Source organism: Microbacterium sp. NPDC055442, from assembly GCF_053644215.1.
In genome coordinates this window covers 223065-280735 of sequence record NZ_JBSHLF010000001.1, presented here as the reverse complement: position 1 = coordinate 280735, position 57671 = coordinate 223065, and the positions used below count along the sequence as shown (strand labels likewise).

Below are 57671 nucleotides of genomic sequence, written 5' to 3'. Positions count from 1 at the left end.
CGGCGACCCCCATCGGAAATCTGGGCGACGCGTCGCGGCGTCTCGTCGAGGCGCTCGAACAGGCGACGATCGTCGCGGCCGAGGACACCCGCACGACGCAGCGGCTGCTCGCGGCGCTCGGGATCGGCAACCGGCCGAAGCTCATCGCGCTGCACGACCACAACGAGAAGGAGCGCGCGCCCGAGATCGTCGAACTCGCCCGCGACCAGGACGTGCTCGTGCTGTCCGATGCCGGAATGCCCACGGTCTCCGACCCCGGCTACGGGCTCGTCGCCGCCGCCGCCGAGGCGGGGGTCGACGTCACCGCCATCCCCGGTCCGAGCGCCGTCGTCACGGCGCTCGCCGTCGCGGGCCTTCCGACCGACCGCTTCACGTTCGAGGGGTTCGTCGCACGCAAGCACGGCGAGCGGACGGCCGCGTTCACGGCGCTCGCGGGCGAACCGCGCACGATGGTGTTCTTCGACGCGCCGTCGCGAGCGGCCGCGACGCTGGCCGACATGGCGGCGACGTTCGGAGCAGACCGGCGGGCCGCCGTCTGCCGCGAACTGACGAAGTTGCACGAAGAGGTCGCGCGGGGGACGCTCGCCGAACTGGTCACGTGGGCCGAGCAGGGCGTGCGGGGCGAGCTCGTCATCGTCGTCGCCGGCGCCGCGGCGCGCGAGGTCCCGTTCGCCGACGCCGTGACGCACGTGCTCGACCTCGTCGCGGCGGGAACGCGCCTGAAGGATGCCGCGACCGAGGTCGCCGCGCACACGGGCCACTCGTCGCGGGAGCTCTACCAGGAAGCGCTCGCGCGGCGAGCGCGGCCGTCATAGCGCGAGGCGCGGCATCCAACCGGCCTAGAATCTCAAGGGTGACTTCCGGCCGCAGCTTCTACATCACGACGCCGATCTACTACCCGAGCGACGTGCCCCACATCGGCCACGGCTACACGACCGTGGCCGTCGACGCGCTCGCCCGCTGGCATCGCCAGGCGGGCGATGACACCTGGATGCTCACGGGCACCGACGAGCACGGCCAGAAGATGATGCGGGCCGCCGCCGCCAACGGGTCCACGCCCCAGGAGTGGGTCGACAAGCTCGTGAGCGAGTCGTGGTTCCCGCTGCTGGAGACCCTCGATGTCGCCAACGACGACTTCATCCGCACGACGCAGCCCCGCCACGAGGAGCGCGTCAAGCAGTTCGTGCAGGCCATCTACGACCGCGGGTACATCTACGCGGGCGAGTTCGAGGCGCTGTACTGCGTCGGCTGCGAGGAGTTCAAGACCGACGCCGAGATCGTCGAGGGCGAGGGGGCGTTCGAAGGGCTCAAGGTCTGCGCGATCCACTCCAAGCCGCTCGAGCTGCTGCAGGAGAAGAACTACTTCTTCAAGCTCAGCGAGTTCCAGGACCGGCTCATCGAGCTGTACAGCTCGGTGCCGGACTTCATCCGCCCCGAGTCCGCGCGCAACGAGGTCGTCTCGTTCGTCAAGAGCGGGCTCAAGGACCTCTCGATCTCGCGGTCGACGTTCGACTGGGGCATCACGGTGCCGTGGGACGAATCCCACGTCATCTACGTCTGGGTCGATGCCCTCCTCAACTACGCGACGGCCGTGGGATACGGCGACGACGCGTCGAACGGCTCGGGGTCGGCAGGCGAGTTCGCCCGGCGCTGGCCGGCATACCACGTCGTGGGCAAGGACATCCTGCGCTTCCACGCCGTCATCTGGCCGGCGATGCTCATGGCCGCCGGCGTCGATGTTCCCGCGGGCGTCTTCGCGCACGGCTGGCTGCTCGTCGGCGGCGAGAAGATGTCGAAGTCGAAGCTCACCGGCATCGCGCCGTCCGAGATCACCGACGTCTTCGGATCGGACGCCTACCGGTTCTACTTCCTCTCGGCGATCGCGTTCGGCCAGGACGGCTCGTTCTCGTGGGAGGATCTCTCGGCCCGCTACCAGGCCGAGCTCGCGAACGGCTTCGGCAACCTGGCATCGCGGACGACGGCCATGATCGAGCGGTACTTCGAGGGCATCGTGCCGCCGGCGGGTGAATACACCGAGCGCGATCTGCGCGTGCAGCAGATCGTGGCGGATGCCGCCACCGCGGCCGACGACGCGATCGAGCGGTTCCGCATCGACGAAGCCATCCACGCGATCTGGACGATCGTCGATGACCTCAACCTCTACATCACCGAGAACGAGCCGTGGGCGCTCGCGAAGGACGACGCTCAGCGCACGCGCCTGGGCACCGTGCTCTACACGGCCGCCGAGGGCCTGCGCGCCCTCGCGGTGCTGCTGTCGCCGGTCATGCCCGAAGCGACCGAGAAGCTGTGGGTCGCCCTGGGCGCCGGCGAGTCGCTCGGGCGCCTCATCGACCAGCCCATCCGCGAGGCGGGGCAGTGGGGGGCTCTGCGCGCCGGCACGAGCGTCAACGGCCTCGCGCCGCTGTTCCCCCGCATCGAGCAGAGCGCGTGAGTGACGTCGACCCGTCGCAGTACGTCCGCACGCGCTCGCAGGAGGGCCGCGGCGACGTGCGCTGGCCCGACGCGCCCGAGCCGCTGCCTGTCGCCGTCTACGACAACCACGCGCACCTCGAGATCGACGACGGCGACACGTCGCTGAGCCTCGACGAGCAGCTCGAGCGCGCCGCCCGGGTCGGCGTCGCCGGCGTCGTGCAGGCCGGTGGCGACATCGACTCGAGCCGCTGGTCGGCGTGGGCTGCGGCATCCCATCCTCGCGTGCTGGCGGCCGTCGCGATCCACCCCAACGAGGCTCCCGCCTACCGGGCGGCGGAACGACTGGACGAGGCGATCGCGGTCATCGACGAGCTCGCAGAGCAGCCGCGCGTGCGCGCCATCGGCGAGACGGGTCTCGACTTCTTCCGCACGGGCGACGAGGGACTGCCGGCGCAGTTCGAGAGCTTCGAGGCGCACATCGCCCTCGCGAAGAAGCACGACATCGCGATGCAGATCCACGACCGCGAGGCTCACGACGCCGTGCTCGAGACCCTCGCGAGGGTCGGCGCGCCCGAGCGCACGGTCTTCCACTGCTTCTCGGGCGACGCGGCGATGGCCGCGATCGCCGCCGAGAACGGGTACTACCTGTCCTTCGCGGGGAACGTGACGTTCAAGAACGCCCAGACCCTGCGGGATGCCCTGAAGGCGACCCCGCGCGAGCGGATCCTCGTCGAGACGGATGCACCGTTCCTGACGCCCGTGCCGCATCGCGGTCGTCCGAACGCGCCGTATCTCATCCCCGTCACGGTGCGATTCATGGCCGTCGAACTGGGCGTCGAACTCGACGAGCTCTGCGCGCAGCTGGCCGCGAACACGCTCGAGGTCTACGGGGCCTTCGAGGACTGATCCGGCTCCCCGTCGTCGAGGACGGGGCGGGACGCGGCGATGTGCGAGATCGACCGCCACACGACGGCCAGCGTGATCGCCGACCCGGCGAACGCGAACCACCACGGCGCCGTGAGGCCCCACCCCTGTGCCAGCAGGCCGCCGATCAGCTGGCCGATCACGAGCCCCCCGAACACGCCGACCATGTTGACCGAGGCGATGCGGCCCTGCAGGTGCAGCGGCACGAGTCGCTGGCGCACGGTCGTCGAGATCGTGCCCCACACGAACGCGTACGCGCCGAAGCCGAACATGAGCGCCAAGGCGACGACGGGCGAGGTCGTGAGGGCGAACGCGAGGTGCATGAGCACTTCGAGCGTCAGGCACACGCGCATGAGCGTCGCGAACGACACGTGCCGCTCGAGCCATCCGAAGCACAGGGTCGCGATGATGCCGCCGAGCGCCGACGCCGTCATGAGGGTTCCGAAGCCGACGGCGCCCATGCCGAGGTGCTCGGTCGCGTAGAGCACGAGGATGCCCCAGGGAGCTGCCCAGGTCACGTTGAAGACGAGGATGATGACGACGAGCGTGCGCACCGGCGGGTTGTCGCGCAGCCACGCGAGCCCTTCGCGGATCGGGCGGGGCTTCGCCTGGGGCGCCGGATGCTCCTTCGGCGGCACGGGCGTGCGCGCGATGCGCGAGATGAGCACGACGGCGAGGGACACGCACAGGATCTGGGTGAGGAAGGGCCAGAAGGAACCCGCCGCGAAGAGGAACGCGCCCAGGGGCGGCCCCGCGAGCTGATTGCCGACGAGGAACCCCGCCTGCAGCCGCGCATTGCCCGTGCCGAGGTCGACGGGGCGCACGAGCATCGGCAGCAGCGTCGCGCCCGCCGAGTCGGCGAACACTTCGGCCGTGCCGTAGAGGAACGCCGCCGCGAGCACGATCACCACCGTCACCTGGCCGGTGAGGAGGAACACGACCAGTCCCGTGACCACGACGGCGCGCGAGGCGTTGGCGATCATGACCAGTCGCCGTCGGTCATGATGATCGGCGACGGATCCCGCGAGCAGGCCGAAGAGCAGCCAGGGGAGGTACTGCATCATCGCTCCGGCGGCCACGAGCAGCGGCGACGACGTCAGCGATGCGATCAGGAGAGGGGATGCCGCCAGGGCGATCCCGTCGCCGAGGTTGCTCGTCCAGGACGAGGCGAGCAGCCACCGGAAATCCCTGCCGAGTCGGCGTGGTGCGATGAGTTCGCCGGGGGAAGGCATCCCGTCATCCTATGAGGGGCGCCGACCCCGGCGGTGGCCGAGTGCTACTCGGGGCGGGCCTCGTCGTCGAGTCGATTCTGCTCCGCAGCCTCGAGGCGCTCCTTCTCCTTCTGAGCGGCTTCGCGCTCTTCGCGGATCTGTTCGTGCGACTTGGAGTTGTTCGTCATGGCCCCGATCATAAGGGTGCGTGCGGCGGCGGCCGGTCGGCGAAGCCGCGCCCACCCGCGTGACTACAGTTGACGCATGTCCGTGACCCTGCTCGGTGCGTCCGAGATCCGCGCGCTCGCGGCCGAACTCGATGTCACCCCGACCAAGAAGCTGGGGCAGAACTTCGTCGTCGACGCCAACACCGTGCGCAAGATCGTGCACGTCGCGCGCGTCGCGGCGGGCGAGCGCGTCGTCGAGATCGGACCCGGTCTGGGCTCGCTGACCCTCGCGATCCTCGAGGCCGGTGCCGCCGTCACGGCCGTCGAGATCGACCACCGGCTCGCTGCGCGACTGGCCGACACCGCTCGCGCCCACGGTGTGCCCGCGGGTGCCCTGACGGTCGTGGACGCCGATGCGCTGCGGGTGACCGATCTGCCCGGCGACCCGACGGTGCTCGTCGCCAACCTGCCCTACAACGTGAGCGTGCCGGTCCTGCTGCACTTCCTCGAGACGTTCCCGGGGCTGCAGCGCGGCGTGGTCATGGTGCAGGCCGAAGTGGGGGAGCGGCTCGCGGCCGGCCCCGGATCGAAGATCTACGGCTCGCCCAGCGTCAAAGCGGCGTGGTGGGGAACGTGGCGGCTCGCCGGCACGGTGTCCCGCCACGTGTTCTGGCCCGTGCCGAACGTCGACAGCGTGCTCGTCGCCTTCGAACGCGACGCGGAGCCGCGCGGGACCGAGGACGAGCGTCGCCGCACGTTCAGCATCGTCGACGCCGCATTCCAGCAGCGCCGCAAGATGCTGCGCCAGGCGCTCTCCGGCGTGCTGGGTGGGTCGGCGGCCGAAGCCAGCGTCGTGCTCGAGGCTGCCGGCGTCGCCCCGACGGCGCGGGGCGAGAACCTCACGGTCGAGGACTACCTGCGCATCGCGCGCGTCGGTCGGTAGCCTGGATCCGTGACCGACGTGCATCCCCACCTCGCCCGCGGTGGCGACCGGCACCGTCCGTACGCGGCCGCCGCCGGCGGTGCACCTTTCGCGGCGGACGAGCTCGCGCGCATCGACGCCCTCGCTGCCGGCGGTCAGCGCGACCTGCGGCAGAAGGCGGAGGACACGTGACCCACGCATTCACGAGCGACCACGTGCGTGTGCGTGCTCCGGGCAAGCTCAACGTCTTCTTCGAGGTGGGGAGCGTGCAGGACGACGGGTATCACGACGTCGCGTCGGCGTACCAGGCCGTCTCGCTGTACGAAGACGTCGTCGCGTCGCACTCCGACGAATTCACCCTCTCGGTGTCGGGCTCCGTCGACGTCTCGGGTGTGCCGCTGGACGACCGCAATCTCGCGCTGCGGGCGGCACGACTCGTCGCGCAGAAGGCGGGTCACGCCGGCGGCGTGCACCTCGACATCGCCAAGCACGTGCCCGTCGCAGGAGGCATGGGCGGGGGCTCGGCCGATGCCGCGGCCGCGCTCGTCGCGTGCGACGCGCTGTGGGGCACCGACCTCGGCAGCACCGAGCTGCACCGGCTTGCGGCGAGGCTCGGCGCCGATGTGCCCTTCGCCCTGCTGGGCGGCACGGCGGTCGGCACGGGCCGGGGCGATCAGCTGAGCCCGGCGCTCGCGAAGGGCCGGTTCGACTGGGTCATCGTGCCGTCCGATGACGGCCTGTCCACGCCGAGCGTCTACGGGCATCTCGACGAACTGCGCACGCGCACCGGCATCCGACGCGTCGATCATGCCCCCGACGTCGCGCCCATCGTGCTGCAGGCGCTGCGCGCGGGCGACGCGGCGGCGTTGGCCGACGTGCTGCGCAACGACCTGCAGGCGGCCGCCCTCTCGCTGCGCCCCGACCTGCGCGAGCTTCTCGAGCTGGGGGAGTCGAGCGCGTCGGCGCTCGCCGGTATCGTGTCGGGGTCGGGACCGACGATCGCGTTTCTCACGCACGATGCCGAGTCCGCGCTCGACCTGCAGGTGACGCTGTCGGCCGCCGGTTACGAAGCTTTGCACGTGCACGGGCCGGTCGCCGGCGCGCGCATCATCCACGCCTGACCTCGATCGGGCCGCGAACAACAGAGGAGAACGCCCATGAGCCTGTCCGAAGACGCCCTCGTCACGGCGTTCCGTGAGGGTGCGGTGGATTCCGCATCGGCCGAACGGCTCGCCGCGAACGGACTGGACTACCGCCGGGTCGGCGTCGACTCCGATGCCTTCGCGCCGTGGCTGCAGGTCGTGCGACGCGGGTTCCAGGACGGCGAGCGCACCGACGACCAGATCGCGGCGATCCGCGAGCGCAGCGGGTACCGGCGCCTGACGGGCGTCTACGATCCGACGACGCCCATGGCGGACGCACCCGTCGGCACGATCGCGTCGTGGGTCGGAGACCTCGCGGTGCCCGGTGGTGGCGGCATCCCGTCGTGCGCCATCTCGGCCGTGACGGTCTCGCCGACGCACCGTCGCCGGGGGATCGCGCGGGCCATGCTCGAGGGCGAGCTGCGCGCCGCGAGGGATGCCGGTCTGCCCATGGCGATGCTCACGGTGAGCGAGTCCACGCTCTACGGTCGCTACGGCTTCGCGCCGGCGGCGATGAGCGCGTCGTGGCGGATCGAGACGGCGCGCGCCGGGTGGATCGGTCCGCGCCCGGATGGGCGAGTCGACTTCGTCTCGCGTGAGCGTGCCCGCGAGCTCATGCCCGTCGTGCACGAGCGGGCGCGGCTGCGCGTTGCGGGCGAGATCGACGTGCCGGCATCGCACTGGGACGCCTTCGCCGGCACACGCCCCGATGCCGACAAGCCCGGCGACAAGCGTGCCGTGCAGTACACCGACGCGACCGGCGAGGTGCGCGGAGTCGCGGTCTACGCGCTGCGCGAGAACCACGACGACTTCACGAAGGCGACGGCGTCGGTGCACTACCTCGTCGCCGACGGCGACGACGCGTACGCCGCGCTGTGGCGGTTCCTGCTCGAGCTCGACCTCGTGGCCGAGGTGCGTGCCGAGGAGCTGTCGGTCGACGAGCCGCTGCGGTGGATGATCAGCGACCAGCGCGCCGCGACCGTGACGGTCAACGACCACCAGTACGTGCGCATCCTCGACGTCGCGACGGCGTTGGAGGCGCGGCGGTATGCGGTGCCCGGCCGGGTCGTGCTCGATGTGACCGACCCGCTCGACGTCGCCGGCGGGCGACACCTGCTCGATGTCGCCGCCGACGGCACGGCGCGGGTGTCGCGCATCTCCGGCGAGGGGCCGGCCGACGCCGTCACGGTCGCTCTCGGGGCGGCCGAGCTGGCAGCGGTCTACCTCGGCGGCGTCTCGCTGGTGACGCTCGCCGCCGCCGGACGCGTCGTGTCCTCGGACGCGCTTCGCGCCGCCGCCATCCTCTCGTGGCCCATCGCCCCCCGCCTGTCGTTCTGGTACTGACCCCGTCCGCCCAGACCGCTACCCGCGAGACTGCAACCGACGGCCGAGACTGCGGGTGAACCCCGCAGTCTCGGCGCCCCGGTGCAGTCTCACGGTCAAGGGGGCCTAGCCTGGGAGGGATATGGCGCATCTTCTCGGGGCGGAAGCCCTGCACCTCGAGTTCCCCACCAAGGTCGTGTTCGACTCCGTCTCGCTCGGCATCGACGAAGGCGATCGGATCGGCGTCGTCGGCCGCAACGGCGACGGCAAATCCAGCCTCCTGGCGATGCTCGCCGGCCGGCTCGAACCCGACGGCGGCCGCGTCACGGTGCGCGGCGGCGTCCGCGTCGGGGTCCTCGACCAGTCCGACACCCTCGGCGAGACCGGCACGGTCGCCGAGGCCGTCGTCGGCGACACGCCGGAGTACGAGTGGGCGGGATCCTCGCGCGTGCGCGACGTCATCGCCGGGCTGCTCGCCGACATCGCGTGGGACGGTCCCGTCACGGGCCTGTCCGGCGGCCAGCGCCGCCGCGTCGCGCTCGCGCAGCTGCTCGTCGGGGACCACGACGTCATCTTCCTCGACGAGCCGACGAACCACCTCGACGTCGAGGCGATCGCCTGGCTCGCCGAGCACATCAAGCGCCGGTGGCCGGCGAACCAGGGCGGCCTGCTCGTCGTCACCCACGACCGGTGGTTCCTCGATGAGGTGTGCACATCGACGTGGGAGGTGCACGACCGCATCGTCGAGCCCTTCGACGGCGGATACGCCGCATACATCCTGCAGCGCGTCGAGCGTGACCGGCAGGCGGCGACGATCGAGGCGCGACGCCAGAACCTCGCCCGCAAGGAGCTGGCGTGGCTGCGGCGAGGAGCCCCCGCGCGCACGTCCAAGCCGAAGTTCCGCATCGATGCGGCCAACGAGCTCATCGCCGACGTCCCCGAGATCCGCGACAAGACCGAGCTGCAGTCGCTCGCCGTCACGCGCCTCGGCAAGGACGTCGTCGATCTGCTCGACACCTCGGTCAGCTACGGCGACCGCGTCGTGCTGCATCCCCTCGAGTGGCGTATCGCGCCGGGGGAGCGCACGGGCATCCTGGGCGTCAACGGCGCCGGCAAGTCCACGCTCCTCGGGCTGGTGTCGGGTGAGGTCGAGCCGACGACCGGTCGGGTCAAGCGCGGCAAGACCGTCAAGGTGGCGACGCTGACGCAGCGCCTGGACGAACTCGAGGAGCACCTCGACGATCCCGTGCGGGTCGTCATCGCGGGCCTGCGGACCTCGTACACGTTCGGTGCCGGCTCGAAGGCCCAGGAGCTCACCCCGGGTCAGCTCCTCGAGCAGATGGGCTTTTCGAGCGCGCAGCTGTCGACGCCCGTGAAGGACCTCTCGGGCGGGCAGAAGCGTCGCCTGCAGCTGCTGCTGATCCTCCTCGAGCAGCCGAACGTGCTGATCCTCGACGAGCCCACGAACGATCTCGACACCGACATGCTCGCCGCGATGGAGGACCTGCTCGACACGTGGCCCGGCACGCTCCTGGTCGTCTCCCACGATCGCTATTTCATCGAACGGGTCACCGACCAGCAGTTCGCGATCCTGAGCGGGCACCTGCGCCACCTGCCGGGGGGCGTCGACGAGTACCTGCGGCTGCGCGAGCGCGAGCGTCAGGCTCCTGCGGCCGACCGCGCCGCGGCATCCGCTGACATACCGGATGCACCGCAGCCGACCGGTGCGGAGCTTCGGGCGATGCAGAAGGAGATCGCGTCGCTGGAGCGCCGTCTCGAGAAGCTCGAGAAGCAGATCGCGACGGCGCGCACGGCGCTCGCCGATCACGATCAGGCCGACTACGGGGGCCTGGCCGCCGAGATGGCGAGGATCACCTCGCTCGAGACCGATCGGGATGCGGTCGAGGAGCGCTGGTTCGAGCTGTCCGGCCTCGTGGAGTGATCAGCCGGCGGTGGGGATGCGGGAGCGCACCCCCACCGCCGGAACTCACCGCGCCGGGTAGGACGCCGTCTTGGTGACGGTGATGGTCTCGCCGTCGACGAGTCCGGTCACCGTGACCGTCGCCGTGCCCGCGCCGACCGATGCCGAGCGCGTGTTGAACGAGACGGCGACGCTCTTGCCCGGCGCGACCGAGGAGAACGTCTTCGTGCCGAAGTCCGTCTCGACGGTGATGTCGACGGGAACCTCGGCGTCGTTGGCGGCCGTGACGCTGACGTACGGCGTGCCGCCGAGCGTGCGCGTCGTGGCCGTCACGTCTCCCGCGAGGGCTTCGATCCCGGCATCCGAGGCCGCCTGCGTGCCGCCGACGACGGGGAGGCTGATCCTGCTCAGTGTCATGTCGACGGTGATCTCGGGGCGGGATGGCAGTGTCTCGACCGAGTACGACCGGTACGACCCGACGAGGATCACTCCGATGCGGTTGCCCTCCGAGAAGGTGTAGTCCTCGGGGAGCATCGGGAAGCTCAGGCTCTCCGCGACACCGGGGACGAGCGGCGCGGCCTGCTCGAGCGAGAAGCGGTTGCGGGCATCCATGACCCCCTTCGTGACACGCCACTGGTTCGTCGTGATGGGGCGGTAGTCCACGATCCGGTAGCAGGCGTCATCGTGCTCGGACGCCTCGCCATGGCAGGTCTCGGGTGCCGTCGTGTTCTGCCGGATGCCGTCGCCCGCGCGGTCGTTCTGCTCGGTCGGACCGTACTCGACCAGCATGGCGCCGACGTACGCGACGTCCTGGCTGGAGGCGGCCGTGAGTTCGACCACGGGCGTGCCCGAGATGCGCAGGTCCTCGGCGAGCGGGTCGGAGAGGAAGGCGAGCCGCGACGCCGATGTCGTCTCGGGGTTGTTCATGGCCTGCGCCTCGGTCTGGCTCGGGTTGTCGACGAACGACGCGACCGTCGCCTCGCCCGGAGCGGGCGTCAGGGCGAACGACCCGGCGCCGCCGGCGCCGTCGCGGAGGTAGACCTCCACGTGCTCGGTGCCGTCGATGGGCCAGTTCGCGTGCTGCTCCCATACGCCGCCCTCGACCTCGACGTCGACCATCGGCTCGGCGTCGATCCCGTTGTCGATGTCGAGCAGGTAGTGGTCGAACCAGCGGTGCAGCGTGTCGACCCATTCGCCGCGGCGGAAGTCGAAGGGCTCGATGTGGCCCGTGCGCGACAGCCACATCTTGCGCTCGACGTCGTGCTCGCCGAGGGCGGCCCACATCTTCGAGGCGTGGTCGGCGCGGACGTTCTCCTCCTGCAGGCCGTGCACGAGGAAGACCGACGCGGTCACCTCGTCGACCTTGTCGAGGTAGTTGCGCTCGTACCAGAACGGGGAGTAGTCGCCGTTCTCATCGCCGTCCGCCGCGTCGATCTCATCCCACACGGGCGCGCATCGTGCCTGACGCTCGCGGTCGTCGTTCGTGATCGTCGTGGCGAGGGAGCGCAGGTAGTTGTTGCCGCGCTGCACGAGGCCGTTCGTGCGCGTGTAGTCGTAGTAGTTGTACGGTCCGCCGATCGGGACGACGGTCGCGAGACCCTCGACGCCGGACACGGCCGCGCCCATCGCGAGCGCGCCGTCGTAGGACTTGCCGATCATGCCGGACTTGCCGTTGTGCCAGTCGACGACGACGGGCTCGCCATCCGCATCGACGGCGGTGTTGCGGCCGTTGAGCCAGTCGACGACGGCGGGGCCGGACATGTTCTCGGACTCGCCCTGGATCGTCGGGCAGCCGGTCGAGCCGGCGGTTCCGGTCATGTCGACCAGGGCGACGGCGTAGCCGCGCGGCACGAAGTAGTTGTCGTAGTAGAGGGGCCACCGGTCGTTGAGGCCGTCGCCGTCGACGTCGGCTTTGAACTCGGACTCGTTGCCGCGTCCGAGTGTCGCGTAGTACGGCGAGTTGTCGATGATGACGGGGGCCTTCAGACCCTCTTCGGTCGCGGCCGGCCGCATGATGTCGACGCGGATCAGATCCTCGACGCCGTCGCGGTCGCTGTCGATACCGGCCTTGACCCATACGCGTTCGCGCACGGCATCGGTGTAGCCGTGCACGGGCTGGGTCACCCCATCGGCGATCACGATCCCGGGTGGTTGCGCGGTGCTCGCTGTCGCGGGGCTGGTCGCGGCGGCCGAGACGAGCCCGGCGCATACCAGGACGGCCACGGCGGCCGGGGTTCTGAGTCTCACAGTGAAGGGTCCCTTCGTCGACGTGTGTCGGGTCCGAGCACGTGCCCGCTTCGCCGCGGGGCATCGTGCGTCGCGGTTGCGTTGGTCGTCCGGACTCCGGTGGTGCTGTCACGACGTCGTGCCGCTGTGGAATCCAGGAGACGTGCCCGAATCGTCGCAGGGTCCTCTGTGATATGTCAAACATTACTGAGGGTGCGACGTCTGTCGATGGTCTTTGTCGGGCCCCTTCAGTAGCGTGTTACACGTCACCGGGCCCCCGCCCGGCGAACCCCATTGCACCCCTACGAAGCGGTGCGGATCCGTGACGGCGCACAGAAGCGTCCCGGAAAAGGAAGGTCCACGTGTTGAAATCCCCCAGAAGAGCGTCATCGAGGATCGGCGCGGTACTCGCGACGGTCGCGATGACCGCAACGCTCGTCGTCGGCGGTGCCGCGACGGCGACGGCGACGGCGGTCGACCCGCTGCCCGAGCCCAACGTCGTGCCGATCCAGGTGACCGGCGACCCCAGCGAACGACTGAACCTCGTCGTCTTCGGTGACGGCTACCAGGCCGACCAGCAGAGCCTGTTCATGGCCGACCTCGACCGCAATCTCGGCGTGCTGTGGGGGACCGAGCCCTTCCGCAGCTACAAGAACTACATCAACATCTACGCCGTGCAGCTCGCGTCGATCGACTACGGCGTGCACTGCGACCCCGACGGCCGCGTGCGTCACCCCGACGGCACGATCCGCGACACGGGCGAGCGCGAAGGACCCCTCGCGACCAAGAACACGGCACTGCGCCTCACGCTGAGCGGCTGCAACGACCCGCTCGCCCGCGGCATCACCTACGGGCGCGCCCCCGTCGACTGCGAGTCGCAGGCCGGCCGCTACCCCGAGGGCGTCGACCCGTGCGAGACGGGCATCCAGGCACAGCGCCGGATCCTCGACGACTACGTCGCGCCGCTGCTGGGCATCCCGCGCACGGCGCAGAACGTGCAGACGCTCGCGCTGGCCAACACCTTCACGTACGGCGGCATCGGCGGCCGCGACGCGACGACCTCGGCGGGCTCCCCGCAGGGTCCCGTCGTCTCGCTGCACGAGCTCGGCCACTCGCTCGGAACGCTGCGCGACGAGTACCCCTACAACTCGCGCGACGTCGTCCGCCAGTGCTACACGGGTGCCGAGTCGGGCACGAGCTTCCACCACACGACGTACACGTCCGAAGAGCAGATGATCGCCGACGAGCACAAGTGGTTCCGCTGGCTCGGCGAAGAGAGCCGCTCGGGCGGCAGGATCGGCCTGTACGAATCCGGCGGACTGTACCCCTGCGGTCAGTACCGTCCGAGCGAGCACTCCATGATGCGCTGGGTCGGATACGACTTCGACCAGATCGGCCTCGAGCACATGGTCGCCCGCATCACGGGCCTGCGCGACTCGGGTCAGATGGTCGTCACCTCGACGCCCGAGGGTGTCGTGCCCGCCGACAGCGTCCTGTGGACCGAGTCCGGCCAGCCGCGCTTCCACGAGCTCACGGTGACGTGGCGCAACGGCGGTCCGGAGGGCGAGATCATCGCGTCGGGCCCCGAGCGCAGCCTCGACCTCGGCGAGCTCGACCTGCCCGAGGGCACGACGGTCCACGTCGAGGTCCGCGACCCCGTCGGTCCCGACGGCATCGACTGGGTCCGCATCCCGTCGGCCAACAACACCGCGACCGACTCGGGCTACAACGGCCCGCGCTTCGTGCAGACCCGGCAGTGGACCATCGGTGCGGAGGCCGTCGTCCCGTCGGCTCCCGGTGCGGAGATCACCTCGGCCAGCCTCACGTCCACGCCGCTCGCACGCGACGAGGTCGTCTTCGTCCGCACGAACCACCCGAGCGACCGCATCCCCACGGTGACGTGGAAGATCGATGGCGCCGAGGTGCAGTCCGGCACGCGCACGACGCTCGACCTGGGCGCGCTCGACCTCGGCGCGGGAACCTACGACCTCACGGTCTCGGTCACCGACCCGGCGAACCCCGACGTCGCCCCGGCGACGCAGGCGTGGAAGATCGACGCCGTCATGCCCACCGCGCCGCGGACGCTGTCGGAGTCGCTCGCGACCTCGACGACCGATGCTCACCCGATCTACTTCGGCGGATGGGACATGAAGCTCGACCCGACGGACTCCACCGCCGGGTACGACAGTGAGCGCTACGTCGTCGGTCAGCTGCGCCTGAACGGCGACGGATGGCTCGACTACTCGGGCTTCCCCGAGCAGCCGATGCCGGACTCGCCGTTCCGCTTCCGCCACTCGGGCACCGACCTGAAGGCCCTCACCTACGGGAACCTCGGCTCGGGCGGACTGAGCAAGGCCGCGTTCGAGCAGACCCTTCCGGATGACCACCCGCTGGGCGGCTTCATCCCCGGGTTCGGCACGCACGTCGTCGAGCACCGCGCGATCGACGCCGCCGGCAACATCGGCGATGCCGACTCGTACACCGCGACGGCACTGCCCGGCGCGGCACTGGAGTGCACCCAGACGCTGACCGGCGCGCTCGAGTCCGTCACGCTCACCGCGGGTGCCACGTGCATCACCGATGCCGACATCGCCGGTGCCCTCACCGTCACGGGCGATGCATCCGTCATGGTGACCGACACGGTCATCTCGGGTGCGCTCGCCGTCGACGGGGCCGAGACGTTCCAGATCTTCGGATCGACCGTCGAGGGCTCCGCGACGATCAGCGGCGTCGAGCGCGACGTCACCGCGGCGGGCACGACGTTCCGTCGTGGGGTCGAGCTGTCCGGCAACACGCAGGTCACCGCCAACGAGCGCTTCAGCAGGCTCGCCGGTGAGTACGGCCCCGTGTTCGCGGGCAACACCGTGTACGGCACGCTCACGTGCGACGCGAACAGCGCCGCGCTGAGCGACTTCGGCGCGACGAACGCCCTGGGCGGCGCGACGGTCGGTGACTGCGGAGAGCTCGCAGACTCGCTCGCCGTCACGGCCAGCACCGCGACGCGGTCGCTGGGCAGCACGGCGTACGTGAGCGTCTCGGTCAGGAACGACGCGGATGCCCCGGTGGACATCACCGTCGAGACGGCCTTCGGCAAGAAGTCGTTCTCGTCGGTCGCGCCGGGCAAGACCGTCGCGGTCTCGCTCAACTCACGGTCGGCGTCCGTCGCCGACGGTGAGGCGACCGTCACGGTGACGAACCTCGAGACGGACGAGACCTTCACGGTCTTCGCGCCGTACCAGGGCTCGTAACCGGTCCTCGCCACAGCGCTGCGCGGGTCCGTCCCTTCGGAGGCGGGCCCGCGCAGTGCGTTGCGCACGACCCGCAATCACCCGGAAAAGACCGCTGATCGCGTGCTTGATACCCTGGAAGACGGTCAGCACCGAAACCCGGACGGCGCGCGTGGTGTTTCTTCCCCGTGCCGCAGCGGTGCAGATGTATGCGATGACGCAGATGCAAGTGATACGCAACTAGAGGATACGAATACATGAGAATAGCGATTATCGGCGCCGGTCCCAGCGGAATGGCGCAGCTGCGAGCCTTCCACGCTGCAGAACAGGCGGGCGCAGAAGTTCCCGAGATCGTCTGCTTCGAGAAGCAGGAGGACTGGGGCGGCCAGTGGAATTACACGTGGCGCACGGGTCTCGACGAATTCGGCGAGCCGGTCCACTCCAGCATGTACCGCAACCTGTGGTCGAACGGCCCCAAGGAGGCGCTGGAGTTCGCGGACTACAGCTTCGACGAGCACTTCGGAAAGCCGATCTCGTCCTACCCGCCGCGTGAGGTGCTGTGGGACTACATCAACGGCCGCGTCGAGAAAGCGGGCCTGCGCGCAGCGGTGCGCTTCAGCACGGTCGTGCGCTGGGTGGACTACCACCCCGAGACCGAGACGTTCACGCTCGCGAGCGAGAACCTCGTCGACGGCTCGACCACGAGCGAGGAGTTCGATCGCATCATCGTGGCATCCGGTCACTTCTCCTTCCCGTCGCAGCCCGAGATCGCCGGTGTCGAGACGTTCCCCGGCATCATCATGCACGCGCACGACTTCCGCGGCGCCGAGGCGCTCAAGGACCGCACCGTCCTCGTGGTCGGCTCGAGCTATTCGGCCGAGGACATCGGCAGCCAGGCCTACAAGATGGGCGCCGGACGCGTCATCGCGAGCTATCGCACGCAGCCCATGGGATACGACTGGCCCGAGGGGTTCGAGGAGCGTCCGCTCATCGATCGCTTCGAGGGGTCGACGGCGTACTTCTCGGACGGCAGCGTCGCCGAGATCGACGCCGTCATCCTGTGCACGGGCTACCTGCACAAGTACCCCTTCCTTCCCGACGAGCTCGCCCTCGAGTCGCGCAACTGCGTCTACCCCGCGGGGCTGTACAAGGGCATCGTGTGGCAGGACAACCCGCACGTGTTCTACCTCGGCGCACAGGACCAGTGGTTCACGTTCAACATGTTCGACGCACAGGCCTGGTTCGTGCGCGACATCATCCTCGGGCGCATCCGGCTTCCGGATGCCGCGACGCGGCAGATCGACATCGATCACTGGCTCGCGCGGTTCCACGCGATCGCCAGCGCCGCCGATGAGATCCGGTTCCAGGGCGACTACATCCGCGACCTGATCGATGCGACCGACTACCCGATGTTCGACATCGATGAGGTCGTCGAGATCTTCCTCGCGTGGAAGGACGACAAGGCCGAGGACATCATGGGCTACCGTGACCGCACCTACCGTTCGGTCATGACCGGCACGATCGCGGTGCAGCACCACACGCCGTGGATCGATGAGCTCGACGACAGCCTCGAGCGCTACCTCGACGAGTCGGCCGGTGCCGACCTCGCGGAGTCCGTCGGACGCTGACCCGTGGCATCCGGGCCGGCGGCGACGCCTGCCCGGATGCGCTCAGCGGTCGAAGCCGAGGCTCAGCTTGCGCAGGAGGCCCGCGAGGCGGTCGCGGTCGGCGCGCGAGAGCGTCGCGAGCAGCGTCGCCTCGGCGTCGACGAGGCGCGTGATGGCCGCGTCGACGCGCAGGCGGCCGTCATCGGTGATCGTGACGAGGATGCTGCGACCGTCATCCGGGTCGGCTTCGCGCCGGACGAGCCGCCGGGCCACGAGCCGGTCGATGCGGTTCGTCATCGTGCCGCTCGAGACGAGCGTCTGCTGCAGCAGCTGCTTGGGGCTGAGCTGAAACGGCTCGCCCGCGCGCCGCAGGGCCGACAGCACGTCCCACTCCCACGGCTCCAGGTCGCTGCGGCGGAACGCATCGCGCCGCGCGCGGTCGAGGTGGCGAGAGAGCCGATCGACGCGCGAGAGCACTTCCAGCGGCGAGAAGTCGAGGTCGGGGCGCTGCGCGATCCACGCCTCGACGATGCGATCGACTTCGTCCGACTTGTCCGCCACCCGCCCATCATCGCATCCGCCTGCGTCGTGGCAGACTTGTCAGGTGCCGCGGTCGCGGCCGGTCCGCCGTGGTGTAACGGCAGCACGACAGCCTTTGGAGCTGTTAGGCCCAGGTTCGAATCCTGGCGGCGGAGCATGTCGAACACGCACACACCGCTGGCCGTCGTCGTCCTCGCCGCGGGGCAGGGCACCCGCATGAAGTCGGCGCTGCCCAAGGTGCTGCATCCGATCGGCGGTCGTCCGCTCGTCGGACACGTCGTGCGCACGGCCCGCGCCCTCTCGCCCGCGTCGGTCCTCGTCGTCGTGCGCCACGATCGCGACCGTGTCGCGCAGGCCGTCGTCGACACCGACGCTCAGGCCGTCGTCGTCGACCAGGACGACATCCCCGGCACCGGCCGCGCCGTCGAGGTCGCGCTCGAGGCGATCCCGGACTTCGACGGCGATGTGCTCGTGCTCAGCGGCGATGTGCCGCTGCTCGACGCCGACACGCTCACGGCACTGCTCGACACGCACCGTGCGCGCGCGGCCGCCGCGACCGTGCTGAGCGCCATCCTCGATGACGCGACCGGCTACGGCCGTGTCATCCGCGACGAGTCGGGCGCCGTCGCCCGCATCGTCGAGCAGAAGGATGCCACGCCCGAGGAGCGCGCCGTCACCGAGATCAACGCCGGGGTCTACGTCTTCCGCGCGGCGTCGCTGCGCGTGCAGCTCTCGCGCGTGGGCACCGCCAACGCGCAGGGCGAAAAGTACCTCACCGACGTCGTCGGTCTGCTGCGCGGTGCCGACGAGCAGGTCGCCGCGACGCCGGCGCCCGACGCCGCCGTCGCGCTCGGGGTCAACGACCGCGTGCAGCTGTCCGAGGCGGCGCGTCTGCTCAACGCGCGCACGGTGCGTCGCTGGCAGCTCGAGGGCGCGTCGATCCTCGACCCCGCGACGACGTGGATCGACGTCGACGCGACGCTCGCGCCCGATGTCACGATCCTGCCGAACACCTACCTGCTGCGGGCGACGACGATCGCCTCGGGCGCCGTCATCGGGCCCGACACGACGCTGTCCGACTGCGAAGTGGGGGAGGGGGCGACCGTCAAGCGCACCGACGCGACGCTCGCCGTCATCGGCGCGGGAGCGACGGTCGGTCCGTTCTCGTACCTGCGCCCCGGCACGATCCTCGGCGAGAACGGCAAGATCGGAACCTTCGTCGAGACGAAGAACACCACGATCGGCGAGGGCAGCAAGGTTCCGCACCTGTCGTACATCGGCGATGCGACGATCGGACGCCACGTCAATCTGGGCGCGGGCGCCATCACGGCCAATTACGACGACCTCGCCAAGCATCGCACCGAGTTCGGCGACGAGGTGCACACGGGGTCGCATAACGTCTTCGTCGCGCCCGTTAGGATCGGAGATGGCGCGAAGACCGGGGCGGGAGCCGTCGTTCGCAAGGACGTTCCCGCGGGTGCCCTGGCCCTCAGCGTCTCCCCCCAGCGCAACGTCGAGGGGTGGGTCGAGATGAACAGACCGGGAACCGGTGCCGCGGACGTCGCGGCCAAGGCTCGGTCCGCACAGAAAGCGGACGATGGGGCGCAAGAACAAGACGGCTGATCGCGATCACTCGGGGGACACGACTCCGGGTCTGGTCGCGAAGACCAAGAAGCGGCTCGTCGTCGCGGCTGGTCGCTCGCACCCCGAGCTGGCAGGTGATGTCGCCCAGGGTCTGGGGACGAAGCTCGTGCCGACCGAGCACCGCACCTTCGCCTCGGGTGAGATCCTCACCCGTTTCGAGGTCTCGATCCGCGGGTGCGACTTCTTCCTCATCCAGACCTTCGGTCCGCCGGTCAACGAGTGGCTCATGGAGACGCTCATCATGCTGGATGCCGCCAAGCGGGCCTCCGCCAAGCGCATCACGGTCGTCATGCCGTACTACCCGTATTCGCGGCAGGACAAGAAGGGCCGCGGACGCGAGCCCATCAGCGCCCGTCTCGTCGCGGATCTGCTGCGCACGGCCGGTGCCGACCGCATCATGAGCGTCGACCTGCACGCCGCCCAGATCCAGGGATTCTTCGACGGCCCGGTCGACCACCTCTTCGCCAAGCCCGTGCTGCTGGAGTACTTCCAGCGCACCCTGTCCGCCGAAGACCGTGAGAAGCTGACGGTCGTCTCGCCCGACACGGGCCGCGTGCGCGTCGCCGACCAGTGGTCGGACAGCCTCGGCGCACCGCTCGCGATCATCCACAAGCGTCGCGACCCCAACGTCGCCAACCAGGTGAGCGTCAACGAGATCGTCGGCCACGTCGACGGCCGGGTCTGCCTGCTCGTCGACGACATGATCGACACGGGCGGCACGATCGTCAAGGCAGCCGAGGCGCTCAAGAAGAACGGTGCCGAACGCGTCATCGTCGCGGCGACCCACGCCGTCTTCAGCGATCCCGCCGCCCAGCGACTGCAGAGCGACGCGATCGACGAGGTCGTCGTGACCGACACGATCCCCCTGCCGCCCGAGAAGTGCTTCCCCCACTTGACGGTCCTCCCGATCGCGCCGCTGCTCGCCCGTGCGATCCGCGAGGTCTTCGAGGACGGCTCGGTCACGAGCATGTTCGACGGGGCGGCGTGACGGTTCGCACGCGCACGCTCGCCGCGGCGGCGGTCGGAATCGCGGGTGCCTTCGGCTTCGCCGGCTGCGCCTCCACCTCTGCCGGGGCCGACGGCGATCAGGTCGCGGGACCGTACGCCGACGGCGTGTACACGGCGGAGGGCTCCTACGCGACGCCCGAATCGGTCGAGACGATCACGGTGACCGTGACGCTCGCCGACGACGTCGTCACCGACGTGTCGGTCGTAGGCGACCCGCAGCGCGCCGAATCCGCGCAGTTCCAGGGCCAGTTCATCGGCGGCATCTCGGGCGAAGTCGTGGGAAAGCCCCTCGACGAGGTCTCGGTCAGCCGCGTCGCGGGGTCCTCGCTCACGAGCGGCGGATTCGCCGAGGCGCTCGAGGCGATCAAGGCCGACGCCGCGGACTGAGACGGTGACGCTCCGCGAGCACTGGCGTTTCGCCGCGATCGGCACCGAGTGGCTCGTCGAGACCCCCGATCGGATGAGCGATGCCGTGCGGCGGGACGTGGCATCCGTCATCTCGTCGTTCGACGAGACGTGGTCGCGCTTCCGCGCCGATTCGCTCGTCGCCCGGCTCGCTCGTGACGGGGGAGAAGCGCCCGCTCCCGGGGATGCCCGCGTCATGCTCGACGCGTACACCGCGCTCTCGGAGGCCACAGCCGGCGCCGTGCAGCCGCTCGTGGGCGACGCACTCGCCCAGCGCGGGTACGACGCCGACTTCTCGCTCGTCGATCGCGGCGCGCGCTCCGCTCCGTCGGACTGGCGGGCGCAGCTCACCTGGGACGATGAGCGGCTGGCGCTGCGCCGTCCGGCCCTCATCGATGTCGGCGCCGTCGGCAAAGGGCACCTCGTCGACCTCGTCGCGGCACTCCTCCGCCGTGCGGGACATCGCGTCGTCGTCGTCGACGCGGGCGGTGACATGGCGATGCACGGCGTCCGGGAGCGGATCGGCCTCGAGCACCCCTTCGACGCCCGCCGCGTCCTCGGGGTGTGGGAGGTCGAGGACGCCGCGCTGTGCGCTTCGGCGACCAACCGGCGTGCGTGGGGCGACGGCCTGCATCATGTGCTCGATGCGCGCACGGGAGAGCCCGTGCGCGCGATCGCGGCGACGTGGGCGGTCGCGGCGACGGCGCTGCGGGCCGATGCGATCGCGACGGCGCTCTTCTTCGACGGGGGCCCGCGGCTCGCGCACGAGTGGGGCGTCCACTGGGTGCGCATGATGACCGACGGCCGGGTGGAATGGTCGCCGGGCTGCCGGGCCGAGCTGTTCGCTGCGGGCAGTACCGTGGAACCGTGACCGACACGTCTTCGCCGCGCCCTCGCACGTCCGCCCAGGCCTCTCGCGAGGTGGTGTGACGTGCTGGGCTCGTTCACCGTCCTGTGGAGTCGTGTCTTCGCGGTCCTCGGCCGCGTGTCGATGTACCGTCTCGTGCTGCTCGCGCTCGCCGTGCTCGGCGGGATCGCGCTCGTGCTGTCGTTCTTCGGCCAGGTGGCTCCCGGACCGCTCGAGCTGCTCGCGACGCTCGCGGTCCTGGCCGGCGTCTGCGTGGGGGTGGATGCCGCGGCTCAGCGCATCCTCTCGCTGCCGTGGCGTCTGGAGTCCTCGCTCATCACGGCGCACATCCTGTTGTTCGTGCTGCGACCGACGCTCGATCTCGCCGGGCTCGCGGGGATCGCGCTGGCCGCGGCCGTGGCATCCCTCTCGAAGTACGTCCTCGCGTGGCAGGGGCGGCACATCCTCAATCCCGCCGCCGTCGGCGCGACGGTGCTGACGCTCGTCGCGCTGGCCGTCCCCGCGCTCGGGATGCCGTCGTGGTGGGTGGGCACACCCGCGATGGCCGGCCCCGTCGCGCTGCTGGGCATCGTCGTCCTGTGGCGCACCGAGAAGCTGCGGGTGATCGCCGTCTTCCTCGTCGTCGCGGTCGGCGTCGCCGTCATGCGCACGGCCGCGCAGTACGAGGCGGCGGGTGTGTCGACCGAGATCGGCGACATCTTCTGGCCGATCCTGTCGTCGTCGCCCTTCCTGTTCCTCGGCGCGTTCATGCTGTCCGAGCCGCTCACGCTGCCGCCGCGGCGCCGTCAGCAGTTCATCGTCGCGGCCGTCGTCGGCATCCTCGCGGGCTGGCCGATCGACCTCGGCGCCATGAGTCTCGGCCAGGAGCGTGCGCTCATCATCGGCAACCTCGTCGCCTTCGCGTTCGCGGTGCGCTCGTCCGTGCGGCTCGTCCTCGATTCCCGGACGCAGCTCACACCGACCGTGCGCGAGCTGACCTTCCTCGCCCGTCGTCCGCTGCGGTTCGTGCCCGGCCAGTACCTCGAGCTCGAGGTGCCGCACCACCACCCCGACGCGCGCGGAACCCGACGCGAGTTCAGCATCGCCTCGGCGCCGCAGGACATGCCGTTCGTGCGGGTCGCGTTCCGCGAGGCCCAGGGCGAGGGGGCGAAGCCGCCCAGTTCGTACAAGCGCGCGCTCGCGGCCGTCGAGGCCGGCACGGCGCTGCCCGTCACGGGCGTGTGGGGAGACTTCGTCCTGCCCAAGCGCACGACCGCGCCCCTGCTGATGGTCGCGGCGGGCATCGGCGTCACGCCGTTCGTGTCTCAGCTGCGCGCCGCGAAGCTCGCCGCCGAGGACCGCGATGTCGTGCTCGTGTACGTGGCATCCGAGTCGTCGGAGCTGGCCTATCGCCCCGAGCTCGAAGCGACGGGCGTGCCCGTCGTCGTCTTCACACGGGACCGGCCCGCGGATCTGCCGTCGCACTGGGCGTGGGCGCGCGGTGTGCGTCTCGACGCCGGCGGGCTCGTGCAGGTCGTCCCCGACATCGCGTCGCGGCACGCGTACATCTCGGGTCCACCCGGCCTGATCGCCGACCTGGCGCCCGCGCTCGAGCGGGCGCGCTCGATCACGACCGACGCGTTCAGCGGCTACTGAGCCGGCGTCGTCGCGGGGTCGGCGTGGGGGTCGGCCGGCCGGGCCGCGGGCAGTCGCAGCTCGAACGTCGTGTCGCCCGGCGCCGATCGCACCGACAGCGTGCCGCCGTGGGCGCGCGCGATCGCCTGCGCGATCGACAGGCCGAGGCCGGTGCCGCCCGTCTGCCGTGCGCGGGAGCGGTCGCCGCGCGAGAAGCGCTGGAACAGCTCGTCGGCGACGGCGGGGTCGATGCCGGGGCCGTCATCGTGCACGCTCACGACGGCCTCTCGGCCGTCGTGCCGCACCGAGACCGCGACGTGCGTGCCCTCGGGGGTGTGGATGCGCGCGTTGGCGAGCAGGTTGGCGACGACCTGCGTGAGGCGCCCGGCGTCGCCCGCGACGACGACGGGGTTCTCATCGAGGTCGAGCGACCATTCGTGATCGGATGCCGCGGCCTGGGCATCGCCGGTCGCATCGATCACGAGGCGCGACAGGTCGACTGAGCCGTAGACGAGCTCCTGCCCCTCGTCGAGACGCGCGAGCAGCAGCAGGTCCTCGACGAGCGCCGTCATCCGCAGCGACTGCGCCTGGATGCGCTCGAGCGACGCCTCCGTCGTCTCCCACGCGATGCCGGTGACCTCGGGCGCGCCGCCCGGTCCCTGAGCCACAGCCGGTCCCTGAGCTTGCCGAAGGGCCCGCAGCGACAGCTCGGAGTACCCGCGGATCGAGGCGAGAGGCGTGCGCAGCTCGTGGCTCGCGTCGGCGACGAATGCCCGCATCCGCTCTTCGTTGCGCTGACGCGCGTCGAGCGAGACCGCGACGTGGTCGAGCATCGTGTTGAGGGCTTCGCCGACTCGCCCGACCTCGGTGCGCGGATCGGCCTGCGCGGCCGGCACGCGCTCGGTGAGCGAGACGGCGCCCTCGGCGAGCGGCAGCGCCGAAACCCGTGCCGCGGTGTCGGCGACGGCGCGCAGCGGCGCGAGCCCCACGCGGATCGTCCACGCCGTCGCGACGCTGAGCAGCATCAGGCCACCGAGCGTGAGGAGGGTGATCGTCGTGAGCATCTGGCCGATCGTCGTGGCGACATCGGCGCGCGAGAGCCCGACCAGGACGACGGTCGCTCCCGCGCGGAGGGGCTCGAGCCGGTACGTGCCGACGTCGTCGATCGAGGCGACGATGGGCCCCTGCACGCGCAGTCCCTGCGCGATCTGCGAGATCTGGTCGTCATCCAGCGTCGCGACGGTGCCGTCGTCCTGCACGACAGCGGCCGTGGCCTCGCCGAAGGGCGACGAGATCGCCAGCAGCGAGCCGGCCGGCTGCGGGTTCTCGCGCAGCACGTCGGCGGCCGTCATCCCCGCGCTCAGCATCGGCCCGATCCACAGCGCCGTGCGGTTCGCGGTCGACGTCAGCTGCGCGTTCAGGCGCTGCTCGAGGACGGTGCCCAGGATCGCGCTCATCGCGACCGCGACGAGCACGAGGATGAGCGAGACGATCGCGACGACCGTGCCGATCAGGCGGTTCTGCAGAGTCCAGGGGCGCCGACCCGTCGGCGGTGCCGGGGCCGCGGCATCCGTCACTGCGGGGCCTTGATCATGTACCCGACGCCGCGCACGGTGTGGATGAGGGGTTCGCGGCCCGCATCGATCTTCTTGCGCAGGTACGAGATGTAGAGCTCGACGACGGAGGAGCGCCCGCCGAAGTCGTAGTTCCAGACGCGGTCGAGGATCTGGGCCTTGGATACGACGCGGCGCTGGTTGCGCATGAGGAAGCGCAGCAGCTCGAACTCGGTCGCCGTGAGCTCGATCTCGGTGCCGGAGCGCTCGACTTCGTGGCTGTCCTCGTTGAGGCTGAGGTCGCCGACGCGCAGGATCGGCTCACTGCCGCTCGGGTGCGCCGTGCCGGCGCGGCGCATGAGTCCGCGCAGGCGTGCCACGACCTCCTCGAGGCTGAACGGCTTCGTGACGTAGTCGTCGCCGCCCGCCGTGAGGCCCGCGACGCGGTCGGCGACGGCGTCCTTCGCCGTGAGGAAGAGCACGGGCACGTTGTCGCCCGACTGGCGCAGCCGCTGCAGCACGGCCATCCCGTCGAGGTCGGGCATCATGACGTCGAGCACCATGACGTCGGGCTCGAACTCGCGCGCCGCCTGCAGTGCCTCGGTGCCCGAGGACGCGGCGCGCACCTCCCAGCCCTCCATCCGCAGCGCCATCGAGAGCAGGTCGGTGAGCATCTGCTCGTCGTCGACGACGAGCACGCGCAGGGCGGTGCCGTCGGGCCGGTGCAGGGAGGGAGTGGCGTTCACGCCTCCCATTCTGCGCCCGCACCTATGGGTTTCCTATGGCGAGCGCTATGCGCCGGCTGTGCGCTCCCTATGAACCCGTTGACCGCGAGACTGCAACGGCGGGGCGAGACAGCGGGTGAACCCCGCAGTCTCGGCGCCCCGGTGCAGTCTCGCGGGTGGGGGTCAGTGGGTGTCTTCGGCGTCGATCTCGGTGCGGTCGCCGGACCAGAGGGTGTGGAAGGTGCCCTCGCGGTCGATGCGGCGGTAGGTGTGGGCACCGAAGAAGTCGCGCTGGCCCTGGATGAGCGCGGCGGGCAGGCGCGTGGCGCGGATCCCGTCGTAATAGGCCAGCGACGAACCGAACGCGGGAGAGGGGATGCCACTGGCTGCGGCGTCCGCGACGATGCGTCGCCACGCACCCTGTGCCCGGCCGAGCGCTTCGTCGAAGTACGGGGCGGCCATGAGCAGGGGCAGCCCGGGGTCCTGCGTGTAGGCGTCGGCGATGCGGTTGAGGAACTGGGCACGGATGATGCACCCGGCCCGCCAGATCTTCGAGATGGCGCCGAGGTCGATCGCCCAGCCGTACTCGGCGGCGCCGGCGCGGATGAGGTCGAACCCCTGCGAGTACGCGACGATCTTCGACGCGTACAACGCCAAGCGGACGTCTTCGATGAACGCGTCCACGTCGCTGACGTCGAGGTCGCGGTCGGGTCCGGGAAGGTTCACACCGTAGGGGCGCTGTCCGGCCTGAGCGGACAGCGACCTGGCGAAGGTCGCTTCCGCGATCCCGGACACCGGCACGCCGAGGTCCAGCGCGGTCTGCACCGTCCACGCGCCGGTGCCTTTCGCGCCGGCCTGGTCGAGGATGACGTCCACGAGCGGCTCGCCCGTGGCAGCATCCGTCTGGCGGAGCACCTCGGCGGTGATCTCGATCAGGTAGGACTCGAGTTCGCCGGTGTTCCACTCGGCGAAGATGTCGGCGATCTGGGCGGGGCTCTTGCCCGTCGCTCGCCGGATCAGGTCGTACGCTTCGGCGATGAGCTGCATGTCGGCGTACTCGATGCCGTTGTGCACCATCTTCACGAAGTGCCCTGCGCCGTCGTGACCCACGTGCGTCACGCACGGCTCGTCCTCGGCGACCGCGGCGATCGACCGCAGGATCGGTCCCAGCGTGATCCAGGACTCGTCCGAACCGCCCGGCATGAGCGAGGGCCCGAGCAGCGCGCCCTCCTCGCCGCCGGAGACTCCCATCCCGACGAAGTTGATGCCCGTGTCGCGCACGGCCTTCTCGCGGCGGATCGTGTCGGTGAACAGGGCATTGCCGCCGTCGACGATGATGTCACCGGGCTCGAACACCGACACGAGCGAGTCGATCACGGCGTCGGTCGCCGGGCCCGCCTTGACCATGATGATCGCCGTCCGCGGGCGCACGAGCGATGCGGCGAACTCCTCGTACGACGCGGTCGCGACGAACCCCGCCTCGGGGTGCGCCGTGACGAGCTCCTCGGTCTTGGCGTACGTGCGGTTGAACACCGCGACGGTGTTTCCCTCGCGCGACGCGAGGTTGCGCGCCAGGTTCGACCCCATCACCGCAAGCCCCACGACACCGATGTTCGCCGTCGCGGCGGGCGCGGCATCCGGACCCTCCGGTTCCGGGACCGGGCGTTCGACCTCTTCGGGGCGCGGCGCGCCCTCGTGCGCGGGAGCCGAACCCGGCTGATCGTCGCGATCGGTCGAGATGTCGTTGCTGGTCGAGGGGTCGCTCTGCGTCACACGTGCTCCTGGGTTCGATGAGGGGACGGTTCGGGGCGCAACGCGTGGCGCGATGGCGCGGGTACGGACGACGGCCGGCGCGTTCAGTCCTTGCGGTACGCCTGACGGCCCATCGACCAGAACGCCCCGACGAGAGCGATGAGCCCGAGGGCGCTCATGAGGCCGATGAGCCCCATCATGACGGTCGTGGCGAGCTGAGTGTCCATGGTCACGGGTCCTCTGGGTCGGGGCAGGATGGTCCGTTCATCATCGTAGCGGGAGCGCTGGTAGACTCGGGGTGGACTTCGGCGAGGGATCGTCGCATGCCGCCACGGCGGCACGTCGCGGCATCCGTTATCGACGGGGGTGTGCAGGCCTTCCAGGTTTCCTCACGCGCTCGCGTTCGAGTCGAGACCCCCATACGTGGGCCCGCGAGAAGCGCGGTGCCCGAAGAGCGAACGGGCCGCGTGCCCCAAGGAGAACATCATGTCGAACGAACTCGACAACAAGGTCGCCACCGAGACCCGCCACAGCTTCGGCAAGGGCTTCGCCCGTCGCCTCCGCGCCGAGGGCAAGATCCCCGCCGTCGTCTACGGCCACGGCACCGACCCCGTGCACGTCGCACTGCCGGGTCACCAGGTGTCGCTCCTCGTGCGCCGCGCCAACGCGCTGCTCGACCTCGACATCGACGGCGCGTCGCAGCTGACGCTCGTCAAGGACGTGCAGCGCGACCCCGTGCGCCAGATCATCGAGCACATGGACCTGCTCGTCGTGAAGAAGGGCGAGAAGGTCCAGGTCGACGTTCCCGTCGTCGTGCTCGGCGAGTCCTACCCGGGCACGATCGCCAACCTCGACGCACCGACGATCCTGCTCGAGGCCGAGGCGACCCACATCCCCGAGAGCATCGAGGTCGACATCGAAGGCCTCGAGGAAGGCGCGCACATCACCGCCGCCGACCTCACGCTGCCCAAGGGCTCGTCGCTCATCGCCGACCCCGAGACGCTCATCGTCGCGATCTCGGTGCCCGCCGCCGCGATCGCCGCTGAGGATGAGATCGCCGAGGCGGATGCCGCCGTCGCCGCAGAGCAGTCGGCCGAGAGCGCCGAGTAAGACTCCGCACGCTCACGAAGGGGTGCGTCGTCCGACCGGGCGACGCACCCCTTCGGCGTTCGGGCGGCGGCCGTTCGGGCAGGATGGTGGGCATGGCAGACGCATGGCTCGTCGTGGGCCTGGGCAATCCAGGGCCGCGCTACGAAACGACCCGACACAACGTGGGGCAGCTCGTCGTCGACGAACTCGCGGCACGACGCGGCGAGGGCTTCAAGGCGCACAAGGCGAACGCTCGCATCGCCGAGACGTGGCTGCGGCCGGGCGGGGCGAAGCTGATCCTGGCGAAGCCGAACTCCTTCATGAACGTCTCGGGGGGTCCGGTCGCCGGGCTCGCGAAGTTCTACGGCATCGAACCCGGCCATGTCATCGTCGTGCACGACGAACTGGACATCCCGTTCGACAGCCTCAAGCTCAAGACGGGCGGGGGTCACGGCGGTCACAACGGCGTGCGCGACGTCGCGAAGGCCCTCGGCACGCCGGAGTTCCCGCGCGTGCGCGTCGGCATCGGGCGACCTCCGGGGCGTCAGGATGCCGCGGACTGGGTCCTCGACCCATTCGGCACCACCGAGCGCAAGATGTTGCCCATTCTGCTCTCGGACGCCGCCGACGCCGTCGAGCAGCTCGTCGGCGAGGGGCTGCTCGCGGCGCAGCAGAAGCACCACGCTCCGCGCGTGTGACGCGGGTCAGTACGGAGCGGCCGCCAGCCCGAGCGCGAGTGCGCCGACCGCGGCGACGGCGAAGATGACCGGGCCGCCGACGGCGAGGACGACAGCGGCGATGCCCTGACCCCGGCCCGCGCCGGTCGCGATCGCGATGATGCCCTGCACGAGAGCCCAGATCCCGGCCGTCGTGCCCGCCCATCCCGCGACCTCCGCGAGCAGCACGATGTCGCGTACGGGGCTCAGCGCCGCCCAGTCGAGGTTCGGCCCGCTCACGAGCCGGACGAAGTCGATCCCCGCCGAACCGATGCCGTACGCCGCCAACGCGACGACGAGCGGCGCGACGACGGATGCCACGAGTGCGGCCACGAGCGCGACGATCCCGGTCGTCGCGGCGCGAGGCTGCGGGGGAGGAGGCGGCATCGCGACGGCGCGCGGCAGGACGTACGGCGGAGCGTAGGGCGCACCCATCGGGACGTTGCCGAGGTGCTGTCGATCGCTCATCCGTTCATCCTACGAGCGCCGCGCGGCGCGCATGTCCGCCGTCCCGCGTAGACTTCTGCGGTGACAGTTCCCGGGATCGTGCGCGCCCTCGAACAGGCTGAGTCCTTCCGGGATGCCGCGGGCGCAGCATCCGCCGACGCCGACTTCTCGCTCGTCGAAGGCCTCGATGCCCCGCTGCTGGCGGCGCTGCTCGACAGACGCCGCGCGGCAGGACACCCGCCGATGCTTCTCGTGATCACCCCGACGGGTCGCCGCGCCGATGCGCTCGGGCCCGCGCTCGCCTCCGTGCTTCCCGGCGCTGAGGTCATGCATTTCCCCGCGTGGGAGACCTTGCCGCACGAACGTCTCAGCCCGTCGGCCGAGATCGTCGGCAATCGGCTCGATGTGCTCGGCCGCATCGCACGGTGGGAGGGCACCTCGCCGCTCGTCGTGACGACCTCGGTGCGCGGCGCGATCCAGCCGCTCGCGGCGGGGCTCACCGACGTGCCGCCCGTCGAGCTCGCTGTCGGCGGGCGCGACCACGATCTCGCGACGATCGCGCTGAGCCTGGTCGAGCTGGCCTACCAGCGCGTGGACATGGTGTCGCGCCGCGGCGAGTTCGCCGTGCGCGGCGGCATCCTCGATGTCTTCCCGCCCACGGCGCCCCACCCGTATCGCATCGAGTTCTTCGGCGACGAGGTCGACCAGATCCGCGCGTTCTCGGTCGCCGATCAGCGCTCGCTTCCCGGCGACGTGCCCGCCGTGCAGCTCATCGCCAGCCGCGAGCTGCTGCTCACGCCCGACGTCCGTGCCCGTGCCGGCGCTCTCGCCGAGGATTTCCCCGGTCTGCGGGGCATGCTCGAGAAGATGTCCGAGGGGATCCCCGTCGAGGGGATGGAATCCCTTCTTCCGGCCGTCGCGGATCGCATCGTGACGTTCGCCGACTACCTGCCCGAGGGCGCCGCCATCGCGCTCGTCGATCCCGAGCGTGCCGTGACGCGTGCCATCACGCTCGGCGAGACGAACCGCGAGTTCCTCGAGGCGGCGTGGAATGCCGCGACGGCGGGTGCCGAGGCGCCGATCGACCTCGGCGCGGGCGATTTCGTCACGCTGCCGCACCTGCGCGAGGCGGCGCACGCGCGCCGCGCCGTGTGGTGGACGCTGAGCGCGTTCGACTCGGGCGCCTCCGACGCGATCGCCGCGCTTCGAGAAGCGCAGGAGGCCGGCGAGGACATCGACATCGACGTCGCTCTCGAGCAGGCCTCCGCGCTTCGCGTGCCCGGCGCATCCGTGCCCTCGTTCCAGGGCAACGTCGACGGCGCGACGGCGCACGTCGGCCAGCTGCTCGCCGACGGATGGCGCGTCGTCGTGGCGGCATCGGGTGCGGGGCTGGTGGATCGCGCACGCGACGTGCTCGCCGAACGCGGCATCGCGGCTCGCAAGGTCGACACCTTGAGCGAGATCCCGGATGCCGGTGTGGCGCACATCGTCGCGGCGCCTCTCGAACGCGGGTTCGAGGTGGCAGACGCCAAGTTCGCTGTGCTCACGGAGACCGAGTTCTACGGGCGCACGATCGGCGGAGACCAGCGTGTCGTCAAGAAGCTCGCGTCGCGTCGCAAGAACGTGGTCGATCCGCTGCAGCTCAAGCCGGGGGACAACGTCGTGCACGCGACGCACGGCATCGGGCGCTTCGTCGAGCTGACGCAGCGCGAGGTGTCCAGCGGCGGGCGCAATCCCGTCAAGAGCGTGCGGGAGTACCTCGTGCTCGAGTACGCGCCCTCCAAGCGCGGGTACCCCGGCGACAAGCTCTTCGTGCCGACGGATCAGCTCGACCTGCTCTCGCGCTACGTCGGGGGCGAGGCGCCGACGCTGTCGAAGATGGGCGGCAGCGATTGGGCGGCGGCCAAGGGCAAGGCGCGCAAGGCGGTGCGCGACATCGCGGTCGAGCTCGTGAAGCTCTATTCGGCGCGGATGGCCGCGAAGGGCTATGCGTTCGGACCCGATACGCCGTGGCAGCGCGAGCTCGAAGAGGCCTTCCCGTTCGCCGAGACTCCTGACCAGCTGCAGACGATCGATGAGATCAAGGCCGACATGGAGAAGCCGATCCCGATGGACCGGCTCTTGTCGGGCGACGTCGGATTCGGCAAGACCGAGGTCGCTGTGCGGGCCGCGTTCAAGGCGATCCAGGACGGCAAGCAGGTCGCGATGCTCGTGCCGACGACGCTCCTGGTCAAGCAGCACTTGGAGACGTTCTCCGAGCGGTTCGCCGGGTTCCCCGTCAAGGTCAAGGCGCTGTCCCGGTTCCAGACCGACAAGCAGGCGCGCGACGTGCTCGCGGGGCTCACCGACGGCACGATCGACATGGTCATCGGAACGCACCGCATCCTGACCGAGAAGGTCATCTTCAAAGACCTCGGGCTCCTGATCGTCGACGAGGAGCAGCGCTTCGGCGTCGAGCACAAGGACGCGCTCAAGAAGCTGAAGACGAACGTCGACATCCTCGCGATGAGTGCCACGCCGATTCCACGGACGCTCGAGATGGCGGTCACCGGTATCCGCGAGATGTCGACGCTGCAGACGCCGCCCGAGGACCGGCATCCGATCCTGTCGTTCGTCGGTCCGCGCAATGACAAGCAGATCGCGGCGGCGATCCGTCGTGAGCTGCTGCGCGAAGGACAGATCTTCTTCGTGCACAATCGCGTGCAGTCGATCCAGCGGGTCGCCGCCGACCTCGCCGAGCTCGTACCCGAGGCGCGCATCGCCGTCGCGCACGGCCAGATGGGCGAGCACGCGCTCGAAGAGGTCGTCGACGCGTTCTGGGAGCGCCGGTTCGACGTGCTCGTGTGCACGACGATCGTCGAGACGGGCCTGGACATCTCCAACGCGAACACGATCATCATCGATCGGGCCGACAAGTACGGGCTGTCGCAGCTGCACCAGTTGCGCGGGCGTGTGGGCCGCGCGCGCGAGCGGGCGTACGCGTACTTCCTGTATGACGAGATGAAGCCGCTGTCCGAGACGGCAGCGGACCGTCTCGAGACGATCGCGGTCAACAACGACCTCGGGTCGGGAATGCAGGTCGCGCTGAAGGATCTCGAGATCCGCGGCGCGGGCAATCTTCTGGGCGCCGAGCAGGCCGGCCACATCGCAGGGGTCGGGTTCGATCTGTACCTGCGCATGATCGGCGAGGCGGTCGCGACGTTCCGCGGCGACGACGTCGAGGGCCCGACCGAGCTGCGGCTCGAGCTGCCCGTTCAGGCGCGGATTCCCGAGTCGTACATCGACAGCGAACGGCTGCGGCTCGAGGCCTATCAGAAGCTCTCGGCCGCGGCATCCCTCAGCGCGAAGGACGACGCGATCGACCTCGTCGTCGACGAGTTCACCGACCGCTACGGCGACATGCCGGGCGACGTCGACGGGCTCATCGCGGTCGCCCGCCTGCGCCGACGCGCCGCTCGCGCGGGGCTCGCCGACGTCGTCGCGATGGGTCCGAACCTGCGCATCGCACCGGCGCATCTGCCCGACTCGATGCGCGTGCGGCTGCAGCGGCTGCATCCCAAAGCGAAGCTCATCTCGGGCGGTGACGCGCTCGTCGTGCCGTTGCCGACGGCGGGCGGCGAGGCGCCGCGCGATGCGGAGCTCATCGCGTGGGTCGATCAGCTGCTCGATCAGCTGTGGCCGCTGAAGGATGCTGCGCCAGCCGAGGCCGCTGCCGGAGGATGACCCCGCCCGGCGCGCGGAGGGCATGGCCGGCGCGCTGAGCCGTCGTCATCGTCGCGCGTGCCGCCGAGGGGGCGGGTGCTGCCGGCTCGCGGGTGCCACCGAGGGGTGGGGCTGCCGAGGCGGCGGGCGCTGCCGAGGGGGCGGGTGCTGCCGAGCGGGCGGGTGCCACCGAGGGACGGGGGCTGCCGAGGGGGCGGGCGCTGCCGAGGGGGCGGGCGCTGCCGAGGGGGCGGGTGCCACCGACGGGCGGGTGCTGCCGGCTCGCGGGTGCCACCGAGGGGCGGGTGCCACCGAGGGGCGGGTGCTACCGAGGGGGCGGGCGCTGCCGGCTCGCGGGTGCCACCGAGGGGTGGGGCTGCCGAGGGGCGGGGGCTGCCGAGGGGCGGGTGCTGCCGAGCGGGTGGGTCCTGCCGAGGGGGCGAGTGCCGCAGAGGGAGCGGGTGCTGCCGAGGCGGCGGGTGCCTCTGAGGGGGCGGGGGCTGCCGATTTGCGCGTGCCGCCGAGGGCGCGGGGGTTGCCGGGGGGGGCGGGTGCCGGCTCAGAAGGGCGCGGGCGGTCCGCCCTCGTCCGTGCTCGTGGTGGCGATCGCCAGCCAGTCCGTCGGGACGAATCTGACCGTCGACGGTGGTCGGTCCTGGTAGCGACGGCCCGTGGGGGAGTACCACTCGAGGACCCCGCCCGGTCTTTGTTCGACGCGCCACGCCGTGTGGTGTTTGAGCGTGTGATGGCGCCTGCAGAAGTGACCGAGGTTGGTCTCGCAGGTCGCCCCGCCCTTCGCGGCGTCCTTCGTGTGGTCGACGTCGGCGCGGATCGCCGGGCGCCGACACCCGGGAGCCCGACAGCGCTCGTCGCGCGCCCGCAAGTGTCGGCGGAGCTTCTTGTCGGGCCGGTACCGGTCGACGGCGAGCACGGCACCGGTATGCGGATGAGTGAGGACGCGGTCCCACCCCTTCGCGTGGCCCGCCAGACGGAGAGCGGTGTCGGGATCGATGGGACCGTACCCGGCCAAGAGGTAGGGCTCGGCGCCGGAGCCCGCGGCGGTGAGCGCGGGGACGGTGACCTGGACGTGCCCCGTGAGCGCGGCGAGCGCGTCACCCTCGCCATGTGCAGCCGGCGCGCCGGCCAGAAGCAGGTCGGCGAAGAGGTCGGCGCGAATCTGGTCCATCGTCCGGGAGTCGCGGGGTTCGGATGCCGCACCGTGCTCGTCGCCGGTCCACGCCGCACCGTCGGCGTCGCTGTCGGTCGATGCGGCGTGCGCGTTGCCGGATCCCGCGATCCTCGCGCCCGCGTCCGCGCCGGCGCCGGCGAGCGTGCCGTCGGATGGGCCGGCGAGCGTACTGTCGCCCGCGCCGGCGAGCGTACCGTCGGACGGGCCGGTGACGACGACGGGTTCCGTAACGACGACGGGTTCCGTGACGACGACGGATCCCGTCTCGTCGTGGCCGTCGCTGTCGCGCGCCTCGAGCGAGCGGGGCCCGCTATCGGCCGCGGCGTTGTCGTTCACGATGGCGCGGGCCATCTCGGTCAGCCGGTCGCGGATCGCGTAGGCGAGCGCTGCCGGCTGGTCCGAGATGATCCGCGCGACACCGTCGTCGAGGTCGATGAGCCGAACGCACCTGTCCGCGACGGCCCGGCGCTGCCGCTCGACAGTCGCATCCGGGTCGAGCTGGGCGGCGACCGCCCGCGCCATCGCGCGCAGTCGGCCCGGCGCTTCGGCTTCCGCTACCGCGATCACCGTCTCTTCGTATCGGGCACGAGTGTCGGCATCGGCGATGGGAGAGCCGGCGTCGAGGATCACTCGGACATGTCCCGCGTCGATACGCCCTGCCTGCCACGCGGCGAAGGTGGCGGCGAAGCGACTCGTGAGTGTCGCGGCATCCCCCATCCGGGACTGCACGGTTCGATCCGTCACCCGCATCGCCGCACCCAGCTCGGCCGCGACTTCGCGGACGGCCAGGTCGCTGCGCGACATGCGGCGGCCGGCTGCTCTGCCCTGCGCAACGCGAGCGAGGGAGAGGTCCACCGCGTCGGCGAGCAGCTGCTCTTGCCGCGCCTCGAGTGCTGCGATCTGCCGACGGGTGGTGAGCATGTCGGATACGAGGTCATCGAGCGCGGTCGTCCAGCCGGTGTCGGTCGACAGGTCGTGCCCCATGAGCGCTCCAAACACAGAGAGTGGACGGTCAAGCGCGAGATGGGCACGTGCGCGAGAACTGGCTCCAGTGTAGTACATATCTTCGATTAAGGGAAGGGGCGCGAAGAAAAAAGGAAAAGAAATGCGCGTCTCGCGCCGACCAGAACACGTCGACGTCCGCGGACCGGCACCGAGCGGCACCCCACGACGGCGCCCGGCGTGCCGAGCAGGCTGGTCTGCAGCATCCCGGCGACGGCGCAGACGATCAGCCCGACGCCTCCGAAGGTCCTCGTCGTCACCCGGCCGCGCATCTTCCCAGGGTGCCAAGGCGTACGTTCCGCAGCACCACCTCTGACAGCAGCCGCCCGGGAACCGCCGCGAAACCCGCGCGGAGAAGCGTCAGATGACGCCCTGCGCGAGCATCGCGTGCGCGACGCGCTCGAAGGCCGCCGAGTTGGCGCCCACGACGTAGTCACCGGGGCGGCCGTACCGCGCGGCGGCGTCGAAGGCGGAGTCGTGGACGTCCTTCATGATCGAGCGCAGGCGCGATTCGCTGTCGTCGAAGCTCCACCGCTGCCGAGAGGCGTTCTGGCTCATCTCGAGCGCCGACGTCGCCACGCCGCCCGCGTTGGCGGCCTTGCCCGGCGCGAACATCACGTCGGAGGACTGGAACGCGGCGATGGCACCGGGTGTCGAGGGCATGTTCGCACCCTCGGCGACCGCGCGCACGCCGTTGCCGATGAGGGCGCGGGCATCCTGCTCTTCGAGCTCGTTCTGCGTCGCCGACGGGATCGCGATGTCGACGGGCACCTCCCACGGGCGTGCCCCCTCGACGAAACGTGCCGACGGTCGACGAGCGGCGTACTCGCCGATGCGCGCACGCTCGGTCTCTTTCACCTGGCGCAGCAGCTCGACGTCGATGCCGGCGTCATCGACGACGTAGCCTGACGAGTCCGAAGCCGTGACCGGAGTCGCGCCCAGCTGCCACGCCTTCTTGATCGCGTAGATCGCGACGTTGCCCGAGCCGGAGACGCCGACGCGCAGCCCCGCGAGGGACTGACCGCGCACACCCAGCATCTCCTGCGCGAAGAAGACCGCGCCGAAACCGGTCGCCTCGGTGCGGACCTCGGCACCGCCCCACTGCACGCCCTTGCCGGTGAACATGCCCGACTCGTGGCGGTTCGTGATCCTGCGGTACTGGCCGAACAGGTAGCCGATCTCGCGCGCCCCGACGCCGATGTCACCGGCGGGGACGTCGGTGTGCTCGCCGAGGTGGCGATACAGCTCGTTCATGAAGGACTGGCAGAAGCGCATGACCTCGGCGTCGGAGCGGCCGTGCGGGTCGAAGTCGCTGCCGCCCTTGGCGCCGCCGATGCCCTGCCCCGTGAGCGCGTTCTTGAAGACCTGCTCGAAGCCGAGGAACTTCACGATCGACAGGTTCACGGATGGGTGGAAGCGCAGGCCGCCCTTGTACGGACCGAGCACCGACGAGAACTGCACACGGAACCCGCGGTTGACGCGCAGACGCCCGCTGTCATCGACCCACGGCACGCGGAACAGGATCTGCCGCTCGGGCTCGACGAGCCGTTCCACGATGCCGCCATCGACGAACTCGGGATGCTCCTCGAGCACGGGGCCGATCGACTCCAGCACCTCATGCACGGCCTGGAGGAACTCGGGTTCGTGGGGGTTGCGTGCCTGAACCGTGTCGAACACCTCGGTGACGGCGGGCGGAAGAGCGGCGAGCGTTTCGGTCACGGAGAGCACTTTCTGGCCGGAGCGATGGGCACCCGGAACCGGCGATCCCCACCCACGGGTTCGTGGGCTGCCGGGTGCGACGCGGATTATGCGTGGCTGCCCGGGGGTGCGCGGGTGACGCGCATCGGCACGGACGGGAGACCTCAGCCTAACGCGCGCGACTCATGAGCGGATGCCACGCGCACGAGAGCGCGCTACGCTGAGCGCCGACCGAGGAGGAACGATGAGGTTCGAGCATCTCGGGGTCGGGCCCCGCATCCACCCCACGGCGGTCATCGCGCCGACCGCCGTCATCAGCGGCGACGTCGAGATCGGTGCCGAGTGCCAAGTGCTGCACGGAGCGGTCATCACGTCGGAGGGCGGTCCCGTCACGCTCGGGCATGACGTCATCGTCATGGAGAACGCGCTCGTACGCGCGACCGCGACGAACCCGGTGCACATCGGCGACCATGTGCTCGTCGGGCCGATGGCGAGCGTGTCGGGCGCGACGATCGAGGACGAGGTGTTCCTCGCGACGGGGACCCGCATCTTCAACGGCGCCCGGATCGGCGCGCGCAGCGACATCCGCATCAATGCGGTCGTGCACCTGCGGACGACCCTGCCGCCCGAGTCGGTCGTGCCGATCGGCTGGGTCGCCGTCGGTGAGCCCGCCCGGATCCTGCCTCCCGAGCGGCACGAGGAGATCTGGGCGGCGCAGCGCGAACTCGACTTCCCCGGCTACGTCTTCGGACTCGACGCCGAGACCCCCGATCTCATGGTGCAGCTCACCGAGCGCTACGGCCAGAGCCTCGCCCGCCACGCGCACGACACGCGCGTGGACTGATCCGCCGCGGCGGTCTCGGAAGGCTCGGTACACTGGGCGGCGGTGAGCCGGGAAGTCTGGTCGGCACGGTGCTGCCGTACCCTGCCGACTCACCCGAAAGAGGCCCATGTCCCTGCTGCGCTCCGCACGATTCCCCGCCGTCATCCTGCTGGCAGCCGCCGTCCTCGGGCTGATCCTCGCCAACTCGCCGATCGGTCCGGCCGTCGCCGAGATCAAGGGCGCGTACCTCGGCATCCCCGGGGTCTTCGAGATGTCCGTCGGCCACTGGGTGCAGGACGGCCTGCTCGCGATCTTCTTCTTCGTCGTCGCGATCGAACTGCAGTACGAACTCACCGCGGGCGAGCTCAACTCCGCGCGCAAGGCCCTGCAGCCGGCGATCGCGGCCGCGGGGGGAGTCATCGTGCCGATCGGGGTGTTCCTGCTCTTCGCCGGCGGAACCGACGCCGCCGGCGGGTGGCCCATCCCCACGGCGACCGACATCGCCTTCGCCCTGGGCGTGCTCGCCGTCTTCGGTAAGGGCCTGCCCAGCGGCATCCGGATCTTCCTGCTGGCGCTCGCGATCCTCGACGACATCGTCGGGATCGTCTTCATCGCCGTGCTCTTCACGAACGACGTCAACGTCGGCCTGCTCGCGCTCGCCGTGGTCGCCGTTGCGATTTTCGCCGTGCTGAGCCGCATGCTCGGCTCGCGTGCGGACGGCGTCGTCATCGCCGGGCTCGTCGTACTCGGGCTCGCGACGTGGGTGCTCGTGTACCTCTCAGGTGTGCACGCGACGATCGCCGGTGTCGCGCTCGGGCTCGTGATGGCGCAGCAGCCGGCGATGCGCACGCGCCACGCGCTCGAGCCGTTCGTCAACGGACTCGTCCTGCCGCTGTTCGCCTTCTCGGCCGCACTCGTGGTGATCCCGATGGTGTCGCCCGCTCAGCTCTCACCGGCGTTCTGGGGCATCCTCGTGGCGTTGCCCGTGGGCAAGATTCTCGGCATCACGCTCGCCGGATGGATCTCGCTGCGGATCGGCAACCGGGGCAAGACCCCCCATCTCGCACTCATGGACCTCGTAGCCGCCGGCGCGCTGGGCGGGATCGGATTCACCGTCTCGCTGCTGCTGTCCGAGCTCGCTTTCGCGGACAGCCCGCTCGTGCGCGACGAGGCGACGCTCGGCGTGCTCGCCGGATCGGTGATCTCGATCGTGCTGGCGGCGGCGCTCGTCGCGCAGCGCGCGCTGCACTATCGCCGCACCTCGCCGGAGACCCGTGACGAGGAGCTGCCGCCGCAGGAGGAGACGAAGGGCCAGATCGCGTGACGGATGCCGCACCCGACCCGCGCGCGCAGCCCGATGCCCTCCGTGCCGCGGCTGAGACGATGCGCGCCGTGCGGGATCGCTGTGTGTGGACGCAGCAGATCGATCATCGCGACCTCGTGCCGTACCTCGTCGAGGAGAGCGCCGAAGTCATCGATGCGGTCGAGGACGGCACGCCCGCCGAGCTGCGCGAAGAGCTCGGCGACCTGCTCTGGCAAGTGCTGTTCCACGCCGAGATCGCCTCGCGCGACGCCGTCGAGCCGTTCGACATCGACGACGTCGCCCGGGGGCTCACCGACAAGATGGTGAGGCGGCATCCGCATGTCTTCGCCGACGCCGTCGCGCGGACCTCCGATGAGGTGCTCATGCACTGGAACGCCGCGAAAGCGGCCGAGAAGAACGAGCGCACGAGCGTCCTCGACGGCGTCAGCGACCGGATGCCCTCCCTCGCGCTCGCGCAGAAGCTCCTGGGCAAGGCGACGACGCTTCGACACGCTCAGCGACCAGACCCCGCCGCGCCCCCAGTCCCTGACCCGGGACTGCCCCCGGTCCCTGAGCGTGCCGAAGGGTCGACGGCCGAGGCGCCCGGACTGCCCCCGGTCCCTGAGCTCGCGGAAGGGCCGACGACCGAGGCGGAGCTCGGCGACGCGCTGCTCGGGCTCGTCGTCGCCGCCCGCGCGAACGGGTGGGACGCCGAGCGCGCGCTGCGCGTGCGGGTGCGCCGCCTCGAGCGCGACATCCGCGACGCGGAGCGTGCATAACTCCTCACCGAACCGCTGGATGCACGTCGAGAACGCCGCCCCGCGAAATCCATGAGGAGTTGTGCACGCGGTGGTCCTGACGTTGTGCACGCGGTGGTCCTGACGTTGTGCACGCGGTGGACCTGGAAGAATGACCCCGTGGCATCCGTCAATCCGCCGCGCGGCATGCGCGACTTCCTCCCCGCCGACAAGGCCCGTCGCGAGCGTGTGCTCGCCGTCATCCGCGAGCGCTACCGTGCGCACGGGTTCGACGAGATCGAGACCCCCGTCATGGAGGAGTACGCGCGCCTGCACGCGGGCATCGGCGGTGACAACGAGAAGCTCGCCTACAACGTTCTCAAACGCGGTCTCGACGCCGAGGCGATCCGTGCCGCCGCAGACGACCCCGAGGCTCTGACCGACCTCGGGCTGCGGTACGACCTGACCGTCCCGCTCGCGCGGTTCTACGCGAGCCACCGCGGCGAGTTGCCGACCGTGTTCCGGGCGATCCAGATCGCGCCCGTGTGGCGTGCCGAGCGCCCGCAGAAGGGGCGCTACCGCCAGTTCATGCAGTGCGACATCGACATCATCGGCGACGCGTCGGCGCGGGCCGAAGCCGAACTCGTCGTCGCGACCCTCGACACGCTCGACGCCCTCGGTCTCGAGGGCGGAACGGTGCGCATCAACGACCGCCGCGTCCTCGACTGGATGCTGGACCGCTTCGGCTTCGCCCCCGACGAGCGGCCCGGCGTGCTCATCACGATCGACAAGCTCGACAAGATCGGGCCGTCCGGCGTCGTGAGCGAGCTGCGCGAACGAGGCGCGACACCGGACGCGGTCGACGGCCTCGAGTCGTTCCTCACCCGACCCATGACGCTGGAATACAACCCGTACGGCGAGCGACAGATCCGAAAGCTGCTGCCCGAGGGAGCCCCCGACGACATCGTCGCGCACCTCGTCGGCATCGGCGCGGCCGTCATGGCGGCACGCCCTTCGACAAGCTCAGGGGCGACAAGCTCAGGGGCGACAAGCTCAGGGGCGACAAGCTCAGGGGCGACAAGCTCAGGGGCGACAGGCTCAGCGGCCGCGGCCGGCGACATCCCGCTCGTGTTCGACCCCTTCCTCGTGCGCGGCATGGGGTACTACACGGGCACGATCTTCGAGCTCGCCCACCCCTCGGTCAGCTACTCGCTGGGCGGCGGCGGCCGCTACGACGGCATGATCGGCCGTTTCCTCGGCCAGGACGCGCCCGCCGTCGGCTTCTCGATCGGCTTCGAGCGCATCGTCGACCTCGTGCAGGAGCGCGCGGATGCCGCAGCCTCGGCGATCGTGCTCGTGCACGACCGCGATGCGGCACAGGACGAGCTCATCGCGATCAAGGCCGCACTCATCGCCGAGGGCTCGCGTGTGCGCCTGGAGCAGCGCACCAAGAACCTCAAGGCGCTGCTCGAGCGCGCGGCATCCGACGGATACACGGCTTTCGCGACCGTCGCGGCCGGCGCGACGCGCGCCGAACTCGACATCAAGCCGCTGGGCTGAGCCGGGCCCGCCGCGCCAGTCGCGCGCGCTTGCGCCGGACTGGTAGCGTGCCGGGGACCGGAGTGGCCGATGCTGCGGCACCGGCAGACACACTGGCAGTCACACTGACAAGGGAGTTACCTGTGGCCGTATCCGATTCACGCAACGGAGCGAGCGTCGAGAAGCCTCGTGAGCAATGGACCGGACAGGTCGGATTCATCATCGCCGCGATCGGTTCGGCGGTCGGTCTGGGCAACATCTGGCGGTTCCCGGGAGTGGCGTACGAGAACGGCGGCGGCGCCTTCCTCATCCCGTACATCATCGCGCTGCTGACCGCCGGCATCCCGATCCTGTTCCTCGACTACGCGATCGGCCACCGTTTCCGCGGGGCCTCGCCGACCGCCTTCCGTCGGCTCGCCCGCCGCGGCAAGGGCTTCTTCGAGGCGCTCGGGTGGTTCCAGGTGATGATCGCGTTCGTCATCGCCCTCTACTACACGGCCGTCATCGCGTGGGCACTGAGCTTCTTCGTCTTCTCGTTCGATCTGCGCTGGGGCGACGATCCGGGCGGGTTCCTCATGAACGACTATCTGCAGGTCGCCGAACCGGGCTTCAGCCTCGACTTCGTTCCCGGCGTGCTCATCCCGCTCGCGATCGTCTGGGTCGTCGCGATCGTCGTGATGGCGGCTGGTGTCGCGAAGGGCGTGCAGCGCACGAACATGATCGCGCTGCCCGTGCTCGTCATCGCCTTCACGGTGCTCGTCGTGCGCGCGCTCTTCCTCGACGGCGCCGCCGAGGGCCTCAACGCCCTCTTCACGCCCGATTGGGAGGCGCTGGCGAACCCGAACGTGTGGATCGCGGCATACAGTCAGATCTTCTTCTCGCTGTCGATCGCGTTCGGCATCATGGTGACCTACGCGTCGTATCGCCGCCGCAAGTCGAACCTCACGACGCCGGGTCTGGTCGTCGCGTTCTCGAACTCGTCGTTCGAGATCCTCGCCGGCATCGGCGTCTTCGCCACGCTCGGCTTCTTCGCCTTCCAGCAGGGCATCGCAGTCGGTGAACTCGAAGGCCTCACGGGTGTCGGGCTGTCGTTCATCACGTTCCCCGCCATCGTGTCCCAGATGCCCGGCGGCCCCATTTTCGGGTGCCTGTTCTTCGGTTCGCTGACGCTCGCGGGGTTCACATCGCTCGTATCGATCCTGCAGGTCGTCTCTGCGGCCGTGCAGGAGAAGTTCGGATGGACGCGGCGCACGGCATCGATCGGCGTGGGCGTCGTGTCGGCGGCACTGTCGATCCTCATCTTCTCGACCACGACGGGCCTGCTCGCGCTCGACACGGTCGACCAGTGGGCGAACAACATCGGGATCGTCGCGTCGGCGGTGTTCCTCACGATCCTCGTCGTGTGGGTCGCCCGCAAGGGCCCCGAGCTGCGCTACCACCTCAACGCCCTGTCGACCTTCCGCGTCGGCGGCTGGTGGGTCTTCCTGATCGGCGTCCTCGGGCCCATCGTGCTCGGCTACATGCTCGTGCAGCGCATCATCGTGCTCGTCACCGAGGGGTACGGGGGCTTGCCCGAGTGGTACCTGCTGGCCTTCGGGTGGGGCACGATCGTCGTCATCGTGGTCGGCGCCATCATCCTGCCGCTGCTTCGCTGGAAGCGCTCGCCCGACGACTTCGAGCCCTGGCCGGCATTCCCGCCGGCACCCGTCACCCCGTCGGCTCAGCGGAAGGCGTCCCGATGACCCCCCTCGCCATCACGTTCCTCGTCCTGTCGATCATCATCGTGTGGGGCGGCACGGTCGTCAGCGCCCTGTTCCTGCGCAGCAGGCCCGAGGTGGCGGTGTTCCCGCCGGGAGACCCCGAGGATCACCGGCAGGACGCCGGGGTCATCGAGCACGACACGTGAGATTCAGGGTGCGCAGTCGGCTCAGTTCGCCCGCTCCGTGACCCGCCGCTTCTCGCGGACGTAGACCTCGCGCCTCACGTGTGCGACGACGTCGCCGTCGGCGTCGACGATGTCGGTCTCGAACCACTCGAGCACCTTCGCGCCGCCGCGCGCGCGGTCGCGGAGATCGTCGGCCGTCTCGACCGGAACGTGGAAGTGAGCCGTCAGGACACCGCGGCCCGGCTTGACGAACTCGATCTCGCCGCGCGTGTCCCACACGACGTAGTCACGGCCGAGCTGATGCATGACGAGCATGAAGAAGTACGGATCCGTCATCGCCGACATCGATCCGCCGAATGCCGTCTTGACGTAGTTGCGGGTGACGAGGTTGACGTGCAGTTCCACGGTCGCGCTCGTCCAGTCGTCTGAGAATCGCCGCACGCGGATTCCGCTGAAGAGGTTCGGGATCCACAGACTCATGCCGATGGCGAGGCGACGGGGCGTGATGCGCATCCGATCATCGTGGCGTGCGGGCTCGGGGCGCGCACATCGCTTGTGCATGAGGCGCAACCCAACAGGTGCGGAAGACCTGTTGTTCTATATAAACTAGAGTAAGTGCATGCTCATCACCATCGACGCCGAGAGCGACGTGCCGCTGTTCGGGCAGGTCGCGGATTCGGTGCGCGCTGACGCTGCGGCCGGGCGCATCCGGGCAGGGGACCGCCTTCCCTCGGCGCGCGATGTGGCCGGCGCGCTCGACATCAACGTGCACACCGTGCTGCGCGCCTACCAGCAGTTGCGCGACGAGGGCCTGATCGAACTGCGGCGCGGTCGCGGCGCGGTTGCGACACCCGCCGTGGGCGCCCTGTCGGGTCTGCACGCCGAGATCGTGGCGCTCGTGGGTCGGGCAGCCGAACTCGGGCTGTCCCCCGACAGCCTCGCCGCGCTCGTACGCGAGACCGCGCGCGTGGGCGATGCCGCGCGCTCCGACGAAAGGAAGACCCCATGACCGGTCCCGTCTCCGCCCGCCTGCGTGCCGTCGGACTGATCGCGCCCATCGTGCTCGCCGTCGTCGGCGTCATCATCCAGGCGATCTGCCTGCCGCGCGTTCCCGCGCGGATCGCGATCCACTGGGGGCTGGACGGGCGGGCCGACGGGTACGCACCCGCCTGGACGGCCCTCGCCATGACGGCGGTGATCGGAATCCTGTTGCCGCTCATCGTCGTGGGGTCCGCGCTGATGCAGAGCCGCGTCGATCCGCGCTGGGGCCAGCGTGGCGGCTCCTACCGCTTCATCGGCGGTGTGTCGCTCGGCACGACGGCCTTCATCGTCGTGATGATGACCTCGACGGTGCTCACGCAGGTGGGCATCGAGAACGCGACGGATGCCCCGGCGATCTGGCTGAGCATGCTCGCCGGCGCCGTGGCCGGAGTCATCGGCGGCGCGATCGCCCGGGCAGCGCTGCCGGCGGGGATGCCGCGCCCCCGCGTCGCGACGGCCGACCCGCTGCCGCTCGCCGACAACGAGCAGGCGGTCTGGATCCGCACGGCCGTGATGTCGCGCGGGGGAGTCCTCGTGCTCGTCGGCGGAGTCGTGCTGCTCGTCGCGATCGGGATCGGGATGATCCTCGCGGGGGAGTCGGGGCCGGCCTGGATCGTTCTCGGGCTCGGCGCACTGATCGCGCTCCTCGCCGCGTCCAACACGGTCTTCCACGTCGTCGTGGACGCGTCCGGGCTCACCGTGCGCTCGGCCCTCGGGGTCCCTCGGTTCCGGATCGCCGCGAGCGACGTCACGGTGGCAACGGCGTCGCACGTGAACCCCATGGCCGAGTTCGGCGGCTGGGGCATGCGATGGTCGCCCGACCGCCGATTCGGCGTCGTGCTGCGAACGGGGTCGTGCATCGAGGTCACGAGGTCGAACGGACGCACCTTCGTCGTCACGGTCGACGATGCAGCAACCGGCGCCGCGCTCCTGAACACGATGGCCGCACGCGCGAGCGGGCCCCATCGGATCGTGGATCGATGAACTCGAACGCGGCTACCGCGGCAGCATCCGGTCGCGACGCGCAGCACCGACGACTTCGTGGATACCGGCGTGCCCGTCATCGATCCGTTCGCGTTCACGGGTTGACGGATGCCGGGTGCCCGGTGAGTCTGGACGGGTGAGCGAACCCCTTCCCGACCCGCAGTCCTGGCGCCGCGTCGACGCCTACCTGACCGACACGCTCATCGGGCACGATCCCGGCCTGGAAAGCGCCGTCGCCGAGCAGAACGCGGCGGACCTGCCGTCGATCGAGGTCGCCCCGGTCAACGGCAAGCTGCTGCACCTCCTCGCGCGCATGTCCAACGCGCGCCGCGTGCTCGAGATCGGCACCCTGGGCGCCTATTCGACGATCTGGCTCGCGCGGGCGCTCCCCGACGACGGTCGCGTCGTCACGATCGAGGCCGAGCCGCGCATCGCCGAGCTCGCACGTCGGAACCTCGATCGCGCCGGGGTGGGCGACCGCGTCGAGATCAGGCTGGGGCGCGGAGCCGATGTGCTGCCGACGCTCGAGGGCGGCGAACCGTTCGACCTCGTCTTCATCGACGCCGACAAGGAGTCGAACACCATCTATCTCGACTGGGCGGCGCGGCTGGGTCGGTCCGGCACGATCGTCATCGTCGACAACACGGTGCGCTCGGGGGAGGTCGCCAACCCCGCGACCGAGGACCCGCAGATCATCGGAGTGCAGCGCGGCATCGAGATGCTCGGCCGCGATCCCCGCTTCGACGCGACGGCGATCCAGACGCTCGACGCGAAGGGCTGGGACGGGGTCGCCATCGCACTGGTCGTTTAGCGGCGGGGAGCGAGACCGGCGCATCGCGACCTTTAGGCAGGCTCAGGGGCCGCTCAGCGGGGCCGCCCTTCGGGGAGCGGCATCCGATCACTAGACTCGCACCGACGGACCGACGACGCTCCGCCGATCCCCACCTCCACGACCTAAGGAGTCCCCTGTGGCACTGATCGAGGCTGTAGGCGCGCGCGAGATCCTGGATTCGCGCGGCAACCCGACCGTCGAAGTGGAGGTGCTGCTCGATGACGGCACTGTCCAGCGTGCGGCGGTCCCTTCCGGCGCATCGACGGGCGCATTCGAGGCGTACGAGCTGCGCGACGGCGACGCGAACCGTTACGGCGGAAAGGGCGTCCAGAAGGCCGTCGCCGCCGTCATCGACGAGCTCGGACCCGCCCTCGAAGGAGTCGAGGCGAGCGAGCAGCGTATCGTCGATGAGATCCTCATCGAGACCGACGGCACCGAGAACAAGTCCCGTGCCGGCGCCAACGCGATCCTGGGCGTCTCGCTCGCCGTCGCGAAGGCGGCCGCCGACGCCGCCGACCTGCCGCTGTTCCGCTACCTCGGCGGTCCCAACGCGCACGTCCTGCCGGTGCCGCTGTTCAACGTCATCAACGGCGGCGAGCACGCCGACAACGGGATCGACTTCCAGGAGTTCTTCCTCGCGCCGATCGGCGCCGAGACCTACGGCGAATCGCTGCGGTGGGGCACCGAGGTCTATCACGTCCTCAAGGGCGAGCTGAAGGCAGCGGGTTTCGCGACGGGACTCGGCGACGAGGGCGGCTTCGCTCCCGACCTGCCGAGCAACCGCGAGGGGCTGGACTTCCTCATGCGCGCGATCGAGAAGGCCGGCTACACGCCCGGCACCGACATCGCCGTGGGCCTGGACGTCGCCGCTACGGAGTTCTTCAACGACGGCGTCTACACCGTCGAGGGACAGCCGTGGTCGGCCGAGAAGCTCACCGACTACTTCGCCGACCTCGTCGCGAACTACCCGATCGTCACGATCGAGGATGCCCTCGCCGAAGACGACTGGGATGCCTGGAAGGCGCTCACCGACAAGCTCGGCTCGAAAGTGCAGCTCGTCGGCGACGACCTGTTCGTGACGAACCCCGAGCGGCTGCAGCGGGGAATCGACCTCGGTGTCGGAAACGCCCTCCTGGTCAAGGTGAACCAGATCGGCACGCTGTCCGAGACGCTCGACGCCGTCGCCCTCGCGACGCAGAACGGCTACCGCTCGATGCTGTCGCATCGCTCGGGCGAGACCGAGGACACGACGATCGCCGACCTCGCGGTCGCCGTCAACTGCGGTCAGATCAAGACCGGCGCGCCCGCCCGCAGCGAGCGCGTCGCGAAATACAATCAGCTTCTGCGCATCGAGGAAGACCTCGGCGACGCCGCGGTCTTCGCGGGTCGCTCGGCCTTCCCTCGGTTCAAGGACTAGATCTCGATACGCCCGCTGCGCGGGCTACTCGATCACCGGGTGGGCTGCTGTGGCGGGCTACTCGGTCACCGGGTGGGTTGCTGAGGTGGGCTGCTCGGTCACCGGGTGGGTTGCTGAGGTGGGCTGCTCGGTCACCGGGTGGGTTGCTGAGGTGGGCTGCTCGGTCACCGGGTGGGTTAGCTGAGGTGGGCTGCTCGATCACCGGGAGCGCGCTGAGGCGGGCTGCTCGATCACCGACCGCGAAGAGAAGGGGGAGCCGTGGCCAAGACGACGGCTCCCCCTGCTCGCGCCCGCCGCACGCGTGAAGCGCGCCAGGTCGACGTCCGGCAATGGCTCGGCGGCATCCGACTGTCGGGATTCATGGTCATCATGCTGGGGCTCGTCGTGCTCGCCGCATTCGTGCTCGTGCCCACGATCGGCACCTACATCGGGCAGCGGCAGCAGATCGCCGCGCTCGAGCGCTCGGTGCAGGTGAGCCGCGAAGAGGTGACCGCGCTCGAGCAGCAGCGGGAGCGCTGGCGCGATCCGGCCTACATCACGACGCAGGCTCGTGAACGGCTGTACTACGTCAAGCCCGGCGAGGTCATCTACCTCGTGGACAACGATCTGCCGGCCGATCAGCGTCCGCAGGAACTGGATCCCGTGAGCGAAGAGGTCGAGCAGACGCGCACCGACTGGATGTCGCAGTTCGTCCGCTCGCTCACCGAAGCGGGGCTCGCGCAGACCGTCGCCCCGCCCACGGTCGGTGTGCCCGACCCCGCCCCCGACGAGTCGCCTTCCGGGTGAGGCGATCCAGCGGCGCCCCAGCCGTGGCCGGTACCCTGGAGGACGTGCCGACGCCTCCCTATCCGCCCGTGACCGACGCCGATCTGACGGTTCTTCGCGAACAGCTCGGGCGTCCCGCCCGCGGTGTCGTCGGCGTCGCCGCGCGGTGCGCCTGCGGCAACCCGACCGTCGCCGCGACGGCGCCGCGCCTCGACGACGGCACGCCGTTCCCGACGTTCTACTACCTGACGCATCCCGCCGCGACCGCGGCCATGTCGACGCTCGAAGCCGGTCAGGTCATGCGCCAGTTCACCGACGAGCTCGCCGACGACGACGATCTGCGCGCGGCCTACCAGCGCGCACACGACGCGTACCTCGCCGACCGTGCGCCGTACGGCGACGTCGCCGAGATCGAGGGCATCTCGGCCGGCGGCATGCCGACCCGCATCAAGTGCCTGCACGCCGTGCTGGCGCACACGCTCGCCGCAGGACCCGGAGTCAATCCCTTCGGCGATCGCGCACTCGCGCTGTCGTCGTGGTCTCCCGAACGCTGCGTGTGCGCCCGACCGGGAGCCGCGGGGTGAGGCTCGGCGCGCTCGCGACCGGCGCGCTCGCCCTGTCCCTCGCCGTCGTCGCACCGCTCGCCCCCGCCCCCTCGACCACGGACGCGCCCGAGATCGACCCCATCCGCGGCATGCAGTACTGGCTCGACGAGTACGGCATCGAGGAGGCATGGCAGACGACGCGCGGTGAGGGCGTGCGGATCGCGATCATCGACACGGGCATCGCGCGCGGTCCCGTCGAGTTCGAGGGCGCCGTCGTGAACGGCATCGATGTGTCCGGCACGGGGAGTCCGGACGGGCGCAAGCCGGTCGGCACGATCGACCGCAATCACGGCAGCTGGGTGGCTTCGCTCGCCGCGGCGCGCGGCACGGGGCCGGGCGCCGGCATGATCGGCGTGGCGCCCGAGGCGGAGCTGCTGTCGGTCTCGGTCGGCTTCGGGGCCGCGGCATCCGTGCCGTTCGTCGACCAGATCGCCCAGGCGATGCGCTGGTCGGTGGACAACGGCGCCGACGTGATCAACCTCTCACTCACGACGAACGTGCCCGACTGGGACAAGAGCTGGGACGACGCATTCCTCTACGCGTACGAGAACGACGTCGTCGTCGTGGTCGCGGCAGGAAACCGCGCGAGCGGCACATCGCGCGTCGGCGCCCCCGCGACCATCCCGGGCGTGCTCACCGTCGGCGGTGTCGACCCCGAGGGGCGCGCGAGCCTGGATGCCTCGACGCAGGGCATCACGATCGGCGTCTCCGCACCGAGCGAGAAGCTGCTCGGCGTCTCGGCCGACGGGCGGGTGGTGCTGTGGGACGGAACGAGCGGCGCCGCGCCCATCGTCGCCGGCATCGCGGCCCTGGTCCGCTCGGCGCATCCCGACCTCGACGCCAACAACGTCATCAACCGCATCGTCCGCACGACGCGCCCCGCGCCGGCCGCGACGTCGCATCCCGATCCGCTCTACGGCTACGGCCTCGTGGACGCCGCCGCGGCGGTGGCCGCCGAGGTGCCCGCCGTCGTGGCCAACCCGATGGGCAGTCTGCAGGAATGGATCCGGCTCTACCGACGCGCGGATGCTGCACCCGCACCGACGCCGACCGGCGGCCCCGTCGATGTCGATCCGCTCCCGCCGGTCGCCGACGGTCGGATCGAGACGTCGCCTCTCCTGCCGTCCTACGAGACGCTGCTCTACGGCACGCTCCCGCTTCTGGCACTCACCTCCACCGCTATACTGATGGGGCTCGGCGTCACTGCAACTGTCCGACGCATCCGAATGGCGTCCCGCGCGCCGAGCCGCTGATCCACGAGGAGTTTTCCCCGCCGTGAGCAACACCGTGCCCAGAATCCTCGTCGTCGGAGGCGGATACGCGGGCTTCTACACCGCCTGGAAGCTCGAGAAGCTCCTCCGCAAGGGCGAAGCGGAAGTCATGATCGTCGATCCGCTGCCGTACATGACCTACCAGCCCTTCCTCCCCGAGGTCGCGGCCGGTTCGATCGAAGCGCGCCACTCCGTCGTCGCGCTGCGTCGTCACCTCAAGCGCACGGCGGTGATCGCGGCGAAGGTGACCGGTATCGATCACGCCCGCAAGGTCGCGACGATCACTCCCGTGGCGGGTGAGCCCTACCAGCAGGAGTACGACCAGATCGTCGTCACCGCCGGTGCGGTGTCGCGCACGTTCCCGATCCCCGGCATCGCCGACAACGCGATCGGCCTGAAGACGATCGAAGAAGCCGTCGCGATCCGTGACCGGCTGATGTCGAACTTCGACAAGGCGTCGGTCCTGCCCCCCGGCCCCGAGCGCGACCGCCTGCTGACGGTCGTCGTCGTCGGCGGCGGATTCGCCGGCATCGAGGTGTTCGCCGAGCTGCGCTCGCTGGCGTCCTCGCTGGTGAAGAGCTACCCGCAGATCACCTTCGAGGACACGCACTTCCACCTCGTCGAGGCGATGGGCCGCATCATGCCCGAGGTATCGCTCAAGACGAGCGAGTGGGTGCTCAAGAGCCTCGCCGAGCGGGGCGCTTCGGTGCACCTGGACACGCAGGTGACCGGTGCCGTCGACGGCAACATCGAGCTGTCCACCGGCGAGACCATCCCGAGCGACCTCATCATCTGGACCGCCGGCGTCATGGCGAACCCGACCGTCGTGCGCGGCAGTGACCTGCCCGTCGAAGAGCGCGGCCGCATCCGCACCCGGCCCGACCTGCGCGTCGGCACGGAAGAGGAGATCGTCGAGGGCGCCTGGGCGGCCGGTGACATCTCGGCCGTGCCCGACCTCTCGGGCGGCGGCGTCGGCGGGTACTGCGTGCCCAACGCGCAGCACGCCGTGCGACAGGCCAAGCTGCTCGCGAAGAACCTCGTCGGCGTCCTGCGCGGTGAGCTGCCGCGCGAGTACGTCCACCACAACATGGGTGCCGTCGCGGGTCTCGGCCTGTACAACGGCGTCTTCCAGTCGGGCAACATCGCGCTCAAGGGCTTCATCGCCTGGCTCGCCCACCGTGGCTACCACGGCCTCGCGATGCCGTCGTGGGAGCGCAAGTGGCGCGTGCTGTGGGGCTGGTGGAACAACTTCTGGCTGGGTCGCGACCTCGTCAACCTCGAGACCGTGCAGAACCCGCGCTATGTCTTCGAGGAGTTCGCCGCGCGTCCGCGTCCGCCGCAGCCGGCCGTCACCCCGCCGGCCGAGCCGCGCGACCAGGGCAAGCCAGCCGAAGCGAAGCGCGCCGACGCCGAGAAGGCGGCCGTCTCGGGCTGACCGGTAGCGTGGGTGTCGTCAGCTGACGACGCCCCCGTAGCCCAATGGCAGAGGCAGGCGACTTAAAATCGCTTCAGTGTGGGTTCGAGTCCCACCGGGGGTACGGCGGTGCTGTCGCCCATCGGGCGGCTGCGGCGCCGTGTTCCGGAGCTGACGAGAACCCGTGCGGGTGGGCCCACGCCGCCCGAGGCTCGGCACGCCGCGGTGCTCTCACACGGACGCGTCAGTTCGTGCGCCCGTGCGGCGTCGGTCGGCGCGGCGTCGTGACGACGCGTGCGCACGCCGTGCACGTCACCAACGTCACGGATGAGGTCACCGGCGCGTCGGGGCTCGTATCGCCGCACGCGGGGCGACTCGTGCCCGGAGCGAGGTAGTGGATGGGAGCGGTCATGCCGACATCGAACCGCACTCGCGCGCCGCGCACAACGGCCTCGTAGGCTGGGGCGCATGGACCTGCTCGCGGCGGACGTCTCGACCCCCACCTGGCCCGACCCCGCCCGGCACTGGACGCTGCTGACCCGTGCCGTGGCCGACCTCTCGGGCCCCGTCGGCGTGATCGACCTCGCCGCGATCCGGCACAACGCCCTCGACATGCTCGTGCGTGCGGGCGGCGTGCCCATTCGCGTCGCGAGCAAGTCGGTGCGCGTACGCGGCGTGCTCGACGCGACGCTCGCCCTCGCCGGATATCGCGGCATCCTCGCCTTCACCCTGCCCGAGGCGCTCTGGCTCGCCGAGACGCACGACGATGTCGTGCTCGGCTATCCCACGACCGACCGTGCCGCGATCGCTGCACTCGCCGCCGACGAGCGGGCCGGCTCGCGCATCACGCTCATGGTCGACGATCCCGCGCAGCTCGACCTCGTCGACGCCGTCGCCGCGCCCGGTACGCGCCCCCGGCTGCGCGTCGCGATCGACGCCGATGCATCGTGGCGCGCGCCGGGACTCGGCCATATCGGCGTGCACCGCTCGCCCCTCTACGAGCCGGGGGAGGTGGCATCCCTCGCTCGCTCGATCGCGGCTCGCGAGGGCTTCCGTCTCGTGGGACTGATGATGTACGAAGCGCAGATCGCCGGGCAGGGCGACGCGACCGGGGCCGGCGACGGCGTCATCCGATGGATGCAGCGCCGCTCGGCGCACGAGCTGGCGGAGCGGCGCGCGGCGATCGTCGCAGCACTGCGCGATGTCGCGCCGATCGAGTTCGTCAACGCCGGCGGGACGGGCTCGCTCGAGCGCACGGCATCCGATCAATCGGTCACCGAACTCACCGCCGGCAGCGGCCTGCTCGCGGGCCACCTCTTCGACGGCTATCGCGCGTTCGAGCCGGCGCCCGCCGCGGCGTTCGCCCTCGAGGTCGTGCGCAAACCCCGCCCCGACATCGCCACGGTGCTCGGCGGAGGCTGGATCGCCTCGGGACCGCCCTCGGCGAGCAGGCAGCCGCGTGCCGTCTGGCCGGAAGGACTGCGGATGCTGCCGCGCGAGGGCGCCGGCGAGGTGCAGACCCCGCTGCAGGGCGAGGCGGCGCGCATGCTGGCCGTCGGCGACCGGGTCTGGTTCCGTCACGCGAAGAGCGGCGAGCTCGCGGAACGCATCGACCGGTATCACGTCATCGAGGACGGGGCGATCGTGGAGCAGCTGCCGACGTACCGGGGCGAAGGCAAGGCGTTCCTGTGACGCGCCCCGGCGGAACATGGCAGAACTGGGCGCGCTCGGCGTCGGTGCGGCCGCAACGCGTCGAGTTCCCGCGATCGGTCTCGGCCGTGCAGCGCTCCGTGCGGTCCGCCGCGGCGCGCGGGCTGCGGGTGAAGGCCGTCGGCGCAGGTCACAGCTTCACCGGCATCGCGGTCGCGCCGGGTGTGCTGCTGGATCTGACCGATCTCACGGGTCTCGTGCGCGTCGACCGCGACCGGGCGCGCGTGACGCTTCTGGCGGGCACGCGGCTGCACCAGATTCCGCGTCTGCTCGCGCGGTACGGGCTCGCGATGCAGAACCTGGGCGATATCGATAGGCAATCGCTCGCCGGTGCGATATCGACGGGCACCCACGGCACGGGCGCGCGCTTCGGCGGTATCGCGACGCAGGTCACCGGTGTCACCCTCGTGCGATCCGACGGCGAGCGGATGACCGTCGACGAGAACGAGAACGCCGACCTGCTGCCGGCCGTCGCGCTCGGGCTCGGGGCGCTGGGGATCCTCGTCGAGATCACGATCCAGTGCGTCCCGGCGTTCCTGCTGCACGCCGTCGAACGTCGCGAGCCGCTCGATGACGTCGTCGACGGGCTCGCGGCGCGTGCGCGCGAAGCCGACCACATGGAGTTCTTCTGGTTCCCGCACACCGAGGTTGCCCTGACGAAGACCCTGACGCGCCTGCCCGAGAGCGACGTGCGCCGGCCGCTGCCGGTCGTCGGCCGCTGGGTTGACGAGACGCTCCTGGCCAACGGCGTGTACCGCGCGACGTGCGCACTCGGGTCGGTGCTGCCCGCCGTCGTGCCCGCGGTGTCGCGTGCCGCGACGAGGCTGACGGGCACACGCGAGCAGACCGACCGCTCGGCGCGCGTCTTCGCGCACCGGCGCACGGTGCGGTTCCGCGAGATGGAGTACGCGCTGCCCGCCGAGCACGTCGTTCCCGCGTTCGCCTCCCTGCGCGCTCTCATCGCCGACGAGGGGTGGCGCATCTCGTTTCCCGTCGAGGTCAGGTTCGCGGCATCCGATGATCTGTGGCTGTCGACCGCGTCGGGGCGCGAGACGGCCTACATCGCGGTGCACCGGTACGTGCGCGAAGACCCGACGGAGTACTTCGAAGCCGCCGAGGAGATTCTGCTGCGCTACGGCGGACGCCCGCACTGGGGCAAGCTGCACACGCTGGATGCCGCGGCTCTGCGCGAGCGCTACCCGCGGTTCGACGACTTCGTCGCCGTGCGGGATCGACTCGATCCGACGCGCATGTTCCACAACCCCTACCTCGAACGCGTGCTCGGGGAGTAGCTGGGAGTCTCCCCAGCCGCCGGTGTCGGCGAGGGTGCCGCCGTTAGGATGAGGTGATCTTTCGAACGGAGTTTGTGGCTATGTGGGAATGGCTCATTCCGGTTCTCATCGTCGTGGCGCTGGTCGTCATCGCCGGTGTCTACCTCTGGGCGACGTACAACTCGCTTGTGCAGCTGAACGTCCGCGTCGACGAAGCGTGGGCCGACATCACGGTGCAGTTGAAACGCCGAGCCGATCTGCTGCCCAACCTCATCGAGGCGGTGAAGGGCTACGCGGCGCACGAGAAGGCCGTCTTCGAGAATGTCACGAGGGCCCGCGCCGAGACGCTCACCGCCACGGGTCCCGTCGAGACGGGCGTGGCCGAAGGGCACATGCAACAGGCGCTCAAGTCGCTGTTCGCCGTCGCCGAAGCGTATCCGCAGCTGCAAGCGAGCCAGAACTTCCTGCACCTGCAGCAGTCGATCGTCGATACGGAAGACAAGATCCAGGCATCGCGCCGGTTCTACAACGGCGGCGTGCGCGAACTGAACACCAAGATCAAGGTGTTCCCGAACAATCTGTTCGCCCGGAACCTCGGGTTCCACGAGCGCGAGTTCTTCGAGGTCGTCGACGGTGCGGCGATCTCAGAGCCGCCGCGCGTGCAGTTCTGACACGACCGGTGTGACGCCCCGAGTGGGCCCAGTCGTGCGCGGCAGGTGAACGCGGATCGCGGCGGCGCGCGGGTTCGGCCGTGCGGTGCGGCTCCAGGGCTCGGTCCACCGTGACGGCTTGGCGGTGTGTGAGGGGGTCGCGTTCCCCTGACCGGGCCGAGCGGGTGAGTCCGCTGTCTCTGCGACGGTGCGAGCGGGTAGGTCCGCTGTCTCTGCAACGGTGCGAGCGGGTCAGCCTGCTGTCACCGCGACGGTACGGTCGCCGTGACGGGCCGTGCCAGGTGTCACGTGCCGCTATCCGTCCCGCACCAAAGGCGACGGCCGCGACACCCTGGCGAACCAGGATGCCGCGGCCGGCGTCAGGGATGGATCAGCCGCAGGTGAATGCGGGGTAGGTGACGGAGGTGGTGCGGTCGGTGCGACCGTCAGCGTTGCCGCTGATGCCGATCTCGCCCGCGGTCAGCGTCGCCGTGCGGGTGTTGATCGAGACCGCAGCGGTCTTGCCCGGCTGCACCGAGACGAACGACTTGCTGCCGTGCTCACTCGTGACCGAGATGTTCACCGCGACGGAGTCGTTGTTGGTGACCGAGACCGAGTTGTACACCTTGCCGGCGAGGCAGCGCGACGTGACGGCTGCATCGAGGGCGACGGTGTTCAGACCGGCGGCGGACGCGGCGCCCGACCCACCCACGATGGGCAGCGCGATCGTCGACGTGGTCGCGTCGAACGTGACCGTGGCGTTGGGCGAACCGGCCTGGTAGCCCGACAGGTTCGTCGTCAGGATCACGCCGATGCGCGAGCCGGCCTTGAACACGTGGTCGTACGGCTCCATCTTCCAGTCGAAGTCGTACTTCTGACCGGGGACGACCGGCGAGGCCTGGCCCTCGGCGATGCCCTCACGGTTCGACGAGTCCAGCGCGCCGCGCGACAGGCGCCAGAAGTCCGACGATGCCGAGCGACGCTCAGCCTCGAGGTAGCACGCGTTGTCATGCTCGCTCGCGGCGCCCCAGCACGTGCGGACCTCGGTGGTCAGCACGCCGTCACCGGGCGAGCGCGGGGTGCGCACGTCGGTGCTGTAGTCGACGAGGAGCGCGGCGAGGTTCGACTGCTCCTGGCTGAGCGACGCGTCGAGCTTGACGACGGGCGTGCCCGACACGCGCAGGTCCGCCGTGAGCGGCTCGGAGAGCAGCACGACGCGGTTGGCCTGCGGGTTCTCCGGGTTCGGGATGAACGAGTTCTCGCCGGGCGCGTTGGAGCCGCCCGTGTACGAGAGCGTCGTCGCACCGGCGACCGGTGCCATGCGCAGCGCGCCGGCGGCGCCCTGCGTCGCGCCCGAGAGGTTCAGCTCGACGGTTTCGGTGCCGGGGGCGGGCCACGATGCTTCGTCGACGTACTCGGACGGACCGAACTCGACGGTGGACTGCGGCTCGTTCATGATGCCGTTGTCGATGCCGTGCAGCCAGTAGTCGAACCAGCGGTGCAGCGTGTCGACCCACACCTCACGACGGAACTCGAACGGGTCGATGTGGCCGAGACGGGGCAGCCACACCTTGCGCGGCACGTCGCGCTCGCTGAGGGCCTCCCAGTAGTCGCCGAACTGGCTCATCCGGACGTTGTCGTCGTTGAGCCCGTGGATCGCGAAGACCGACGCCTTGACGTTGTCGATGCCGTTGAGGTAGTTGCGCTCGTCCCAGAACGGGTTCATGTCGCCCGTTTCGTCACCGTCGATGTCGTTGAAGACGGCACGCGACGGGGCGCACAGGGCGCGACGCTCGGGGTTGGTGACGGTGTTCGACAGGCTCGCCGGGTAGTTCGTGTTGTGGCGGATGCCGTTCGTGCGCGAGTAGCGGTACCAGTCGCTGATCGCGTCGATCGGGACGATCGTGGACAGGCCGTCGACGCCCGTGGCGGCGACGCCGTTGGCCAGCGTGCCGTCGTAGGACTTGCCGATCATGCTCGACTTGCCGTTGTGCCACGTCGCCGCGACAGCGTCGCCGGCGGCGTTGAAGGCGGGGACGCGACCGTTGAGCCAGTCGACGACGACCTTCATGCTCTCGATGTCACCCGCACCGCCGTGGTGGGGGCAACCGGTCGACCAGCCCGTGCCGTTCATCTGCGCGTGGATGACGGCGTAGCCGCGCGGCACGAAGTAGTTGTCGTAGAACAGGGGGAACAGGTCGGCGACGCCGTCGCCGTCGATGTCGGTCAGACGCTGGGACTCGTTGCCGCGTCCGAGGGTCGTGTAGTAGGGGCTGGGGTCGATGATGGCCGGGACCTTGAGGTCCGCCGAGGCCTGCGCCGGGCGGATGATGTCGACCGAGGTGACGTCGGTCACACCGTCGTTGTCC

Annotated in this window: 49 protein-coding genes and 2 tRNA genes (2 of these 51 cut by a window edge); 37 read left to right on the top strand and 14 right to left on the bottom strand. The window is 70.3% G+C overall.

Going from position 1 to position 57671, the window contains the following annotated elements; genetic code table 11:
* The 3 genes in view from rsmI to ACWIBS_RS01410 are tightly spaced (at most 38 nt apart) and all read left to right on the top strand, a layout consistent with a single transcriptional unit that may run on beyond the window.
* Nucleotides 1-815, top strand: the 3' portion of a protein-coding gene (gene rsmI / locus ACWIBS_RS01420) for a 16S rRNA (cytidine(1402)-2'-O)-methyltransferase (protein WP_376130065.1). The gene continues 13 nt to the left of window position 1, outside the view; the window shows 815 of its 828 coding nt (coding positions 14-828); its start codon lies off the left edge, out of view; its stop codon occupies nucleotides 813-815.
* A gap of 38 nt (nucleotides 816-853) precedes the next feature.
* The gene (gene metG / locus ACWIBS_RS01415) at nucleotides 854-2452 is read left to right on the top strand and encodes a methionine--tRNA ligase (protein ID WP_376130062.1); all 1599 of its coding nucleotides are present in this window, start codon (nucleotides 854-856) and stop codon (nucleotides 2450-2452) included.
* Nucleotides 2449-3339, top strand: coding sequence for a TatD family hydrolase (locus tag ACWIBS_RS01410; protein WP_376130059.1), 891 nt, complete (start codon nucleotides 2449-2451; stop codon nucleotides 3337-3339). Before metG ends, ACWIBS_RS01410 begins: the two co-directional genes overlap by 4 nt.
* Here the strand turns inward: ACWIBS_RS01410 and ACWIBS_RS01405 are convergent.
* Nucleotides 3318-4589, bottom strand: a complete 1272-nt coding sequence (locus ACWIBS_RS01405; protein WP_376130056.1) for an MFS transporter — start codon at nucleotides 4587-4589, stop codon at nucleotides 3318-3320. The two genes, ACWIBS_RS01410 and ACWIBS_RS01405, sit on opposite strands and share 22 nt — an antisense overlap.
* A gap of 44 nt (nucleotides 4590-4633) precedes the next feature.
* Nucleotides 4634-4756, bottom strand: a complete 123-nt coding sequence (locus tag ACWIBS_RS01400; RefSeq protein WP_376130053.1) for a hypothetical protein — start codon at nucleotides 4754-4756, stop codon at nucleotides 4634-4636.
* 76 nt (nucleotides 4757-4832) lie between these two features.
* Here ACWIBS_RS01400 and rsmA point away from each other — a divergent pair, with 76 nt between their 5' ends.
* The 5 genes from rsmA (at nucleotide 4833) to ACWIBS_RS01375 (ending at nucleotide 10064) form a co-directional block, all read left to right on the top strand.
* Nucleotides 4833-5678 (top strand): 16S rRNA (adenine(1518)-N(6)/adenine(1519)-N(6))-dimethyltransferase RsmA, encoded by an 846-nt coding sequence (gene rsmA / locus ACWIBS_RS01395; protein WP_376130050.1) that lies wholly within the window; start codon nucleotides 4833-4835, stop codon nucleotides 5676-5678.
* 9 nt (nucleotides 5679-5687) lie between these two features.
* A complete protein-coding gene (locus ACWIBS_RS01390; RefSeq protein WP_376130047.1) occupies nucleotides 5688-5849 on the top strand; it encodes a hypothetical protein in 162 nt (53 codons plus the stop codon).
* Nucleotides 5846-6778, top strand: coding sequence for a 4-(cytidine 5'-diphospho)-2-C-methyl-D-erythritol kinase (locus ACWIBS_RS01385; RefSeq protein WP_376130045.1), 933 nt, complete (start codon nucleotides 5846-5848; stop codon nucleotides 6776-6778). Before ACWIBS_RS01390 ends, ACWIBS_RS01385 begins: the two co-directional genes overlap by 4 nt.
* Nucleotides 6779-6814: 36 nt before the next feature.
* Nucleotides 6815-8143: a GNAT family N-acetyltransferase gene (locus ACWIBS_RS01380; protein WP_376130043.1), complete on the top strand. Its 1329-nt coding sequence runs from the start codon at nucleotides 6815-6817 to the stop codon at nucleotides 8141-8143.
* 121 nt (nucleotides 8144-8264) lie between these two features.
* On the top strand, nucleotides 8265-10064 hold the full coding sequence (locus ACWIBS_RS01375) for an ABC-F family ATP-binding cassette domain-containing protein (RefSeq protein ID WP_376127069.1): 1800 nt from the start codon (nucleotides 8265-8267) through the stop codon (nucleotides 10062-10064).
* Between the two features lie 45 nt (nucleotides 10065-10109).
* On the opposite strand, the gene ACWIBS_RS01370 is transcribed toward ACWIBS_RS01375, so the two are convergent.
* Nucleotides 10110-12290 carry a CocE/NonD family hydrolase gene (locus tag ACWIBS_RS01370; RefSeq protein WP_376127071.1) on the bottom strand — a complete coding sequence of 727 codons (2181 nt, stop codon included), beginning with the start codon at nucleotides 12288-12290 and terminating at the stop codon, nucleotides 10110-10112.
* A gap of 401 nt (nucleotides 12291-12691) precedes the next feature.
* Here ACWIBS_RS01370 and ACWIBS_RS01365 point away from each other — a divergent pair, with 401 nt between their 5' ends.
* Both ACWIBS_RS01365 and ACWIBS_RS01360 read left to right on the top strand, forming a co-directional pair.
* A complete protein-coding gene (locus ACWIBS_RS01365) occupies nucleotides 12692-15517 on the top strand; it encodes a M64 family metallopeptidase (RefSeq protein WP_376127073.1) in 2826 nt (941 codons plus the stop codon).
* 236 nt (nucleotides 15518-15753) lie between these two features.
* Nucleotides 15754-17124 carry an NAD(P)-binding domain-containing protein gene (locus ACWIBS_RS01360; RefSeq protein ID WP_376127075.1) on the top strand — a complete coding sequence of 457 codons (1371 nt, stop codon included), beginning with the start codon at nucleotides 15754-15756 and terminating at the stop codon, nucleotides 17122-17124.
* A 42-nt stretch (nucleotides 17125-17166) separates the two neighbouring features.
* Here the strand turns inward: ACWIBS_RS01360 and ACWIBS_RS01355 are convergent, their stop codons facing one another.
* Nucleotides 17167-17664 (bottom strand): MarR family winged helix-turn-helix transcriptional regulator, encoded by a 498-nt coding sequence (locus ACWIBS_RS01355; RefSeq protein WP_376127077.1) that lies wholly within the window; start codon nucleotides 17662-17664, stop codon nucleotides 17167-17169.
* Nucleotides 17665-17726: 62 nt separating this feature from the next.
* On the opposite strand from ACWIBS_RS01355, the gene ACWIBS_RS01350 reads away from it, so the two are divergent.
* The 6 genes from ACWIBS_RS01350 (at nucleotide 17727) to ACWIBS_RS01325 (ending at nucleotide 23203) form a co-directional block, all read left to right on the top strand.
* Nucleotides 17727-17798 (top strand) — tRNA-Gln (locus ACWIBS_RS01350).
* Nucleotide 17799: 1 nt separating this feature from the next.
* Nucleotides 17800-19266, top strand: a complete 1467-nt coding sequence (glmU, locus tag ACWIBS_RS01345; RefSeq protein WP_376127079.1) for a bifunctional UDP-N-acetylglucosamine diphosphorylase/glucosamine-1-phosphate N-acetyltransferase GlmU — start codon at nucleotides 17800-17802, stop codon at nucleotides 19264-19266.
* Nucleotides 19241-20275, top strand: coding sequence for a ribose-phosphate diphosphokinase (locus ACWIBS_RS01340; protein ID WP_376127080.1), 1035 nt, complete (start codon nucleotides 19241-19243; stop codon nucleotides 20273-20275). Before glmU ends, ACWIBS_RS01340 begins: the two co-directional genes overlap by 26 nt.
* Nucleotides 20272-20682, top strand: a complete 411-nt coding sequence (locus ACWIBS_RS01335) for a hypothetical protein (protein WP_376127082.1) — start codon at nucleotides 20272-20274, stop codon at nucleotides 20680-20682. Before ACWIBS_RS01340 ends, ACWIBS_RS01335 begins: the two co-directional genes overlap by 4 nt.
* A 4-nt stretch (nucleotides 20683-20686) precedes the next feature.
* Nucleotides 20687-21571, top strand: coding sequence for an FAD:protein FMN transferase (locus ACWIBS_RS01330; protein WP_376127084.1), 885 nt, complete (start codon nucleotides 20687-20689; stop codon nucleotides 21569-21571).
* A gap of 63 nt (nucleotides 21572-21634) precedes the next feature.
* Nucleotides 21635-23203, top strand: a complete 1569-nt coding sequence (locus ACWIBS_RS01325; protein WP_376127259.1) for an FAD-dependent oxidoreductase — start codon at nucleotides 21635-21637, stop codon at nucleotides 23201-23203.
* On the opposite strand, the gene ACWIBS_RS01320 is transcribed toward ACWIBS_RS01325, so the two are convergent.
* From ACWIBS_RS01320 to ACWIBS_RS01305, 4 genes are all read right to left on the bottom strand, one after another.
* On the bottom strand, nucleotides 23197-24759 hold the full coding sequence (locus ACWIBS_RS01320) for a sensor histidine kinase (RefSeq protein ID WP_376127085.1): 1563 nt from the start codon (nucleotides 24757-24759) through the stop codon (nucleotides 23197-23199). The two genes, ACWIBS_RS01325 and ACWIBS_RS01320, sit on opposite strands and share 7 nt — an antisense overlap.
* Complete coding sequence (locus tag ACWIBS_RS01315) at nucleotides 24756-25481, bottom strand: response regulator transcription factor (protein WP_376127087.1); 726 nt, start codon at nucleotides 25479-25481, stop codon at nucleotides 24756-24758. Before ACWIBS_RS01315 ends, ACWIBS_RS01320 begins: the two co-directional genes overlap by 4 nt.
* Nucleotides 25482-25643: 162 nt before the next feature.
* Nucleotides 25644-27071 (bottom strand): NADP-dependent phosphogluconate dehydrogenase, encoded by a 1428-nt coding sequence (gene gndA, locus ACWIBS_RS01310; RefSeq protein WP_376127261.1) that lies wholly within the window; start codon nucleotides 27069-27071, stop codon nucleotides 25644-25646.
* A 245-nt stretch (nucleotides 27072-27316) separates the two neighbouring features.
* Nucleotides 27317-27445, bottom strand: coding sequence for a hypothetical protein (locus ACWIBS_RS01305; RefSeq protein ID WP_376127089.1), 129 nt, complete (start codon nucleotides 27443-27445; stop codon nucleotides 27317-27319).
* Nucleotides 27446-27698: 253 nt separating this feature from the next.
* Between ACWIBS_RS01305 and ACWIBS_RS01300 the strand changes: the two genes are divergently transcribed.
* Together ACWIBS_RS01300 and pth are read left to right on the top strand one after the other, a co-directional pair.
* Nucleotides 27699-28322 (top strand): 50S ribosomal protein L25/general stress protein Ctc, encoded by a 624-nt coding sequence (locus tag ACWIBS_RS01300; RefSeq protein WP_376127091.1) that lies wholly within the window; start codon nucleotides 27699-27701, stop codon nucleotides 28320-28322.
* Between the two features lie 92 nt (nucleotides 28323-28414).
* Nucleotides 28415-28999 carry an aminoacyl-tRNA hydrolase gene (pth, locus tag ACWIBS_RS01295; protein ID WP_376127093.1) on the top strand — a complete coding sequence of 195 codons (585 nt, stop codon included), beginning with the start codon at nucleotides 28415-28417 and terminating at the stop codon, nucleotides 28997-28999.
* Between the two features lie 6 nt (nucleotides 29000-29005).
* On the opposite strand, the gene ACWIBS_RS01290 is transcribed toward pth, so the two are convergent.
* Nucleotides 29006-29485 carry a hypothetical protein gene (locus ACWIBS_RS01290; RefSeq protein WP_376127095.1) on the bottom strand — a complete coding sequence of 160 codons (480 nt, stop codon included), beginning with the start codon at nucleotides 29483-29485 and terminating at the stop codon, nucleotides 29006-29008.
* Nucleotides 29486-29545: 60 nt separating this feature from the next.
* Between ACWIBS_RS01290 and mfd the strand changes: the two genes are divergently transcribed.
* Entirely contained in the window at nucleotides 29546-33187 is a 3642-nt protein-coding gene (gene mfd, locus ACWIBS_RS01285; protein ID WP_376127096.1) for a transcription-repair coupling factor, read from the top strand.
* Nucleotides 33188-33725: 538 nt separating this feature from the next.
* On the opposite strand, the gene ACWIBS_RS01280 is transcribed toward mfd, so the two are convergent.
* Together ACWIBS_RS01280 and gdhA are read right to left on the bottom strand one after the other, a co-directional pair.
* The gene (locus tag ACWIBS_RS01280; protein ID WP_376127098.1) at nucleotides 33726-35339 is read right to left on the bottom strand and encodes an HNH endonuclease signature motif containing protein; all 1614 of its coding nucleotides are present in this window, start codon (nucleotides 35337-35339) and stop codon (nucleotides 33726-33728) included.
* A 378-nt stretch (nucleotides 35340-35717) separates the two neighbouring features.
* Complete coding sequence (gdhA, locus tag ACWIBS_RS01275) at nucleotides 35718-37076, bottom strand: NADP-specific glutamate dehydrogenase (protein WP_376127100.1); 1359 nt, start codon at nucleotides 37074-37076, stop codon at nucleotides 35718-35720.
* A gap of 223 nt (nucleotides 37077-37299) precedes the next feature.
* On the opposite strand from gdhA, the gene ACWIBS_RS01270 reads away from it, so the two are divergent.
* The 6 genes from ACWIBS_RS01270 (at nucleotide 37300) to ACWIBS_RS01245 (ending at nucleotide 43363) form a co-directional block, all read left to right on the top strand.
* A complete protein-coding gene (locus ACWIBS_RS01270; RefSeq protein ID WP_376127102.1) occupies nucleotides 37300-37899 on the top strand; it encodes a gamma carbonic anhydrase family protein in 600 nt (199 codons plus the stop codon).
* A gap of 106 nt (nucleotides 37900-38005) precedes the next feature.
* Nucleotides 38006-39202, top strand: coding sequence for a Na+/H+ antiporter NhaA (locus tag ACWIBS_RS01265; protein ID WP_376127104.1), 1197 nt, complete (start codon nucleotides 38006-38008; stop codon nucleotides 39200-39202).
* A complete protein-coding gene (locus tag ACWIBS_RS01260) occupies nucleotides 39199-39960 on the top strand; it encodes a MazG nucleotide pyrophosphohydrolase domain-containing protein (RefSeq protein ID WP_376127106.1) in 762 nt (253 codons plus the stop codon). The genes ACWIBS_RS01265 and ACWIBS_RS01260 overlap by 4 nt, the downstream gene beginning before the upstream one ends.
* A 165-nt stretch (nucleotides 39961-40125) precedes the next feature.
* Nucleotides 40126-41478: a histidine--tRNA ligase gene (gene hisS, locus ACWIBS_RS01255; protein WP_376127263.1), complete on the top strand. Its 1353-nt coding sequence runs from the start codon at nucleotides 40126-40128 to the stop codon at nucleotides 41476-41478.
* A gap of 122 nt (nucleotides 41479-41600) precedes the next feature.
* Nucleotides 41601-43199, top strand: a complete 1599-nt coding sequence (locus tag ACWIBS_RS01250) for a sodium-dependent transporter (RefSeq protein WP_376127107.1) — start codon at nucleotides 41601-41603, stop codon at nucleotides 43197-43199.
* Complete coding sequence (locus tag ACWIBS_RS01245; protein ID WP_376127109.1) at nucleotides 43196-43363, top strand: methionine/alanine import family NSS transporter small subunit; 168 nt, start codon at nucleotides 43196-43198, stop codon at nucleotides 43361-43363. The genes ACWIBS_RS01250 and ACWIBS_RS01245 overlap by 4 nt, the downstream gene beginning before the upstream one ends.
* Before the next feature lie 21 nt (nucleotides 43364-43384).
* Here ACWIBS_RS01245 and ACWIBS_RS01240 read toward each other — a convergent pair whose 3' ends face one another.
* Nucleotides 43385-43855: a PaaI family thioesterase gene (locus ACWIBS_RS01240; protein WP_376127111.1), complete on the bottom strand. Its 471-nt coding sequence runs from the start codon at nucleotides 43853-43855 to the stop codon at nucleotides 43385-43387.
* 106 nt (nucleotides 43856-43961) lie between these two features.
* Between ACWIBS_RS01240 and ACWIBS_RS01235 the strand changes: the two genes are divergently transcribed.
* The 9 genes from ACWIBS_RS01235 to ACWIBS_RS01195 all read left to right on the top strand — a co-directional run bounded on the left by ACWIBS_RS01235 (nucleotide 43962) and on the right by ACWIBS_RS01195 (nucleotide 51795).
* Nucleotides 43962-44351, top strand: coding sequence for a GntR family transcriptional regulator (locus tag ACWIBS_RS01235; protein WP_376127113.1), 390 nt, complete (start codon nucleotides 43962-43964; stop codon nucleotides 44349-44351).
* Entirely contained in the window at nucleotides 44348-45367 is a 1020-nt protein-coding gene (locus ACWIBS_RS01230) for a DUF1648 domain-containing protein (protein ID WP_376127115.1), read from the top strand. Before ACWIBS_RS01235 ends, ACWIBS_RS01230 begins: the two co-directional genes overlap by 4 nt.
* A gap of 136 nt (nucleotides 45368-45503) precedes the next feature.
* Nucleotides 45504-46178 (top strand): O-methyltransferase, encoded by a 675-nt coding sequence (locus ACWIBS_RS01225; protein ID WP_376127117.1) that lies wholly within the window; start codon nucleotides 45504-45506, stop codon nucleotides 46176-46178.
* A 157-nt stretch (nucleotides 46179-46335) separates the two neighbouring features.
* The gene (gene eno / locus ACWIBS_RS01220; RefSeq protein WP_376127119.1) at nucleotides 46336-47616 is read left to right on the top strand and encodes a phosphopyruvate hydratase; all 1281 of its coding nucleotides are present in this window, start codon (nucleotides 46336-46338) and stop codon (nucleotides 47614-47616) included.
* A 258-nt stretch (nucleotides 47617-47874) separates the two neighbouring features.
* Nucleotides 47875-48402, top strand: a complete 528-nt coding sequence (locus ACWIBS_RS01215) for an FtsB family cell division protein (RefSeq protein WP_376127121.1) — start codon at nucleotides 47875-47877, stop codon at nucleotides 48400-48402.
* A 44-nt stretch (nucleotides 48403-48446) separates the two neighbouring features.
* Complete coding sequence (locus tag ACWIBS_RS01210) at nucleotides 48447-48965, top strand: DUF501 domain-containing protein (RefSeq protein WP_376127123.1); 519 nt, start codon at nucleotides 48447-48449, stop codon at nucleotides 48963-48965.
* Entirely contained in the window at nucleotides 48962-50239 is a 1278-nt protein-coding gene (locus tag ACWIBS_RS01205; RefSeq protein WP_376127124.1) for a S8 family peptidase, read from the top strand. Before ACWIBS_RS01210 ends, ACWIBS_RS01205 begins: the two co-directional genes overlap by 4 nt.
* Nucleotides 50240-50273: 34 nt before the next feature.
* Nucleotides 50274-51692, top strand: coding sequence for an NAD(P)/FAD-dependent oxidoreductase (locus ACWIBS_RS01200; RefSeq protein ID WP_376127265.1), 1419 nt, complete (start codon nucleotides 50274-50276; stop codon nucleotides 51690-51692).
* A 30-nt stretch (nucleotides 51693-51722) separates the two neighbouring features.
* Nucleotides 51723-51795, top strand: a tRNA-Leu gene (locus ACWIBS_RS01195).
* Nucleotides 51796-51915: 120 nt separating this feature from the next.
* Here ACWIBS_RS01195 and ACWIBS_RS01190 read toward each other — a convergent pair.
* Complete coding sequence (locus tag ACWIBS_RS01190; RefSeq protein WP_376127126.1) at nucleotides 51916-52083, bottom strand: hypothetical protein; 168 nt, start codon at nucleotides 52081-52083, stop codon at nucleotides 51916-51918.
* 56 nt (nucleotides 52084-52139) lie between these two features.
* On the opposite strand from ACWIBS_RS01190, the gene ACWIBS_RS01185 reads away from it, so the two are divergent.
* The 3 genes from ACWIBS_RS01185 (at nucleotide 52140) to ACWIBS_RS01175 (ending at nucleotide 55323) form a co-directional block, all read left to right on the top strand.
* Nucleotides 52140-53363, top strand: a complete 1224-nt coding sequence (locus tag ACWIBS_RS01185; protein WP_376127128.1) for an alanine racemase — start codon at nucleotides 52140-52142, stop codon at nucleotides 53361-53363.
* Entirely contained in the window at nucleotides 53360-54673 is a 1314-nt protein-coding gene (locus ACWIBS_RS01180) for a D-arabinono-1,4-lactone oxidase (RefSeq protein ID WP_376127130.1), read from the top strand. The genes ACWIBS_RS01185 and ACWIBS_RS01180 overlap by 4 nt, the downstream gene beginning before the upstream one ends.
* 80 nt (nucleotides 54674-54753) lie before the next feature.
* Nucleotides 54754-55323 (top strand): LemA family protein, encoded by a 570-nt coding sequence (locus ACWIBS_RS01175; RefSeq protein WP_376127132.1) that lies wholly within the window; start codon nucleotides 54754-54756, stop codon nucleotides 55321-55323.
* A 370-nt stretch (nucleotides 55324-55693) separates the two neighbouring features.
* On the opposite strand, the gene ACWIBS_RS01170 is transcribed toward ACWIBS_RS01175, so the two are convergent.
* Nucleotides 55694-57671, bottom strand: the 3' portion of a protein-coding gene (locus ACWIBS_RS01170) for a CocE/NonD family hydrolase (RefSeq protein ID WP_376127134.1). It continues 227 nt past the right edge of the window; the window shows 1978 of its 2205 coding nt (coding positions 228-2205); its start codon lies beyond the right edge, outside the window; the stop codon is at nucleotides 55694-55696.

Bases quoted from the DNA above. Each gene is read 5' to 3' on its own strand.
- ACWIBS_RS01405 (WP_376130056.1), bottom strand. From the start codon at position 4,589: ATGCCTTCCCCCGGCGAACTCATCGCACCACGCCGACTCGGCAGGGAT.
- ACWIBS_RS01400 (WP_376130053.1), bottom strand. From the start codon at position 4,756: ATGACGAACAACTCCAAGTCGCACGAACAGATCCGCGAAGAGCGCGAA.
- rsmA (WP_376130050.1), top strand. From the start codon at position 4,833: ATGTCCGTGACCCTGCTCGGTGCGTCCGAGATCCGCGCGCTCGCGGCC.
- ACWIBS_RS01380 (WP_376130043.1), top strand. From the start codon at position 6,815: ATGAGCCTGTCCGAAGACGCCCTCGTCACGGCGTTCCGTGAGGGTGCG.
- ACWIBS_RS01375 (WP_376127069.1), top strand. From the start codon at position 8,265: ATGGCGCATCTTCTCGGGGCGGAAGCCCTGCACCTCGAGTTCCCCACC.
- ACWIBS_RS01365 (WP_376127073.1), top strand. From the start codon at position 12,692: ATGACCGCAACGCTCGTCGTCGGCGGTGCCGCGACGGCGACGGCGACG.
- ACWIBS_RS01360 (WP_376127075.1), top strand. From the start codon at position 15,754: ATGAGAATAGCGATTATCGGCGCCGGTCCCAGCGGAATGGCGCAGCTG.
- glmU (WP_376127079.1), top strand. From the start codon at position 17,800: ATGTCGAACACGCACACACCGCTGGCCGTCGTCGTCCTCGCCGCGGGG.
- ACWIBS_RS01340 (WP_376127080.1), top strand. From the start codon at position 19,241: ATGGGGCGCAAGAACAAGACGGCTGATCGCGATCACTCGGGGGACACG.
- ACWIBS_RS01300 (WP_376127091.1), top strand. From the start codon at position 27,699: ATGTCGAACGAACTCGACAACAAGGTCGCCACCGAGACCCGCCACAGC.
- pth (WP_376127093.1), top strand. From the start codon at position 28,415: ATGGCAGACGCATGGCTCGTCGTGGGCCTGGGCAATCCAGGGCCGCGC.
- ACWIBS_RS01290 (WP_376127095.1), bottom strand. From the start codon at position 29,485: ATGAGCGATCGACAGCACCTCGGCAACGTCCCGATGGGTGCGCCCTAC.
- ACWIBS_RS01280 (WP_376127098.1), bottom strand. From the start codon at position 35,339: ATGGGGCACGACCTGTCGACCGACACCGGCTGGACGACCGCGCTCGAT.
- ACWIBS_RS01270 (WP_376127102.1), top strand. From the start codon at position 37,300: ATGAGGTTCGAGCATCTCGGGGTCGGGCCCCGCATCCACCCCACGGCG.
- ACWIBS_RS01265 (WP_376127104.1), top strand. From the start codon at position 38,006: ATGTCCCTGCTGCGCTCCGCACGATTCCCCGCCGTCATCCTGCTGGCA.
- hisS (WP_376127263.1), top strand. From the start codon at position 40,126: ATGCGCGACTTCCTCCCCGCCGACAAGGCCCGTCGCGAGCGTGTGCTC.
- ACWIBS_RS01245 (WP_376127109.1), top strand. From the start codon at position 43,196: ATGACCCCCCTCGCCATCACGTTCCTCGTCCTGTCGATCATCATCGTG.
- ACWIBS_RS01240 (WP_376127111.1), bottom strand. From the start codon at position 43,855: ATGCGCATCACGCCCCGTCGCCTCGCCATCGGCATGAGTCTGTGGATC.
- ACWIBS_RS01235 (WP_376127113.1), top strand. From the start codon at position 43,962: ATGCTCATCACCATCGACGCCGAGAGCGACGTGCCGCTGTTCGGGCAG.
- ACWIBS_RS01230 (WP_376127115.1), top strand. From the start codon at position 44,348: ATGACCGGTCCCGTCTCCGCCCGCCTGCGTGCCGTCGGACTGATCGCG.
- ACWIBS_RS01190 (WP_376127126.1), bottom strand. From the start codon at position 52,083: ATGACCGCTCCCATCCACTACCTCGCTCCGGGCACGAGTCGCCCCGCG.
- ACWIBS_RS01185 (WP_376127128.1), top strand. From the start codon at position 52,140: ATGGACCTGCTCGCGGCGGACGTCTCGACCCCCACCTGGCCCGACCCC.
- ACWIBS_RS01175 (WP_376127132.1), top strand. From the start codon at position 54,754: ATGTGGGAATGGCTCATTCCGGTTCTCATCGTCGTGGCGCTGGTCGTC.